The sequence below is a fragment of the Stenotrophomonas sp. PS02289 genome (genome assembly GCF_029960115.1).
In the GTDB taxonomy this organism is placed as follows: Bacteria; Pseudomonadota; Gammaproteobacteria; order Xanthomonadales; family Xanthomonadaceae; genus Stenotrophomonas.
Genome location: NZ_JASCOZ010000023.1, coordinates 1 through 41,644, shown reverse-complemented (window position 1 = coordinate 41,644; position 41,644 = coordinate 1). Strand labels below are relative to the sequence as shown.

Genomic DNA, 41,644 nt, shown 5'->3' with positions numbered 1-41,644 from the left:
CCGCAAACCCACCCCGCCCCGCCAAACCAGGAAGGCCGTGAACCGAGGGTTGTTTGCCAAGAGCCAACAGCAGCCGGGCAAGCCCGGCTCTACGTGGTCTGCAAGCTGGGCCGGTAATGGCCGATGATCGTGTGCGCGAACAGCAGGTTCTCTTCGCGGGTGCCGCGTGCGATGTTGTGCAGGATCAGTGGCGTGCCGTCGCTTGCGCGGCGGTCGGAGACGATGCCCACGTGCAGCAGGCCGCTGCCACTCAGCTTCCAGGCCACGATGTCGCCGGCGGCAAAGTCGCCCGGCTTGATCGAGGTCGGTTGCTCCCAGCCCTGGCGCTCGAACCAACGCATCAGGTTCGGCACCCGGCGGTGGTCGATGTTGCGGTCGGGGCGCGACAGGCCCCACAGCGACGGGTACGCCGCAAAATCCGCGCGCATGTCTTCATGCACGCGCTGCTGCAGGTCCAGCCCCTGCTCGCGCAATGCGCGCACGATCACGTCCGTGCAGACCCCGCGATCGTCTGGCACGTCGCCGCCCGGGTAGCCCAGCACCACATAGGCCGGGTCGTACAGCACCGTGCGTCCGATCTGCGCGCGGGCTGCAGCCACCAGCGGCGGGGACGCCGGCGCTGGTGATGCCGTGATCGAGGGCGGGGCATCGGTGGCCGAGTCCGCCGCCTGCGGGGCTGGGCCGCGTTGGCAGCCCCCCACCAGCACCAGCCAGATGCCCAATATCAGTGCAATGTCCTTTTTGCCCATCTGAGACTCCCGATAAACCAAAGGCAGCCGGGCAAGCCCGGCTCTACAGGGCGTGCGCAATCAGGCCGGCGTGCCATTGGAATCGCGCGGTGGACGCTGCCCCTGCTGCCCCCGGCGCGGACCACGTTGGCGCTGCCCGCGCGGACGGCCCTGCGGCTGCCCGTTGCCACCACCACCGCCTTCGCGGCGCGGTTGCGGCGGACGCGGCGGTGCTTCCGGCTTCGGCACATCCCGGCCCGGTACCTGCACCACACGCAGTTCGTCCGTATCCAGCTGCAGCGCGGTCAGTTTGCCGCCCCATACCGCACCCGTATCAATCGCGTGCACACCCTGGGTGATCGTCAGGCCCAGCGCCGACCAGTGGCCGCACACGATCTTCAGATCGCGCTCGACCCGGCCCGGCACCTCGAACCACGGGTATAAACCCTGTTCCTGCGTGCCCGGCGTGCCCTTGTCTTCGATACCGATGCGCCCGCGCGGCGTGCAGTAACGCATGCGCGTGAGGATGTTGATGATCGCCCGCGAACGGTCATAGCCCGCCAGCCCCGGCGACCAGATCGGCTTGTCGCCGTACATGTTGCGGAACAGCTTGCGGTAGCCATTGCCGTGCAGCTGCGCTTCCACTTCGCGCGCATGCTTCTCGGCCAGCTGCGTCGTCCACTTCGGGGCCAGGCCCGCGTGCACCATCATCCAGCCCAGCTCGCGGTCCACGTGTACCAGTTTCTGCAGGCGCAGCCAGTCCAGCAGTACGTCGCGGTCCTCGGCCTGCACGATGCGCAGCAGGTCCGGATTGACCTTGCGCTGTTCTTCCTCGGTGCGCGAACCCACCGCCAGCAGCGACAGGTCGTGGTTGCCCAGCACCACCACGCTGTTCTCGCGCAGCGAGTGGACCAGCCGCAGCGTTTCCAGCGATTGCCCGCCGCGGTTGACCAGGTCGCCGCAGAACCACAGCGTGTCCACCGCCGGGTCGAAGCGGATCTTTTCCAGTAACCGCTGCGTTACTTCATAGCAGCCCTGCAGGTCGCCGATGGCCCATACACTCATGCGTGCGCCTCCGTCAGTGCAGTGTGCGTGGAATGGCCAGTACGAACGGCTCGATCGTCGCTGCGAACTCGGTGCCATCGTCGGCCACCATGTCGTAATGACCCTGCATCGTGCCGTGCTCGGTTTCCAGCATGACACCGGAGGTGTAACGGAACTCTTCACCCGGGCGCAGCCGGGGTTGCTCGCCGACCACGCCTTCGCCGTCTACCTGCTCCACCCGGCCATTGCCGTCGGTGATGCGCCAGTGGCGACGCACCAGGCGTGCCGCGACCTGGCCCTTGTTGTGGATGCGGATGCTGTAGGCGAACGCATAGCGCCCGTCCTCCGGCGTGGACTGGTCATCGAGAAAGCGGGGAGCCACCTCCACCGCGATGGCGTGTTTTTTTGCTGCGTCAGTCATACGGGGAGTGTAGAGGGTGTTTCACGCTTCCGCGCGCGGAACATTGGCCAGCGCGATGAACTGCGCCACTTCGAGCTGCTCGGCACGGGCGTCACTGCGGACGCCGGCGGCCTCGAACTGCTCGGGCGTGACCACGCCGTTGAGCGCATTGCGCAGGGTCTTGCGGCGCTGGCCAAAGGCCGAGCGCACCACCTCGGCAAAGCGCTTGCGATCGATGATGCCTACGGTGGCGGGGTCGCGCGGCACCAGCCGCACCACCGCCGAGTCCACCTTCGGCGGCGGCCGGAACGCACCCGGCGGCACCACGAACAGCGAGCTCACCTTGCACCACGCCTGCAGCATCACGCTCAGGCGGCCGTACACCTTGCTGCCCGGTTCGGCGGCCATGCGGTCGACCACTTCCTTCTGCAGCATGAAATGCATGTCGCGGATCACCGCCGCATGCTCCATGGCGTGGAACAGGATCGGCGAGGAAATGTTGTACGGCAGGTTGCCGACCAGACGGATCTCTCCGCCTGCGGCCAATTCGGTGAAGTTCACCTGCAGCACGTCGCGGTGCACGATGGTGAGTTCGCCCAGCGGTTCGGCGGCGGCGGTCAGCGGCGCGATCAGATCGCGGTCGAACTCGATCACGGTCAGGCGCGGATGGCGGCGCAGCAGCGGAAGGGTGATCGCACCCTGGCCCGGGCCGATCTCGACCAGGCGGTCGTCGTCCTTCGGGTTGACCGCCAGCACGATCTTGTCGATGTAGCTGCGATCGGCCAGGAAGTGCTGGCCCAGCTGCTTTTTGGCCGGGGCGGTGAAGCCCGGGGCCGAGGGGGAATGCGAAGAAGTCATGCGCCCATTTTACGTTGTGCGGCGAGCCGGGCGCACAGCGCCGTGGCCGCCTGCAGGCTGGAAGGGTCGGCCACGCCGCGCCCGGCCAGGTCCAGCGCGGTGCCGTGGTCCACGGCCACGCGCGGGTAGGGCAGGCCCAGGGTGATGTTCACGGCCTGCTCGAAGCCGCTGTACTTGAGCACCGGCAGACCCTGGTCGTGGTACATCGCCAGCACGGTGTCGAAACCGGTCAGTTTCTGCGGCAGGAAGGCGGTGTCGGCCGGCAAGGGGCCGACCAGGTCCATGCCCTCGGCGCGCAGGCGCTCCAGCAGCGGAATGATCAGGTCCAGTTCTTCCCGTCCCAGATGCCCGTCCTCGCCGGCATGGGGATTCAGCCCCAGCACCGCGATGCGCGGGGCGGACAGGCCGAAATCGCGGCGCAGCGCGGTGTGCACGGTACGCAGGGTGGTCGTCAGCGTCTCGGCGGTGATCGCATCGGCCACCGCCCGCAGCGGCAGGTGGGTGGTGGCCAAGGCCACCCGCACGATGTCGTTGGCCAGCATCATCACCACCTTGACCCCGGCCTGGTCGGCCAGCAGCTCGGTGGTGCCGCTGTAGGCGATGCCGCCCTCATTGATGACCGCCTTGTGCACCGGGCCGGTGACCACGCCGTCGAGGGTGCCCTCCAGGCAGGCCTGACCCGCCTGGTGCAGGGCCCCGATGACCGCTGCGGCATTGGCCGGGTTCGTTTCGCCGAAGCGGGAAGGGGTGGCGTTGGGCACAGCGCGCAAACGCAGATCGCCCGGCTGGCGGGCGATGGCGTGTTCAGGCAGAAGTTGCAGCGGCAGGTCCAGCGCGGAGGCGGCGGCCTGCAGGGTGTCCGGGTCGGCGAAGGCCAGCAGCTGGCAGTCGCTGCGCGGCTGTTGGATCAGCCGCACGCACAATTCAGGGCCGATGCCGGCGGGCTCGCCCGGTACCAGAGCGAGCTGCGGGAGCATCGGCAGGACCTCAGGACTGCGGCGGGGTCGCCGCAGCGGCGGCGTCGCCCTGGCGCAGGTCGACGTAGGCTTCGCCACGCAGTTCCTGCAGGAAGCGGTTGTATTCCTCTTCCAGCTTGCGGCGGCCGATGGTTTCGCGGATCTGCGCGCGCTTGTTGTCCACGCCGGCGTCGGTCTGGCGGGTTTCCACGCGCTGCACGATGTGCCAGCCGGCATCGGTACGGAAGGGCTGGCTGACGCCACCATCGTCCACGCCGGTGATCTGGCGGCCGAAGTCCGCGCCGAAGGCGTCGGCCGGGAACCAGCCCAGGTCGCCGCCCTGACCCTTGGTGTTGGCGTCTTCGGACGATTCCTTGGCCACGGTCTGGAAGTCCGCGCCACCGGCAATGCGAGCACGCACGGTGTCGATCTTGGCCTTGGCGGCGGCGTTGTCCTGCTGGTCGGTGACCCGGATCAGAATGTGCCGGCCGTGGTACTCGGTGACCGTCTGCCCGCCGGCGCTGGCATTGGCGTCGCGCACTTCCACCAGCTTGAGCAGCTGGAAGCCGCTCGGGCCGCGCAGCGGACCGACCACGTCGCCGCTCTTCATGCTGGTCATCATCTGCGCGAACGCGTTCGGAATCTCATCCAGGGTGCGCCAGCCCAGGTCGCCGCCTTCCAGCGCGTTGGGGCTGTCGGAGTAGCGCACCGCGGCGGCGTTGAAGTCCAGCTCGCCCTTGTCCAGCAGGGCCTTCACGCCGTCGGCCTTCTTCTGGCCGGTGGCGATCTGGTCGGCGGTGGCCGCTTCGGGCAGGGCGATCAGGATGTGCGCCAGGTGGTACTGCGTACCGGTGGTGGCTTCCTGCTTCAGCGCGGCATCCACTTCGCCTTCGCTGACGCTGATGCGGCTCTGCGCGAAGCTCTGGCGCAGGCGCTGCACGGTGATTTCATCGCGGACCGAGGCACGGAAGTCGTTGAAATCAACGCCGTCGCTGGCCAGACGCTGGCGCAGGGCGTCCAGGCTGGTGCCGTTCTGCTGGGCAATGGCGTTGATGGCCTGGTTCAGTTCCTGGTCGCCGATCTTGATCCCGCTGCTTTCGGCACGGGCGACCTGCAGCTTGACCAGCACCAGACGTTCCAGCACCTGGCGGCGCAGCACGTCTTCCGGCGGCAGCTGGTTCTCACGACCGGCGTACTGGGCCTTGATGTTGTTCACGGCGCGGTCCAGCTCGCTCTGCAGCACCACGTCTTCGTCGACGATGGCCGCAATGCGGTCCAGCGACTGGGTCTGCTGGGCCAGCACCTGCAACGGGGCGCTGACGGTCGAAACCGCGATCAGCGAGGCGAGCACAACGGGAAGAGTCTTGGTCATGGGATCTGGTTCGGATCGTAGTCGTCGCGGGACGCACCGGTGTTGCTGGGCGGCACGAGATAGAGGTCGTCGCGGTAATAGCCGAGAATAGCACGGCGCAAGGTGCGGTCCGTGTTCTGGCCGATGGAGCTCAGGCCCTTGAGCACGAACTCGATCTGGAACGAGTTGTTCATCTCGCCCTCACGATTGCGCACATAGCGGCGGGCCAGGGCGCGCACGGCGAGGCAGCAGCTGTCCCACTGCACGCCGCCGATGATTTCCAGCGGTTCCTTGTCGGCAATGGAGTAGTAGTAGCGGCCCACCAGGCTCCAGCGCTCGTTCAGCGGGTACAGGAACGACAGATCGGCCTGTTCGAGCAGGGTGCGCTCTTCCTTGGTGGCCGTGGCCGACGCGCCTGGGGCCACGCGGTAGCGGTAGGTGAGGTTGACGATGCCATCGTTGGACATCAGGTAGCGCGCACGCACGCTGGCCAGGTCCTCACGCTTGAGCTTGGGGTCCCACTGATAGGTGGCACCGAGGTTCCAGCGGTCGTTGATGGCGTAGTTGGCGTCGGCAATCCAGGCCGACTTGCCCTGTTCCACCACGGCGGACTGCCCGGGCAGGGTGACCCGCGAGTCGTCGAAGTACAGGATCTGGCCGATGCTGCCGGAGAAGCGCTCGCGGCCGGTGTCCTGGTCGATGAAGCGGGTGCTCAGCGCCATGGTCAGCTGGTTGGCGTCGTTCTGGCGGTCCGCACCCGTATAGCGCGAGTCGCGGAACAACTGGCCCCAGCTGAAGGTGAAGTCGCGGGTGTCGAAGATCGGCAGGTCGCTCTGGTCGCGGTACGGCGTGCGCAGGTAGAACAGGCGCGGTTCCAGCGTGTGCAGGAACGACTTGCCGCCAATCTCGGTCTCACGGTCGAAGAACATGCCGGCGTCGAGGCTGACGATCGGCATGCTGCGGTGGGGCGAGGTGTTGCCGAGCAGCTGTTCGGGCGTGGCGGTGGCCGGATCGATGCCGGCGTCGACCAGCGCCTGGCGGCGTGTCTGCTGGGCAAGGCCACGATCCAGCTCATACCCGGTGTAGCGGTAAGCCAGGGTCGGCGTCACATACCAGGCCGCGCCGGCGAACGGCATGGTCACATAAGGCTTGACGTCCAGACGCGAGCCGTTGAAGTACGGGGTGACCACGCCATTGAAGGCGTAGTCGTCATCGACGCCCAGCTTGCCGTTCACATCATCATGGGTGAAGTGCACCGCTTCCGCATACACACCGGTTTCCAGCCACGGCAGCAGCGGCTTGTCCCAGGTGAAGAACGCGCGCGGCTGGCGCGAATAGGGCAGCGAGGCTTCGGTCAGGGTGTAGTCGGTCAGCTGCCAGTAGTCGGCCATCAGCCCGGCGGTCCAGGTTTCGCCGGTACCGTAGATGCCGACCTGGCTCTGCAGGCTCGAGGTGGTCACGCCGATCAGCTTGCTGGAGAAGTCCTCCATGTAGCGCTCGTCGCTCACCCACGACAGGTTGGCCCGCGCCTGCCAGTGCGTGTTGATGTTGTGGTAGCCCTCGTACTGCACCTGCCCGCGATCCTTGTCGCGCAGCTTGTCGTTGGGCAGGTAGGCGGTCTGCAGTTCGCCGCGGCCGCCGTCGTAGAGGTAGCGGAACTCGTTGTCCAGCATGAAACCGCGCTTGCTCATGTAGCGCGGGGTCAGGGTGTCGTCGTAGTTCGGGGCCAGATTGAAGTAGATCGGCTGGGCGTAATCGAAGCCGTTGCGACCGGACATGCCGATTTCCGGGTACAGCAGGCCGGTCTGGCGACGGTCGTCGATCGGGAACTTGAAGTACGGGGCCCACAGCACCGGCACCTTGCCGATCCGCAGCACCGCGTTGCGCGCGGTGCCGAAGCCTTCGTCGTTGTCCACTTCGATCTGCGGCGCGGACAGCTTCCAGATCGGCTGCGAGGGATCGCAGGTGGTGTAGGTGGAGCGGTGCATCTGGCCGACCGCGCCCTGCAGATCGACCGACTCGGCCCCACCGTGGCCGCGACGATCCACCAGCTGGTACTGGATGTCGCTGATCTTGTGGGTGTCCGACTCCTGGTTGCCTTCAGCGCGCTGGGCGACCATCCGGAACGAGGAGTCCTGGTAGCGCACGTTGCCTTCGGCGATGTAGTTGCCGCTTTCGGTGTCGAAACTCAGGTGGTCGGTGCCCAGGAACTGGTCGCCGCGCTTGAGGGTGACGTTGCCTTGGTACTGCGGCACCGTGGCGGTACCGAACAGCTGGTTGCCTTCAATATCGGTGGGCTGCTGGTCGCGGGTCGCGGCCGCTTCCTTGTCGGCCTTGGGGGCCTCTTCAAAGACTGGCAGGACATCGGTGACCGGGCACAGGCCCCAGTTCAACGGCTTGTCATCGGCCATGGCAGGCAGGCAGATGGCGATGCTCAGGGGGAGGGGCAGCAGGCGGAGGGCTCGGCGCACGCGGGCTTCGGATTCGGGGGAAAACGGAACGTAGCTTGCCCCATCCATTGCATAGGGGCAATGAAGGACGGTCGCCCAGCACGGTTCAGGTTCATCCGGACCTCGGTAGTGCCGGGCGTCCGCCGGCAGGCCTCAGAGCATCGCGCCTACGTGCGCGACCGAACATTCCGCCAGCGCCTGCAGGTCGTAACCGCCCTCCAGCATGGACACCACCCGGCCGGCCGCGTGACGTCGCGCCAGTGCGTGCAGCTCGGCGGTGATCCAGGCGAAGTCGTCGGTCTCCAGCATCAAATCGGCCTGCGGATCGCGCAGATGCGCGTCGAAGCCGGCGGAGATGAGCACCAGTTGCGGACGGAAGTCGTCAATGGCCGGCAGCATCTCGTCGGCCCAGGTGTTGCGGAAGCGGAAGCCGCCGCTGCCGGGAGGCAGCAGGATGTTGAGCAGGTTGCCGGCCCCGCGGTCGCGGCGCAGCCCGGAATTCGGGAACAGCCCGGCCTGGTGGGTGCTGTAGTAAGCCACGCGCGGGTCGGCCATGAAGATGTCCTGGGTGCCGTTGCCGTGGTGCACGTCGAAGTCGACCACGGCGATCCGCTCCAGCCCGTGCCGGTCGCGCGCGTGCGCGGCGGCAATGGCGATGTTGTTGAACAGGCAGAAGCCCATCGCCGTGGTCGCGGTGGCGTGGTGACCGGGCGGGCGTACCGCGCAGAAGGCCACCGGGTCGTCGCCCAGCATCACCGCATCCACCGCGGCCACGCCGGCACCGGCGGCGTGCACGGCGGCGGCGGCTGACCCCGGCGAGGTCATGGTGTCCATGTCGATCAGCCGCAGCGGCTCGGTCTGCGGCTGCAGCACCTGGTCGATCAGTTCGCTGTCGTGGACCCGGGCCAGGTCGCCACGCTTGGCGGCCGGGGCCTGACGCCAGTCCAGACGGTCCGGGAATGCGGAGTGCAGCGCATCCAGCACCACCTGAAGGCGCTGCGGAGATTCGGGGTGGCCCGGGCCGGGATCGTGTTGCAGACAGGCAGGATGGGTAAAAACCAGCATGCGGCTCAGGTTCCGGGGTAGGGGGTCAGCGGCGGCTGTGCTGCCAGAGGACTTCGCCCTGGCCGTCGGCGCGGGCGAGCACCCGGGCCAGCACGAACAGCAGGTCCGAGAGCCGGTTGAGGTACTGCAGCGCCTCGCTGCGCACCGGTTCCAGACGGGCCAGGGTGACGGTTTCGCGCTCGGCACGACGCACGATGGTGCGGGCCAGATGGCAGCGCGCAGCCGCTTCGCCGCCGCCCGGCAGAATGAATTCCTTCAGCGCCGGCAGGGTGGCGTTGTAATGGTCCAGCTGCTGTTCCAGCGCGCTCACATCGCGGGCCTGGATCGCGGCGTGGCCGGGAATGCACAGCTCGCCGCCGAGGTCGAACAGCTGGTGCTGGATGCGGGTCAGCAGCGCCGTGATGTCCTCGGGCAGCGGCACCGCCAGTAGCACGCCCAGCGCCGAGTTGGCTTCATCGACGGTGCCGAACGCATTGACTCGCGCCGCGTCCTTGGCCACCCGGCTGCCGTCGCCGAGCCCGGTGCTGCCGTCGTCGCCGGTACGGGTGTAGATGCGCGAAAGCCGGTTGCCCACGGTGCGCGCGGTCTCAGCGCAGCACGTCGCGGCGGGCCTGCAGCAGCTTGCCGACCTGTTCGGTGGCCAACTGCAGTGCGGCGGCCAGACCGACGTAGATCGCGGCGGTGCGCAGGTAAGGCAGGAACCAGTCGGCATAGTTCTTCGCCCAGCCGCCGAGCGTGGGCTCAGCGACGACGTCGCTGGTCCAGTAGAAACCGCCCTGTGCGAACAGCTGGCACACCGCCACCGCGACCAGCAGCAGGGCCACGCCCTTGCCCAGCGCGGCCCAGTTGGCGCTGCGGTAGCCCTGGCGCAGCAGCGCGCCGCCGGCCCACAGGCTGAAATACGCGGGGATCAGCAGCGCCGTGCCCGGTGACACGCAGTAGTGCTGCCAGTAGCCGATGCCGCTGGCGCGGATCACCAGCACGTCGATCACCAGGGCCAGCACCATCAGCAGCGGGAACGCCCAGCGGGTCCACTGGCGCAGATAGAAGCCGCCGATGAAGAACACTGCCCACGACGCATCCGGAATGGCCGCGAAGTGGTTCACGCGGGTGGCGATCATCAGCAGGGCCAATACGGCCAGGATGAAGGCGCGCGGGGCGATGGTCGGCGGAGAGGCGGGCAGGGAGGTCATGGCGTTCATTCTAGCGCCGCAAAGCCCGGGCTGGCTCTATCATGGCGGGTATGAGTGAACGTCATGATGTAGTGATCGTCGGCGGCGGTCTGGTCGGGGCCAGCCTGGCCATTGCCCTGGACCGCGCCGGGCGCACGGTCGGGCTGGTGGAGGCCACGCCGGCCGGCAGCCTGCCGCCGGTGTTCGACCAGCGCAATCTCAGCTTTGCCGCCGCCACCGTCAATGCGCTGACCGCGCTGGGGGTGATGCCGCTGCTGGGCTCGGCGGTCGGCCCGATCACCCGGATCCATGTCAGCCGCGCCGGTGACTTCGGCCGCGTGCAGATGAACGCCGCCGACTACCAGCGACCGTGGTTCGGCCAGGTCGTGGTGGCGCGGGACTTCGGCCAGGCGCTGGAAGCCCGGCTGCAGCAGCTGCAGCACCTGACCCGCTACCGTCCGGCACGCTTCGTGCGGCTGGGCGAGGTGGTGGACGGCTACCGCGCGGTGGTGGTCGCCGATGAAAACGGCGAACGCACCCTGCTGGCGCGGCTGGTGGTGGGGGCCGACGGCACCCGCAGTGTCGTTCGCGAGGCGCTGGGCATCGGTGTGGATGAGCACGATTTCGACCAGACCCTGTTCGTGGCACGCGTGCGTGCGGCGCGTGCGCCCGACGGCACCGCCTACGAGCGCTTCACCGACACCGGCCCGACCGCCCTGCTGCCGCGCGGCGACCGCCACTACGGGGTGGTCCACGGCGTGGCGCGCGACCAAGCCGATGCGGTGATGGCGCTGGACGATGCAGCTTGGCTGCAGCGTCTGCAGGATGCCATTGGCTGGCGCGCGGGGCGGCTGCTGGAAAGCGGCCCGCGCAGCGCTTACCCGCTGATCCAGGTGCTGGCGCGCGCGCTGGTGGGCGAGCGCACGGTGCTGCTGGGCAATGCCGCGCAGACCATCCATCCGCTGGGGGCGCAGGGTTTCAACCTGGGCCTGCGCGATGCGCTGACCCTGGCCGAGCTGCTGCCCGATGCGAATGACGCCGGCAGCGACGCAGTGCTGCAGGCCTATGTGGCCCGACGTGAGGAGGACCGCCGCCAGACCATCGCCTTCTCGGGCGGGCTGGCGCGCGTGACCAGCAACCCGGCCCCGCTGCTGCGCCCGCTGCGCAGCCTGGGGCTGCTGGCCGCACAGGCCAGCGACGTGCAGTCGCTGCTGGTCGGCGGGGCGATGGGGTTCCGCGGCGACGTGCCGGCGTTGTGCCGGGGAGAACACGCATGAGCCGGCGCACGCGCGATGTGATCGTGGTCGGCGGCGGCGTGGTCGGTGCCGCCTGCGCGCTTGCGCTGGCCGATGCCGGGCTGGATGTCACCCTGGTGGAGGGACGCGAGCCGCCGGCCTGGCAGCGGGATCAGCCCGACCTGCGGGTGTACGCCTTCGCCCCGGACAACGCCAACCTGCTGCAGGCACTGGGCGTGTGGCCCGGCGTGCTAGCCGCGCGCGCCTGTGCCTACCGGCGCATGCGGGTCTGGGATGCGGCCGGTGGCGAGGAACTACGCTTCGACGCCGACCGGCTCGGCCGCGCGCAGTTGGGCTGGATCGTGGAGAACGACCTGCTGGTGGACCGCCTGTGGGCGGCGCTGCCCGCCGCCGGGGTGCAGCTGTGCTGCCCGGCCCGGGTGGAGGCGCTGGAGCAGGACGAAGAAGGCGTGCGGGTTCGGCTGGACGATGGCCGCCGGCTCGAGGCGCGGCTGGCCGTGGCCGCCGACGGGGCCGAGTCGACCCTGCGGCAGCTGGCCGGACTGCAGGTAACCCGTCAGGACTATGGTCAGCGCGGTGTGGTGGCCTACATCGACCACGCGCAGGACAACGAAGCCACGGCCTGGCAGCGCTTCCTCACCACCGGGCCGTTGGCGGTGCTGCCGGCCGGTACGCACCGCAGTTCGATTGTCTGGACCCTGCCGGACGCAGACGCCGAACGCGTGCTGGCGCTGGATGAGGCTGCGTTCGGGCAGGAACTCACCCGTGCCTTCGCGGCGCGCCTGGGGCCGATGACCCTGGCCTCGCGCCGGGCCGCGTTCCCGCTGCGCCGCCAGCTGGCCAGTGCCTATGTGGCCGGTCGCGTGCTGGCACTGGGCGATGCCGCCCATGTGGTGCACCCGCTGGCCGGGCAGGGGGTCAACCTGGGGCTGCGCGACGTGGCCGCGCTGCGCGAGCGCGTGCAGCAGGCCCTGCAGCGCCGCCAGGACTGGTCCAGCCCGGAGCGGCTGCAGCGTTGGGCGCGCGAGCGGCGCAGTGACAACACCGTGTCGGCCTACGGGTTTGATGCGATCAACAAGGTGTTCTCCAACGACGAGATGCACCTGACCCTGACCCGCGGGCGCGCGCTGGGCTGCGTGGGCAAGTGGCCGCCGCTGGTGTCGGCGTTCTGGAAGCGGGCGGCCGGGCTCGGCGGATGATCGAAACCTGAAAGCGCCGTGGAATGGAGGCGTTCACCATGCTGGGTGACGCCATTTCTGTCTCGCTCGCAATGAAGATTTCTGTTCCAACTGGACTAAAAACGACATCCGCTGTCGCCGGCGACGCGCTAAAGAAGGGAGGCGATGGGGCAGCTCCGTTAAATGTCGGAAATGCACCGGGTGTATTGGGCGAGAGGCGCGAAAACCAGCAGCAGCGAATCATGACGCGGCGCATGAATGATTTCATGACCAGAGCCGCCGCCGCCGCTGATTCCCGGTTGCTGCTTAACAGTGTTACGTCGCCGCCAGGGCCGCGCACGCCGGCCGGATGACACGCCTTGCGATGTCGTAATCGGCCCGAAGTGATCGATTTCTGCAAGTGACGTCCACTTGAGCGCCGCACACTGAGGCAAACCGCTCTCGCAGGTGCAGGATGGACATATCCGGAATCTCCAATGTACTGAAGGTGCTTCGCCCGCAGGCCGACCTCAAGAAGGCGGCTGAAGCCATGGCTTCAGAGCCGAACAAGGCAGTATCCCGGGTGGTGGAGATGTTGCAGCAGATCAGCAATGGACAGCCCGACGGTGTCGGCTGTGGCGGCAGCAACGCGATGGAGGCCTTCGCAAATCTGCGTACGTTTGTGGGCGCGGCGTCGCGGGGCGAACATGCGCGACCGTCGTCCGAAGATTTCGCCAAAATGCTGGTGCACGTCACGCAGGTGGAGGCGGATCTACGCTACCAACTGAATATTGCGCAGACAGAGGAGACCCGGCAGGCTTTGCAGCAGGCGATGGCGGCGACCGAGAGCCTGAAGCGCTTCTCCAGGGAGTGACGCGCCATGCGCGTGATCACCCTTACGGCACCAGCCAACCCTGCAGCTGACTGCGATCCAACCGCCCCCGTCGCGCGGTATCCAACGACTGGAACTCATCGGCCAGCGCCGGATTGGCCTGCGCCTCTTCACGGCTGATGAAGCCATCGCCGTCCACATCCAGCGTCTCAAAGCGGAACCGGTACTGCCCGACCACGCTGTCCGGCTGCACCGAGCGCACGGTCACGGTCGATTCGCCGGCCACCGGTGGCAGGGTGACCGTATGAGTCACCGCACCACTGGACAGGGACTGGGTGCGCACACCCGCCGGCACATCGCGCAGTGGCGCGGTGGTGGCGGGCACCTGCGCCCACGCCGCACCGGCCAAGCCGACGTAGAGACACGCCATGCGTGTCACCGCCACAACGACACTCCGACGACGCCTCACCACGCCAGCACCGTGATCTCTTCGCGATCGTGATACAGCTGCTTGGCGCGCAGGTTCAGTGGTCGTCCGGCCTGCTGCTGGAAAAGCTCCAGGCACAGGCGGGTTTCATCCCAGCGCTTCTTCATCGGCAGCTTCAGGTTGAAGATCGCATGCTGGCACCAGCCCTCGCGGAACCAGGTGGCCATGCGTTCGGCGACGCGACGCGGCTGTTCAACCATGTCGCAGACCATCCAGTCCAGCGGGGCTTCCGGCTGCCAGTGGAAGCCGTCGGCGCGCAGGTGTTCGACCAGCCCGGTCTGCAGCACGTGCTCGCGCAGGGGACCGTTGTCCACGCTGATCACGTGCATGTGCTGGCGGGTCAGCACCCAGGTCCAGCCACCGGGGGCGGCGCCGAGGTCGGCGGCGCGCATGCCCGGCTTGACCAGGTGCTCGCGTTCTTCCGGGCGCATCAGGGTGAGCAGGGCTTCGTCCAGCTTCAGCGCCGAGCGCGACGGGGCTTCGGGCAGCAGCTTCAGGCGCGGAATGCCCAGCGGCCATGGCGCGCTGTCGCGGGTGTCGGCCGTGCACACGAAGGCGTGGCGGCCATCGACGAACACCACGTGCACGCGCGGTAGGGCGGTGTTCGGTTTGTCGGTCAGCAGCCCGGCCTTGCGCAGCGCCGGGCGCAGCGCATTGCCGAACGCCCGGGCCAGTCCGGCCAGCGGCTTGCCTTCATCCGAATCGGGATGTTCCACCCACATGTCGCCGAAGCGGGCCTGGCCTTCCAACGCGGCCAGGATCGGGGTGATGCGATCGGACGGGTCCAGCTCGCGCAGTTCGGCCAGCACCACCAGCTTCTGACGGGCGAAGATCAGCGAGCGCCAGGGCAGCGCCTGCGACAGCGCCGACCCTTCGTCGGTGGCAAACAGGACATAGCCGTCGTTGCGCTGGGTGCGCGCATAGCCGGCAATGCCCGCATAGGCGGCGCGCTCGCTCAGCTCGCCCGCCAGTTCCGGCTCGAAGCCCTGCCGGCACAGGCACAGCAGGCCGCTCACCGGCCGCGGCCCATGACGGTGCGATCAGTAGTGCGCGCCATTGGTTTCCCCATAGGTGCGCAACACCGCGCGCGCAGCGTCGCGGTGCAGACCCTGCACCACCTCGATGCCGCGCTTGTTGAGCTCGCCGACCCAGTCCGCCGGCAGAGGACCTTCGTCGAACGGGGTCAGTTCTTCCACGTCCTGGGCACTGGCTCCGATCAGCAGACGATCAATGCCGGCCCAGATGGTGGCACCGAAGCACTGGCAGCACGGCTGCGACGAGGTGGCCAGGGTGATCGGGGCCAGCACGTCGTTCAGGCGCGGCGTCTGCAGGCGCTGCTGGGCCAGCATGTAGGCCATGTTTTCTGCGTGCGCCAGCGAGGTGTTGTGCGGCACCACGCGGTTCACGCCGGCGGCGATCACGGTGTGGTCGGGGCCGAACACCACCGCACCGAACGGACCGCCACTGGCGTGTTCGACGTTCAGGCGCGACAGCTCGATGGCCAGGGCGACCTTGGCCTCATCACTGGGATAGGCACGGCCGAGATCGATCTGGTCGTGGATCCAGGCGGGCAGGGTCAGATGGACTTGTGCGTACAACATGACAGTTCTCTCAGGCCGACCAGGTGTCGCGCAGGGTTACGCTGCGGTTGAACACCGGGGCGGCGGCAGTGTGGTCGCGACGGTCGGCCACGAAGTAACCGGTGCGCTCGAACTGGAACGACTGTTCCGGCGCGGCATCGGCCGCGGCCGGTTCGACGTAGCCGGTGACGGTACGGCGCGATTCCGGGTTGAGGTAGTCGCGGTAGGTCTTGCCTTCCGATTCGTCGTCCGGATTGGGCACCGAGAACAGGCGGTCGTACAGGCGGATCTCCGCCGGCACGCCGTGCACGGCGCTGACCCAGTGGATGGTGCCCTTGACCTTGCGGTTGGCACCTTCCATGCCCGGGCGCGATTCCGGATCCAGCCAGCCGCGCAGCTCGGTGATGGTGCCGTCGGCGTCCTTGATTACCTCATCGCAGCGGATGATGCCGGCACCGCGCAGGCGCACTTCGCCGCCCGGCACCAGGCGCTTCCAGCCCTTGGGCGGCACTTCGGCGAAATCTTCGCGGTCGATCCACACCTCGCGGGCGAACGGCACCGAACGGCTGCCGAAGGCTTCGTCCTTGGGGTGGTTGCTGAAGGTCAGCTGTTCCTCAAAGCCTTCCGGCAGATTGGTCAGCACCAGCTTGACCGGGTCGATGACGGCCATGCGGCGTGCGGCGGCGCTGTCCAGATCTTCGCGCAGCGCGCCTTCGAGCACGCTGAAGTCGATCAGCGAGTTCTGCTTGCTGATGCCGACGCGTTCGGCGAACAGGCGCATCGCGGCCGGGGTGTAACCGCGACGGCGCAGGCCCTGCAGGGTCGGCATGCGCGGGTCGTCCCAGCCGTCCACCAGCTGTTCGGTGACCAGCGCCATCAGCTTGCGCTTGCTCATCACGGTGTAGTTGATGTTCAGACGCGAGAATTCGATCTGGCGCGGCTTGGCGGCTTCGCGCGGCAGGCCGCGGTCGACCAGCGGCTGGGTCAGGTCGGGGCTGTGGGCGAAGTCGACGTTGTCCACGCACCAGTCGTACAGCGGGCGGTGGTCTTCGAACTCCAGCGTGCACAGCGAATGGGTGATGCCTTCGATGGAGTCGCCGAGTGCGTGGGCGAAGTCGTACATCGGGTAGATCGGCCAGGCGTTGCCGGTGTTCTGATGCTCCACATGCTTGATGCGGTAGATCGCCGGGTCGCGCAGGTTGATGTTGCCGCTGGCCATGTCGATCTTCGCGCGCACGGTGCGGGCACCGTCGGCGAATTCACCGGCGCGCATGCGTGCGAACAGGTCGAGGTTCTCTTCCACGCTGCGGTCGCGCCACGGCGAAGGACGGCCCGGTTCGGTCAGGGTGCCGCGGTAGGCGCGCACTTCCTCGGCCGACAGGTCGCAGACATAGGCCTTGCCGTCGCGGATCAGCTTCTGCGCGGCCAGGTAGTAGGCGTCGAAGTAGTCCGAGGCGTGGCGCAGTTCGTTCCACTCAAAGCCCAGCCAGCGCACGTCGTCCTGGATGGCGGCGACGTATTCGGGGTCTTCCTTGGCCGGGTTGGTGTCGTCGAAGCGCAGGTTGCAGACACCGCTGAACTCGCCGGCGATGCCGAAGTTCAGGCAAATCGACTTGGCATGGCCGATATGCAGGTAGCCATTGGGTTCGGGCGGGAAGCGGGTCTTGATCGCCTGGTGCTTGCCGCTGGCCAGGTCCTCACGCACGATCTGGCGGATGAAATCGCGCTTTTCGTGGGTTTCCGGAAGGGCGTCGGTGGGGGCGGCAGTAGGCTCGGACATGGTGCGCTGGGCGGTAGACAGAAAGATCGATAGTCTACCGCAGGACCCGGTAGCGCCGGCCGTTGGCCGGCCCATGGGGTATGTCCCCGCTCCCGTTCACATCGGCGGCGTATGCTGGACTGCACCTGTCTCCGAGGCCCGCCCATGCACGTCATCTACAAGGCCGACAACCTGTTCGACGCCCATCTGGTCAAGCACGCGCTGGAAGACGCCGGCATTCCGGCCTTCGTGTTCGGCGAGCAGCTGCTGGGCGGGATGGGCGAGCTGCCGCTGTTCGGGGTGCTGCGGGTGTGCGTGCCGGACCTGGCCGCCCCGGAGGCGGCACAGATCGTTGCAGGGCTCGACTTGGCCGGTCCCGCTGACGCCCCCATATGGGATTCAGACGAAGACGCCGGCCTGTTACCGGCCTAGGAGAACGCCATGTTGGGAGTGTCCAAGCTGCTCGGAATCGGTGCCTTCAAGCAGCGCCTGCCGCGCCCGGAAGAGGCCCTGCCAGGCCGCGAGCACCCGTTGCCGCTGCACAATCAGCACTTCGTGAACAGCCATCCGCTGAAAGACAGCTTCGCCGGCAAGGAGCGGATCCGCTTCGCCATGGGCTGCTTCTGGGGCGCGGAGCGCAAGTTCTGGACGCTGCCGGGGGTGTACAGCACCTCGGTGGGCTATGCCGGCGGGGTGACCCCGAACCCGACCTATGAAGAGGTCTGCTCGGGCCTGACCGGCCATACCGAGATCGTTGAAGTGGTCTATGACCCGTCAGTGATCAGCCTGTCCGAGCTGCTGCAGGTGTTCTGGGAAAGCCATGACCCGACCCAGGGCATGCGTCAGGGCAACGACACCGGCACCCAGTACCGCTCGGCGATCCACGCCACCAGCCAGGCCCAGCTCGACGCCGCCATCGCCAGCCGCGACGCCTACCAGCAGCGGTTGAACGACGCCGGCTACGGCCCGATCACGACCGAAATCGAGTTCCCGGCCCCGGAGTACTACTACGCCGAGGACTACCACCAGCAGTACCTGGCCAAGAACCCGAACGGTTACTGCGGCATCGGCGGCACCGGTGTCAGCTGCCCGATCGGGGTGGGCGCGTGACGTAGAGCCGGGCTCTGCCCGGCTGCTATTGGTTTTTGGCGAACAGCCGGTATTCACGGCATCCCTGGTTTGGCGGCTCGGGATGGGCGTTCCGGGGGACGCTGCAAGTACGTCCATGTAAGCTCGATCGCCGCATCCATGCGGCTCACGCCCCCTCCAGCCCACCCCGACCCGCCATCGACTGTGTGTCGGTGGCCATCGAAGATCAAAAGCACGCGCGGAAGCGGCTCGGTAGCGTCGGTCGACAGACGACGGCCGTGAAACATCCAACACCCGGTAACGCATGACCCCACATCGAAATGGGCCGTTGCGATCCGCATCGCGCTGAACCATCGGGGGAGGCCAGCGAGTGGCCCCTGGAGCGACCGTCAAAAACATGGATGTTTTTGACGAGCCCCCATGGATGGGTTCACGGCGTGTCGCGGAACGGGGCTGCTCGTTGGCCTCCCCGCACGGAACACTCGAAACGCCGCTGTTCGCGCGAACTTACAGCCGCTCGCGGATGGTCTGGCGCAGCGCTTCCAGGTCCTTCGCGAACGCTTCAATACCGGTGGCCAGCTTCTCGGTGGCCATCGGGTCGGCGGCCAGATCGGCGGCAAAGCGCGCGGCGTCAATCGGCGTCACGGCAGCGGCATCGGCCGCACCCGGCGACAGCTTGCGCGGCAGGTCGCCGTGGTCGGCGTCGAGCTTTTCCAGCAGGTCCGGCGAAATGGTCAGGCGGTCGCAGCCGGCCAGCGCTTCGATCTGCGCGGTGGAGCGGAACGAAGCGCCCATCACCACCGTGGCCGAACCACGGCGCTTGAATTCAGCGTACACGCCGCGCACGAACACCACGCCCGGGTCTTCGTCGATGTTGGCCGGGGTCTGCCCATTGGCCACGTACCAGTCCAGGATACGGCCGACGAACGGCGAGATCAGGAAGGCACCGGCTTCACTGCAGGCCAGGGCCTGGGTCGGGTTGAAGATCAGGGTCAGGTTGCAGTCGATGCCCTCGGCCTGCAGCTGGCGCGCGGCTTCCACGCCTTCCCAGGTGGCGGCGATCTTGATCAGCACCTTGCTGCGCGGCACGCCGGCCGCTTCGTACATGGCGATGAACTGGCGTGCCTTGGCCACCGTGGCCTCCACATTGTGGGCCTGGTCGGCATCCACTTCGGTGGAAACGCGGCCCGGTACCAGCGTGCTCAGCAGCGTGCCCACGCCCACCGTCAGCCGGTCGGCCACGGCGTGCACGATGGTCTCGCGCTCGCCCTGCTGCTCACGGCCCCACGCCAGTTCGCGCTCGATCAGCTCCGCATACACCGGCAGGTCCAGCGCCTTTTTGACCAGGGTCGGATTGGTGGTGCAGTCGACCGGCTTCAGGCGCTTGATCGCGTCGTAGTCGCCAGTGTCGGCCACCACGACGGACAGGTCGCGCAGCTGGGTGAGTTTGGACGGCGTTGCGGTGCTCATGGTCACTCCTGGTTCAAGGGCTTCAAAGGGTGCGGTGGGGGCGGCGCGTTGCGCGGCAGACGCTCCCCGCCATGCGATCAGTTCGGGGTTTCATTGTGGACTGCGGTCACCCGCAGGCGCAGCTTGCGCCCACCCGGTGCGTCCCAGTCCATGGACTGGCCCACGGCCAGGCCCAGCAAAGCGGTGCCGACCGGCGCAAGGATCGACACCTTGCCTTCGTCGACGTTGGCTTCGCGCGGATAGACCAGCGTCAGCACGTGCTTGTCGCCGTGCAGCTCATCTTCGCATTCCACGCGCGAATGCATCATGACGATGCCCTGCGGCATCTGTTCCGGCGCCACCACGGTCGCACGGTTGAGTTCCTGGGCCAGGGCCTGGCCGGCGGGGGACTGGGCAATGGCGGGTGCTTCGAGCATGGCGTCCAGGCGGTCCATGTCGTGGCTGGAGACGGTGATCGAGGGCGGCAGGCCGCTGGAGGAAGACATATGACACTCCTTGTTAATGGAAAAGGCACAAGCAAAAGGCGGTGCCTGCTGGCACCGCCCGGGTTCTATTGTGCGATGTAACGGAGAAGGAATCGACCGGGGGCCAGCCCCGGTCGATACGTCGGGTTCAGTTCGCTGCGACGGCCGGTGCCGCAACCACAGCGGCAGGGGGCAGGCGGTCTTCGCTGGCCAGCGTGAGCAGTTCGTCCGGCAGCTGCTTGAACTGCCGGGCCAGCTGGTCCAGGAAGTCGTTCATCGCCGAACTGCGTCGCCAGACCATGCCCACGCGCCGGCTGGGGCGGCCCGGGCCCTTGAAGTCGAGCAGGTGGATGCTGTCTGAACGCGGGACCGGCGGTTTGACCGCCAGCGTCGGCAGCAGGGTGATGCCGACATCAGCGGCCACCATCTGGCGCAGCGTCTCCAGGCTGGTGGCGCGGAATTCGGATTTCTCGTTGGCCCCGAACATGCGGCATACCGCCAGCGCCTGGTCGCGCAGGCAGTGGCCGTCTTCCAGCAGCAGCAGGCGCTGGGTGGACAGCTCCTCCGCGTCCAGATGGTCGCGACCGGCGAGCGGATGCTTGCTCGATACCGCCAGCAGGAAGGGTTCCTCGAACAGGAATTCCGCATGCAGACTGTCGTCGTCGACCGGCAATGCGAGCAGCGCGGCATCCAGCCGGCCATCGCGCAGCCGGTTCAGCAGTTCGTCGCTCTTTTCCTCGACCAGCAGCAGTTCCAGGTGCGGATAGCGCTTGCGGATGCCGGGAATGACGTGAGGCAGCAGGTAGGGGCCGAGGGTCGGGAAGATGCCCAGGCGCACGGTGCCGGCCTCCGGATCGCGCGCGCGCCGCGCGGCTTCTTTCAATTCGTCGATCTCGGCCACGATTACCCGCGCGCGCGTCGCCGCTTCCAGGCCGGCGTGGGTCAGCATCACCTTGCGCGAACCGCGTTCGACCAGCGGCACGCCCAGTTCGTCTTCGAGCTTGCGCAACTGGGTGGAGAGGGTCGGCTGGCTGACATGGCAGACCGCGGCCGCCTTGCCGTAATGCTTGTGCTCGGCGAGCGCCACCAGGTACTTCAGGTCACGCAGGTTCATTTCCTTGCACCTCCAGGAACAGGTTCCCGGCGAACCGGGAACCTGCCGTTTCAGGCCGCTTCGGCGACCGCGCCGCTGCTCTTGGGAACCGACGTGCGGATGAGGTGATCAAACGCGCTCAGTGCAGCCGTTGAACCGGCCCCCATCGCGATGATGATCTGCTTATAGGGTACGGTAGTGCAATCGCCTGCGGCGAACACGCCGGGCAGGTTGGTCTGGCCACGGTCATCGATCAGGATCTCGCCGCGCGGCGACAGCGCCACGCTGTCCTTCAACCACTCGGTGTTGGGCAGCAGGCCGATCTGCACGAAGATGCCTTCCAGTTCGACCCGGTGTGCGTCGCCGCCGACGCGGTCCTGGTAGACCAGTCCGCTCACCTTCTGCCCGTCGCCCAGCACTTCCTGGGTCAGCGCGCTGGTGATGATGGTGACGTTGCCGAGGCTGCGCAGCTTCTTCTGCAGCACTTCATCGGCGCGCAGCTTGTCGTCGAATTCCAGCAGGGTCACGTGCGCGACAATGCCGGCCAGGTCGATCGCGGCCTCGACGCCGGAGTTGCCACCGCCGATCACCGCCACGCGCTTGCCCTTGAACAGCGGACCATCGCAGTGCGGGCAGTAAGCCACGCCCTTGTTGCGATACTGGTCTTCGCCGGGCACGTTCATCTGCCGCCAGCGTGCGCCGGTGGACAGGATCACCGAGCGCGACTTCAGCGACGCACCGTTTTCCAGCTTGATTTCGACCAGTCCATCGTCGCCGGCCGGCACCAGCGCGGTGGCGCGCTGCAGGTTCATGATGTCCACCTCGTACTCGCGCACGTGCTGTTCCAGCGCGGTGGCCAGCTTCGGACCTTCGGTTTCCTTGACCGAGATGAAGTTCTCGATCGCCATGGTGTCGAGCACCTGGCCGCCGAAGCGCTCGGCCGCCACGCCGGTACGGATGCCCTTGCGTGCGGCATAGATCGCCGCTGCGGCACCGGCCGGGCCGCCGCCCACCACCAGCACGTCGAACGGGGCCTTGGTCGCGATCTTCTCGGCATCGCGCTTGGACGCACCGGTGTCGAGCTTGGCGACGATCTGCTCCAGGGTCATGCGGCCCTGGTCGAACACTTCACCGTTGAGGTAGATCGTGGGCACCGACATGATCTGGCGCGCTTCCACCTCGGCCGGGAACAGGCCACCGTCGATCGCCACGTGCTGGATGCGCGGATTGAGCACTGCGGCCAGGTTCAACGCCTGGACCACGTCCGGACAGTTCTGGCAGGACAGCGAGAAATAGGTTTCAAAGCGGTAGTCGCCGTCCAGGTTGCGGACCTGTTCGATCAGCTCGGCCGTGGCCTTGGACGGGTGACCGCCGACCTGCAGCAGGGCCAGCACCAGCGAGGTGAACTCGTGGCCCATCGGCAGGCCGGCGAAGGCCAGGTGGATGTCCTGGCCCGGCGTGCCCAGAGCGAACGACGGGGTGCGCTCGGCGCTGTCGCGACGCACCTCCAGGCTGATCTGCGAGGAGAGCGTGGTCAGCGTCTCGAGCAGCTCGAGCATTTCCTGCGACTTGGCACTGTCATCCGCGTGCGCCGTGATCTGGATCGGGCGGGTGACGCGTTCCAGGTAGGTCTTCAGCTGGGACTGGAGGTTGGCATCCAACATCGAAATACTCCTTGATTCAGGCAAGCAGACAGCGTCGACGCGCCCCACGGGTGCATCAGCGCGACATGGGGGTGAACCGAAGCGGGCGCGTTGGCACCCGCTTGGGTTCACCCCCACTCCCGTCGAAACGGGAATGGGGATGAAAACGGCCTGGAAGCTGCCGGCTTAGATCTTGCCGACCAGGTCCAGCGACGGGGTCAGGGTCTTTTCGCCTTCCTTCCACTTGGCCGGGCAGACCTGGTTCGGGTTGGCGGCGGTGAACTGGGCAGCCTTCAGCTTGCGCAGGGTCTCGGAGACGTCACGGGCGATCTCGTTGGAATGGATTTCCAGGGTCTTGATCACGCCTTCCGGGTTGATGATGAAGGTGCCGCGCAGGGCCAGGCCTTCTTCTTCAATGTGGACGCCGAACGCACGGGTCAGCTTGTGGGTCGGGTCGCCGACCAGCGGGAACTGGGCCTTGCCGACGGCCGGCGAGGTTTCGTGCCACACCTTGTGCGAGAAGTGGGTGTCGGTGGTGACGATGTAGACCTCGGCACCGGCCTTCTTGAACTCGGCGTAGTGGTCAGCGGCGTCTTCGATTTCGGTCGGGCAGTTGAAGGTGAAGGCGGCCGGCATGAAGATCAGGACGGACCACTGGCCCTTCAGGCTGGCGTCGGAAACCTTGATGAATTCGCCGTTCTGGTAGGCATTGGCTTCGAACGACTGGATCTGGGTGTTGATGAGCGACATCGATGTTCCTCTTGGATGAAGGGCGGGGTGAAAGCGATGGGTAAAGACTACCGGTCTCGGGTCGATTAGTGAAATCAATTGATTTGTTGGTTTTCGATAGATAGCGTCTATCTATGCGGCGTCAGAGCGTTCCGCGCTGGTTGATCAAGATGGGGTTGGATATCTTTCAATTCAATGACTTGAGCATCAACGGGGTGTATCGCGTTGATAGATGGCGTAAATGGTCGGGGCGACGCGGCTGAACCCGACCGCAACCTGACCTACACTGCGCAACCTTCTGTTCCGGGCCCGCCATGACCGTCGCGCACCCTCTTGAGATTCGCCAGCTGCTGGCCGAAGCGGCTGCACGGCTGCCCGGCGTGGAGGGCCGGCACGAGGCTGAGCTGCTGCTGTTGCACGTGCTCGGGCAGGAACGCAGCTGGCTGTTCGCACACGCCACCGACCCCGTGGATGCACCGGCCGAGGCCGCGTTCCGGCAGCTGCTGCAGCGCCGGATCGACGGCGAGCCGGTGGCCTACCTGCTGGGCCGGCGCGGCTTCTGGACCCTGGACCTGGCGGTCACCCCGGCCACCCTGATACCGCGCCCGGAAACCGAACTGCTGGTCGAGCTGGCACTGGAGCGCCTGCCGCCGGACCGGGCCCTGCGTGTGGCCGACCTGGGCACCGGCAGCGGCGCGATCGCGCTGGCCTTGGCCAGCGAGCGGCCGCAGGCGCAGGTGCTGGCCACGGACATGAGCGAGGACGCGCTGCAGGTTGCGGCGTCGAACGCCGCGCGATGCGCGCTGGACAATGTGCGGTTCGCCCAGGGGCCTTGGTACGCACCGCTGGCGGGTGAGCGTTTCAACCTGATCGCAACCAATCCGCCGTACATCGCGGCCGATGATCCGCACCTGCTACAGGGCGACCTGCGCTTCGAACCGGCCACGGCGCTGGCGTCCGGCGCGGACGGCCTGGACGACATCCGGGTGATCGTGGCCGGTGCTGGCGCGCACCTGGTCGAGGGCGGCTGGCTGCTGATCGAACATGGCTGGGACCAGGGCCCGGCAATCCGCGCGCTGCTGGAGCAGGCGGGCTTCGTGAACGTGAGCACGGCGACGGATCTGGAACACCGGGACCGGGTGAGTCTGGGGCGCCGGCCGTAGTCGGGACACGGGGCTAGAATGGCGGCCAGTGTTTCACTCTTCTGGAGCTATCGCCCATGCGCACGCTGTACCCCGCGATCACCCCCTATGACGTTGGCAGCCTGAAGGTCGACGACCGCCACACGCTGTACTTTGAGCAGTGCGGCAACCCGAACGGCAAGCCGGTGGTGATGCTGCACGGGGGGCCGGGTGGCGGCTGCAGCGAGAAGATGCGCCAGTTCCACGACCCGGCCAAGTACCGGATCATTCTGTTCGACCAGCGCGGCGCAGGCCGTTCGACCCCGCATGCGGACCTGGTGGACAACACCACCTGGGATCTGGTGGCGGACATCGAAAAGCTGCGCGAGCACCTCAAGGTGGACCGCTGGCAGGTGTTCGGTGGCAGCTGGGGTTCGACCCTGGCGCTGGCCTACGCACAGACCCACCCGCAGCGGGTGACCGAGCTGGTGCTGCGGGGCATCTTCATGCTGCGACGCTGGGAACTGGAATGGTTCTACCAGGAAGGCGCGAACCGTCTGTTCCCGGACGCATGGGAGCACTACCTGGCTCCGATTCCGGCGGTCGAGCGCCACGATCTGATTTCGGCGTTCCATCGCCGCCTGACCAGCGAAGATGAAGCGACCCGTCTGGCAGCGGCCAAGGCGTGGAGCGTGTGGGAAGGCGCGACCAGCTTCCTGCATGTGGACGCCGACTTCGTGAACAGCCATGAAGACCCGCATTTCGCCCTGGCGTTCGCGCGCATCGAGAACCACTACTTCGTCAACGGCGGCTTCTTCGAGGTCGAAGACCAGCTGCTGCGCGACGCGCACCGTATCGCCGACATCCCGGGCGTGATCGTGCACGGCCGCTACGACGTGGTGTGCCCGCTGCAGAACGCCTGGGAACTGCACAAGGCCTGGCCGAAATCCACGCTGGAGATCTCACCGGCGTCGGGTCACTCGGCGTTCGAGGCAGAGAACATCGATGCCCTGGTACGCGCCACCGATCGATTCGCAGGCTGATTGCACTTCCTGCATGTGATTGCACGATCTCCGTAGAGCCGGGCTCTGCCCGGCTGCTGTTGGATTCGTGCGAACAGCCCTCGGTTCACCGGATCACTGGTTTGGCGGGTCGGGATGGGTTTGCGGGACACGCCGTAAACCCGTCCATGGGGGCTCGTCAAAAACATCCATGTTTTTGACGGTCCCGCAAACCCACCCCGACCCACCTTCGACAGATGATCGGTGGCCATGGGAAATGCCAGATCAACGGCGGTGTTGATCCGGGGTCATGCGTTAACGAATGTTGGGGATTTCACGGCCGTCGTCTGTCGACCGACGCTACCAGGCCCACATGCCCCGAGAAATCCAACCGGCACGATGGCTGTGCGGTTTCGATCTTCGATGGCCACTGACCATCTGTCGATGGCGGGTCGGGGTGGGCTGGAGGGGGCGTGAGCCGCATGGATGCGGCGATCGAGCTTACAGGGACGTACTTGCAGCGTCCCCCGGAACGCCCATCCCGAGCCGCCAAACCAGGGATGCCGTGAACACCGGCTGCTCGCCAAAAACCAACAGCAGCCGGGCAGAGCCCGGCTCCACGTAGCGCCCGCAATCAAGCCAACTGCAACAACCGCGGCTCCAGTGCGCGAAACACCCGCGCCAAGCGCTCTGCCCAGGCGATTTGTCCGGCGGCATCAGCGATCAGATCCTGGCGGATCTCCAGCTCTACGTGCACAAGCTCGCGGCCCTCGCCGTGCACCGGCACCGCGTAATCACTGGTGCTGCTGACCGAGTACGGTTCGTTGTCACCGACTACCAGGTCACCCTCGTCGCGCAGTACCTGCAGCAGCGCATGCGCGAAACGCGTGTCGCGGTGGTACAGGACACCGGCATGCCACGGACGCTCGAAACCGTTCATCGACGGCGTGAAGCTGTGCATCATCACCAGCAGGGTCGGGCGTGACTGCGTACGACGCGCCTCCAGCTCAGCCTCGATCTTCGCGTGGTACGGCGCGTGGATCGCATCGATGCGCTGCTGGCGCTGCGCGTCGCTCAATGCCACGTTCCCCGGAATGCGGGTGTGGTCGCTGGTTTCCGGAATCAGCGTCGGCGACTGCAGCGGCCGGTTGCAGTCGATCAGCAGCCGCGAATAGGTCTGCTCGATCGCCCACGCATCCAACCGCTCGGCCAGCGCCCGGGTGGTGCCGGCGATGCCGATGTCCCAGCCGATGTGGCGGTCCAGTTCGGACTGCGGCAGGCCCAATCCGCCCAGCGCGGCGGGGACCGCCTGCCCGGCGTGATCGGCCAGCAGCACGAACGGCGAACGACCCTGCGGGCGATGCACCGTGTAGACCGCGGGGTCATCCGCACCCAGCAACGCGGGAAGCGGAGAAGTACCGGTGTCAGCCACGCGGCGTGCCATCCAGGTGGTGTTCGATCATCCAGAGGCCCGCCCACAGCTTGGCGTCCAGCTGGTAGCCCGCGTTCATTTTCTCCACCAGCCACGCCGCCGCGCGCGCACGCGGAATCGCATGCACGGTGATGTTCTCGCTGTCATCGCCACCGCCGGCACCGACCTGGCGCAGCCCGGTGGCCCGTACGAAGGCGATCCGTTCGCTGCTGGCACCGGAGGACGTCGGGCCGATCATCAACACCTCGGCGTGGTCGGCGGTCCAGCCGGTTTCTTCTTCCAGCTCGCGCACCGCCGATGCTTCGATCGACTCGCCCGCCTCGATGTCACCGACCAGCCCGGCCGGCATTTCAATGGTCAGGGCCTGCAGCGGCACACGGAACTGCTCCACGAACAGCACCTGGTCGTCCGGGGTGACGGCGATGATGATCGCTGCCAGTCCGCCGGCATGGGTGCGCTCGCTGTACTCCCACGTGCCGCGCACCACCATGCGCTGATATTTGCCTTCGTAAACGACTTTCGGGGCTTGGGTGTTATGGCTCATGCGAACTCGTTGGCAACAGAAGTGGAATCGGAAAGGCCGCCCGCGCTGAACAGCCGGCGGCGGGTGAGCGGGCCGAAGCGCAGCGCATCACAGAGGCCCTGCAGCATCTGCGCGTCGGCACTACCGCGGCCGAAGCCGCCATCGGCTCCATCCAGCGGCGCATCCAGCGCGATGGTGGTCAGCTGCCGCCACAGCAGCGCGTGCTCGCGCTGTTCGCGCAGCCGCACCGCCATCTGTGCCGCACCGCGCAGGCGCAGGAACGGCACTTCGTCCAGGCGCTCATACAGGGTGTCCAGGCTGCCGAAGTGGGCCAGCAGCACCGCCGCCGACTTCGCGCCCACGCCGGTCACGCCCGGAATGTTGTCCACGGCGTCGCCACACAGGGCCAGGTAATCGGCAATCTGATGCGCCTGCACGCCGTGGCGCGCCTTCACTCCGGCCATGCCCCAGCGCTGGTTGCGTGCGTAGTCCCACTGCTCGTCGTGCTCGTGCAGCAGCTGCGACAGGTCCTTGTCGGCGGAAATGATCACCCCGCGCATGCCGCCGGGGCGGCTGGCGTGGAGGGCGCTGCCAATGAGGTCATCCGCTTCGTATTCGTGGTGGGCCAGCACGCTCAGGCCCAGCGCCATGCACAGCGCCTTGCAGTGCGCGAACTGACGGCGCAGCTCCTCGGGGGCCGGATCACGGTTGGCCTTGTAGGCGGTGTACAGACGGTGCCGGAAGCAGCTGTCCAGGGCCTCGTCGAAGGCCACCACGATGTGCTGCGGACGTTCGCGCTCCAGCAGGTCCAGCAGGAAGCGGGCAAACCCGTGCACGGCGTTGGTCGGCCAGCCCTGCTGGTCCTGGAACTCATTGGGCATCGAGTGCCAGGCCCGGAACACGTACAGGCTGGCATCGACCAGATAGAGCGGCGGGCGCACGGCCAGCGCTGGCGGAGCCTGGATCATCCGCCCACCCAGTCCTGCAGCAGGGCGGCCGGATCGGGGCGCTCACGCTCGGGCACCTCGGTTTTGGGCGTGCCGATATGAATGAAACCGGCAATGCCCTCATGCGCGGCCAGTCCCAGGTGGGCGTGCACGGCCGGGTCGAAGGCCATCCAGGCGGTCAGCCACTGCGCGCCAAAGCCCATCGCCTGGGCGGCCTGCAGCAGGGCAAAGCAGACGCAGCCGGCGGTCATCAACTGCTCCTGCTCCGGCACCTTCGGGCTGGGCGAGGGGCTGGTGATGACGGTCACGATCAGCGGTGCGTGCGAAAAACGCAGGCGGTCCTTCTCGACCTGGGCCTCTGACGCATTCAGGTCGCGCGCGCGGCTGCGCTCCGCCAGGAAGGCTCCCAGAGTGTGACGTGCGTCACCCTGGATGCTCAGGAAGCGGAACGGCACCTTCTTGCCGTGATCGGGCACGCGGACGGCCGAAGCCAGCATCCGCAGCAGGGTTTCATGGTCGGGACCGGGGGTGGTCAACTGCAGGGCGGGAACCGAACGACGGGCGTCCAGGGCTTGCAGCGCGGGGGATTCGGGCATGGGACTCAAAGGATTTTCACAAGAAGGAAATTATAGTCGTGGCGCTTTGTGACGCTGGTTTTGGGCAACTGTGTGCCATTTGCGACGAAGCGTGATGCACATCACTTAATGAAACCCATCCCTTCACACTCCTGTACTCGCTTCCGAGTGGCACTGGCCTTACGATACAAGGCCTGCCGGTACCCGGTTGTGAGGTTAGAAGTGAGGACTGTTTCACTGTCCCCGACCGGTGCGCCGATCTACCATCCGCGTGCGGGTGCCTGGGGGGCACCGGTATCCGGTGCATCCATGCTGCATTCCGACTCTGGGAAGGTGGGGAGCCTTTTCGCATGATCGCCACGCCCAATGTCATGGGGCAGCCCGGCCGTGATCCGGCCCTGCTCAAGCTCGCTCGCGAGGCCGCCCTGCCGGGGCTGGTCGAGTCGTTTGCGACCGTGCTTGCCCGCTTCGATGACGTCCTGTTCGACCGCGCCAGCAATGCCGGCGCGTCGCAGCTGCTGTTCCTGGACGGTATGCGCGAACTGCGCCGCCGCCGTGAGGACATCGTGGCCGGCTTCCGCGCACACCTGGCGCTGGCCTGGGATTCGCTGGAGCAGGGGCAGCCGCTGTCGGCGGAAACCACCCTGGCCGGACCGGTTGAGGGCGGCCTGAGCCTGGTCCCCGAGCATGTGCTGGAATCGCGTCTGGCGGTCCGCAACTTCGCCGTGGTGCTGTTACGCGACTGGAAGCCGGTGCTGGCGCGCCTGGACCGCCGCCTGGGCTGGATTGCCGGCGGCCTGGAACTGAACGCCGACACCAACCCGGTCAGTCCTGAACATATTGGTGTGGCCATCCATGAGGCGTTTGCCGACTGCGAACTGGCCCCGGAAGTGCGATTGGTGTTGATCAAATTGTGCGAGCGCGACCTGCACGGTCCCATCGGCAAGCGTTATGAAAAGCTGGACGAGCAGCTGGCGGCGGCGGGTGTGATGCCGCAGATCGCCGCGCCGCGCAAGCCTGCGCCGCGTCCGCCGGCACCCCGCAACGAGCTTGACGAACTGGTCGAGGCGCTGGATCCGGAAGCGCCGGCGCGGGGTGATGACGGCTCGGCCCCGGCGTGGGCGCGGCGTTTCGCCGACCGCTGGGCCGCCAGTCGCGGCCGCATGCAGTCGGCCCAGGCGGCCTACCAGGAAGCCGGCGAAGCCGAAGGCATGAACAACAACCAGGGCATGCTGCTGGAAGCGCTGCATGAACTTCTGCAGCAGACCCGGCATGTCCGCGAGGACGCGACCTCGGCGGCCAGCGTCGCCGTGGGCCAGCAGCGCCCGTTGAGCCAGCGCGAAATGATGTCGGTGCTGTCGCTGCTGCAGGCCACGCCGAGCGCGACCCTGCGTGCGGCCATTGGCGAGGACGGCGAGTCGCTGGCGCAGCGGCTGAAGAGCGAAGTGCTGTCCAGCGCGACCCAGCTGGGCGTCGATCCGGCACAGGCGCGCCTGGATCCGCAGGATGAAGATGCGATCGACCTGGTCGGCATGCTGTTTGACGTGATGCTGGACGAGCGCGATCTGGAAGGGCGCTCGCGTGAGCTGATCGGCCGACTGGTGGTGCCGTTCGTGAAGGTGGCGATGCTGGACCGCCGCATGTTCGTGCAGAAGACCCATCCGGCACGCAAGCTGCTGAACTCGCTGGCCGAGGCCTGCGAAGGCAACACCGGCGAGAGCCAGGCCGAACGCGTGTTGATGGGCAAGGTCGAGGAAATCATCGAGCGGCTGGTGGCCGAGTTCAATGAGAACCTGGCGATCTTCCTCACGTTGGAAGAAGAATTCCGCGACTTCCTGTCCCAGCACCGTCGTCGCATTGAAATCGCCGAGCGCCGGGCCGCGGAAACACAGCGCGGCCAGGAAAAGCTGGAAGTGGCGCGCACGCGCGCGGCCAGTGAGCTGGAATGGCGGGTGGAAGACCAGCACCTGCCGCAGGCGATCGACGAATTCCTGCGTCAGCCGTGGCAGCACCATCTGACCCTGGCGGTGCTGCGCGAGGGCGACGATGGTGCCTCGGTGAGCGAAGCGCTGGCACTGGCGGATGGCATGCTGGAAGAAGTAGCCGAGGCGCGCCGTCAGATCGTCGGCAAGCCGTGGTTGCAGGCCTGGCAGCCGGTACTGCGCAAGGTGTTTGCCAGCGTGGGTGTGCATGCCGATGCGGCGACGGCGGCGATCGATGCGCTGCACGACACGCTGCAGGCGATTGCAGAATCGCGTCCGGAGCTGGAGCGCGCGCTGCCCGAACTGCCGCAGGTGGTGCTGCCGGCTCCACCGGCGGCGGATGCAGGCGGCGTGGAACTGGAAGGCAAGGTCGACGTCACCGATTTCGACAATGCCGACGCGGACCGTTTCCGCGGCATGGAAATCGGCAGCTGGCTGGATTTCGTCGACAAGGACGGCAAGGTGCAGGCCGGCAAGTTGTCGTGGGTGAGCCCGATCTCCTCGCGTCTGTTGTTCGTGAACCGTCGCGGCGTCCGTTTCTGCGTGGCCTCGCCGGAAGAACTGGCGGTCATGGTCCGCCTCGGCCGCCTGCGCCCGCACGTGGACGACGGTGCCTTCGACAGCGCCATGCAGGGCGTCATCGACCGCCTCGACACCAAGGGCGCGACGGTCCACTGACCCTCGCCCTCCTTGCGATTGCGATGACACACGCTCCGTAGAGCCGGGCTCTGCCCGGCTGCTGTTGGCTGTTGGCGAACAGCCGATGGCCACAGGTTCCCTGGTTTGGCAGCTCGGGATGGGCGTTCCGGGGGACGGCGCAAGTACGTCCCTGTAGCCTCGATCGCCGCATCCATGCGGCTCACGCCCCCTCCAGCCCACCCCGACCCGCCACGACAGTAGGTCGGTGGCCATCGAAGATCAAAAGCACGCGCGGCCAGGTAGCGTCGGTCGACAGACGACGGCCCTGAAACAACCAACACCCGGTAACGCATGACCTCGAAACAACGCATGCTTCTGCCGTTGCCGTTCCATGCGGCACCCTACGCCGCTTCCCAGCAGGTTACGATCCGTCGGACGAACCACTACTCATGGGACACGCATGGCTGTCGAGGTGTTGGGGGTGAAGGAACGCGCGCCGGGCGAACGCCGGGTGGCGCTGACGCCGGAAACGGCGCGCAAGCTGGCCGCGCTCGGGGCCACCGTCTGGGTCGAACCCGGTGCCGGTCTGGGCGCGGGCTTCACCGATCAGGCCTACCTGGACGCCGGTGCGCAGCTGGCCGATGACATCCGTGCCAGCCAGGCCGACATCGTGCTGTGCGTGCAGGCTCCGGAGACCGTCTGGCTGAACCAGCTGAAGCTGGGCAGCACCCTGGTTGGCATGCTGCAGCCGCAGGCCGACAGTCTGCGCGCGGCGACGATGCAGTCGCGAGGTCTGCAGGTGTTTCCGCTGGAGCGCCTGCCGCGCACCACCCGCGCGCAGTCGATGGACGTGCTCAGCTCACAGGCGGGTATGGCCGGCTACAAGGCCACGCTCATTGCCGCGCAGCGCGCGCCGCGCTTCTTCCCCATGCTCACCACCGCCGCTGGCACCATCCGGCCTTCGCGCGTGCTGGTCGTGGGCGCTGGCGTGGCAGGCCTGCAGGCGATCGCGACCGCACGCCGGCTGGGCGCGCAGGTGGAAGGCTTCGATGTGCGCCCGGAAACCCGCGAGCAGATCGAATCACTCGGCGGCAAGTTCCTTGACCTCGGCGTCAGTGCGGCGGGTGAGGGCGGTTACGCCCGCGCCTTGACCGACGAGGAGCGCGCAGAACAGCAGCGTCGCCTCGGCGAGCATCTGCGACTGATCGATGTGGTGATCTGCACGGCAGCGGTACCCGGAAGACCCGCGCCGAAGATCATCACCCAGGCCATGGTCGAAGGCATGCGCCCCGGCAGCGTGCTGGTGGATCTGGCCGCGGAGACCGGCGGCAACTGTGAAGCAACGCGCCCGGGGGAAACGGTGGACGTGGGTGGGGTGGTCGTCGACGGTCCGTTGAATCTGGCCAGTCAGGGCGCGGTGCATGCGAGCGAGATGTACGCGCGCAACCTGTACAACTTCGTGGCGTTGTTCGTGAAGGACGGCGCGATTGCGTTCGACTGGGACGATGAGCTGCTGGCCAAAACGCGGTGGGTGGCTGGGTGAGTTGACGCGGCATGCGCGTCAACGCGGTGCCGGACCGCCCTTCACCGCATTGGCCTTCAACCATTCCTGCCGCTGCTCCGGGGTCATCTTCCCCCAGCGCGCACGCAACGCCTCGCGCTGCTCGGGCGTCATGCTGCGCATCTGCGCGAACAACACCCGCGCCTGCTCGCGCTGTTCCGGGGTCATGTTCTCAAAGCGGTGACGGCCGCGCCGGGCCAGCTCGCGCTGCTCCGGGGTCATGTTCTGCCAGCGTTGCCCGTGCTGCAGCATGCGCTCGCGCTGTGGAGCCGCGGAGTTGTTCCAGCGGTCGCGCAGCGGTGCAATCAGGGCCTCACGCTGCTGCGGCGTCAACGCGTCCCATTCGGGCAGCGCGGTGGTCTGTGCCCAGCTGCTGGCGCTCAGCGACAACAGCACCAGGGCAAGAGTGGTCTGCAGTTTCATGATTACTCCATCGCCAGGTCGGTGGTGCCCAGCCATACGTACATGTCCGGATTCTCGTCCAGCAGTTCGCCACCGTCCTCCAGCGTGCTGGCGGCGACCGCGGCCGGCGGCGCTGCCGGTGGGTGTGCGGTGAAACTGTAACCCAGGCCCAGCGCCACCACCGCTGAGCAGGCCGTGGCCAGCCACCAGCCGTGCGCGCGGTGTTGGCGGGCCGGCGCATGGCGGGCCGCACGCAGCCGGGCCAGGGTGGCCGGCGACAGCTGGTCCAGCGCCTGCGCGTGCAGCTGCTGCAGCGCGGTGTCGTCGGGAAGGGGAAGAGGCGAACGGCTCACAGTGCAATCTCCAGATGTTCCTGCAGCGCCTGGCGGGCGCGCGAAAGATGTGTTTTGACCGCGCCCTCGCTGCAGCCCATGGCGGCGGCGGTGGTGGCCCCGTCCAACTGCTGCAGCACGCGCAGGGTGAACGCCTCGCGCTGACGCGCCGGCAGTGCGCGCAGGGCCTGCACCAGCTGCGCGTACTGCTCGCGTTGCTCATGGGCCTGGGCAGGGCCGGGGCCGCTGTCGGCCCAGTCGATGTCGTGGTCGCCGGCGGCCTCGTCGCTGCTGCGCCAGAACCGCAGCCGGAAGCTGCGGCGGCGCTGCAGGTCGACCACGCGCCGGCGCAGGATGCTCCAGAACAGGGGCGACCATTCGGCGGCAGGCTTCTCGCGGTAGGCCAGCATCCGCAGCATGCTGTCCTGCACGGCATCCAGCGCGTCGTCGCGCTGGCGCAGGCCGGCTTCGGCAAAGCGGAAGGCGCGCGGGCCGATGCCGGCCAGGAACGCATCCAGCGACACCGGCAGCGCGGCGTCGGCTTCAGAGATCTGGGGCGGCAGGGACGGACTCACCAGCACAGGGTAGCGCTCGCGTGGGGGATACCGTGACAACGCACCAGCAGGGCGTTGGTTGACCGGCGCACAGTTCCGTTAAGCCCGTGGTTATGATGGGCCACGGGATATCCGCCTGGGAGAGACACGGCAATGAGCGACGGGTTCGTGGCGTTGTACATCTTCATGCTGGCTGCCATCGCCGGCCATGTGATCATTTCGCGGGTGCCGGTGATTCTGCACACCCCGCTGATGTCCGGTTCCAATTTCATCCACGGCATCGTGCTGATTGGCGCGATGGTGGTGCTGGGACATGCACAGACCCCGCTGGAAAAGATCATCGGCTTCATCGCCGTGGTACTGGGAGCGGGCAACGCGGCGGGCGGCTACGTGGTCACCGAGCGCATGCTGGACATGTTCAAGCCCAGCGCCAAGCGCGCTGACACGGAGAAGACCCCGTGAGCGTGAGTTCCGCGCAATTGCTGCACTGGGGTGTGCAGACCAGTTATCTGGTGGCCGCCACGCTGTTCCTGCTGGGCCTGCAGCGCATGGCCTCGCCGCTCACCGCGCGCAGCGGCATCCGCTGGGCCGGTGTGGGCATGCTGATCGCCACCGTGGCCACTTTCTTCCTGCCCGAACTGCACAACGTCCCGCTGATCCTGGTCGCGGTGGCCCTGGGCACGAGCGTGGCGTGGTGGTCAGCCAAGCGGGTGGCGATCACCGACATGCCGCAGATGGTGGCCCTCTACAACGGCATGGGCGGCGGTTCGGCCGCGGCCATCGGTGCGGTCGAGCTGCTGCGCTTCTCGTTCCTGGTCAATCGCGATACCACCCACTGGAGCGCCCAGGCCATCGCCGACCTGGCCGCACGCCAGCCATCGACCACGGTGCTGGCGCTGGCGGTGATCGGCTCGGCCATCGGTGCGGTTTCGCTGTCCGGCTCGATCATTGCCTGGGCCAAGCTGGACGGCCGCCTGGACCGGCGCGTGACCTTCCCCGGCCAGCAGGTGTTCAACCTGGCGGTGGCGGTGGCCATGCTGGGGCTGGGCGTGTGGGCGGCGGTGAGTCTCAGTCCGGTCGCCATCATTGCTTTCTTTGTCGTGGCGCTGGCCCTGGGCGTGCTGATGACCCTGCCGATCGGCGGGGCCGACATGCCGGTGGTGATCTCGCTGTACAACGCGTTCACCGGGTTGGCGGTGGCCTTTGAAGGCTACGTGCTGGGCAACGAGGCGTTGATCATCGCCGGCATGATGGTCGGTGCCGCCGGCATCCTGCTGACCCGGCTGATGGCCAAGGCGATGAACCGGCCGATCAGCGGCGTGTTGTTCTCCAACTTCGGGGGCGGCGGGGCCGGGCAGGAGATCACCGGCGCGCAGAAGCCGATCGAGGCCAGCGACGTGGCCGCGATGCTGGCCTTCGCCGAGCGCGTGGTGATCGTGCCCGGCTACGGACTGGCGGTCGCGCAGGCCCAGCACAAGATCTGGGAGCTGGCGCAACGGTTGATCGATCGCGGCGTGAAGGTGAAGTTCGCCATCCACCCGGTGGCCGGACGCATGCCCGGGCACATGAACGTGCTGCTGGCCGAAGCCGGCGTCCCGTATGACCTGATCGCGGACATGGACGACATCAATCCCGAATTCCCCACCACCGACGTGGCGCTGGTAATCGGGGCCAATGACGTGGTCAACCCGGTCGCCCGCACCGATCCGTCCAGCCCGATCTATGGCATGCCCATCCTGGACGTGGTCAACGCGCGCAACGTGGTGGTGATCAAGCGTGGCAAGGGCACCGGCTTTGCGGGCATCGAGAATGCGCTGTTCTACGCCGACAACACCCGCATGCTGTACGGCGACGGGGCGGGCGCTGCAAGCGCGCTCGTCAGTGAATTGAAAGCCCTGGACGGCGGCCACTAAAGGCCGGCCCACCTTCCGGTAGCGCCGGCCGTTGGCCGGCCTTCCGGATACATCACCGGGCGACAAACCACCCGACGACCAGGGCCACTCCCAGCCAGATCACCTCAGCCGCCCCGTTGGCCAGCTGCATCAGCGTCCAGGCCAGATGTGGCCCCATACGCAACGCTGATTCCCACGGCACCAGCCCCAGCGAGCCGCCCATATAGGAGGCGGCGATGGCCCAGTTGGCCACGACGGCCACCAGCAGGGTCCCCAGCACGGTCAGGCTGATCCGCAGCCAGGGCGTGCGCAGCGCGCCGAGGCGCAGCATGAAGGCGAGCTCCAGGGCGGCAAAAATGGCCATCCAGCCGGCCTGGCGGCCGCTGGCCAGGGCCACGAACCACCACAGCAGTACGGCGGCAACCAGTGCGATCAGCAGCATCAAAGGCCAGAGCCAGTTCACGGATCGGGCAGAAACGGGGGTGGGTGGCATGCAATCTTCCTGTGAATGACCACAGGATACCGGCTTGGGCGCGGGACGGCGCGCGACCGGCCACTGGGCTAAAATGGTCACCTTGAGCGGCACCGTCCGCAGCCCCATATTGAACGCATGTACTCCCGTAGCAGCGAACCTGTCCACTTCGAGCGCGATTGCGAGGCCGTGATGGTCCCGCAGGGCGAAACGGTCACCTTGCCGGCTGGCAGCTATGGCTACATCACCCAGGCGCTGGGCGGCAGCTATACCGTGTTTGTCGAAGGCAATCTGTTCCGTATTGCCGGCAAGGACGGCGACGCGATCGGCAAGGAGGCCCCGGCACCGCTGGAACTGCCCGCCGACGCCTCCGACGAGGAGGTGGAAAAGCTGGTGTGGCAGCAGCTGCGCACCTGCTTCGACCCGGAAATCCCGTTCAACATCGTCGATCTGGGCCTGGTGTATGAGGTGGACCTCAAGCATCTGGACGACGGCCAGCGCGAGGTGGACGTCAAAATGACCCTGACCGCGCCCGGCTGCGGCATGGGCGACATCCTGGTCGATGACGTCCGCAGCAAGCTGGAAATGATCCCGACCATCGCCGAGGCGGACGTCGAGCTGGTGTTCGACCCGCCGTGGGGCAAACATATGATGTCCGAGGCCGCACGCCTCGAAACCGGCATGCTGTAACCGCCGCAACTGCAACCCAGAACAGGAAACTCCCGGTGTCCCAGTCCAATCCCAGCTTCGCCGTCACCCGTTCGGACCACCCGCGCAGCGCCGAGCAGCGCGCCCAGATCCTGGAGAAGCCGGGCTTCGGCCTGCACTTCACCGATCACATGGTGGAGGTCCGCTGGGACAAGGACACCGGCTGGCACAACGCCAACGTGCGTGCCTATGGCCCGCTGCAGCTGGATCCGGCGGCGGCGGTGCTGCATTACGGGCAGGAAATTTTCGAAGGCATCAAGGCTTACCGCCATGCCAACGGCTCGATCTGGACCTTCCGCCCGGACGCCAACGGCCGTCGCCTGCAGCGTTCGGCGCAGCGCCTGGCGCTGCCGGAGCTGCCGGTGGAGATCTTTGTCGAATCGCTGAAGCAGCTGATCGCGGTGGACGCGCAGTGGGTGCCGTCGGCCGATGAGTCGAGCCTGTACTTCCGTCCGTTCATGATCGGCGACGAAGCCTTCCTGGGCGTGCGTGGCGCGCACAAGGCGGGCTACTACGTGATCGCCAGCCCGGCAGGTCCGTACTTCGCCAAGGGCGTGGCCCCGGTGTCGATCTGGCTGTCGACCGAATACGCACGTGCGGCCAAGGGCGGCACGGGCGCGGCCAAGTGCGGCGGCAACTATGCCGCGTCCCTGCTGCCGCAGCAGAAGGCGCAGGCGCAGGGCTGCTCGCAGGTCCTGTTCCTGGATCCGGTCGAGGGCAAGTACCTGGAAGAACTGGGCGGCATGAACGTCTTCCTGGTCTACAAGGACGGCACCCTGGTGACCCCGGCGCTGTCGGGCAGCATCCTGGAAGGCATCACCCGCGAGAGCATCCTGCAGCTGGCCCGCGACCGTGGCATGAAGGTCGAGGAGCGCAAGGTCACCATCGACGAGTGGAAGGACGGCGTGGCGTCGGGCGAGATCGCCGAAGTGTTCGCCTGCGGCACGGCGGCGGTGGTGACCCCGATCGGCCAGCTGAAGGGCGATGGCTTCTCGGTCGGCGACATCAACGCCCCGGCCGGCGAAGTGACGATGTCGCTGCGCAAGGAACTGACCGACATCCAATACGGCCGCCTGCCGGACCGTCACAACTGGCTGGTCCGCCTGGACGCCTGACCCGCACCCAAGCTGGTCTCCCGAAAAGCCCGCCTGCAACCAGGCGGGCTTTTTTTGTTCCGGCCCACACCTGCCCCGCTGCGGTTGCAACCACCCCGTAGAGCCGGGCTCTGCCCGGCTGCTGTTGGTTTGTGGCGAACAGCCGGTGGTCATCGATTCCCTGGTTTGGCGGCTCGGAATGGGCGTTCCGGGGGACGCTGCAAGTGCGTCCATGTAAGCTCGATCGCCGCATCCATGCGGCTCACGCCCCCTCCAGCCCACCCCGACCCGCCACGACAGCGTGTCGGTGGCCATCGAAAATCAAAACCCGTGCACGGTCCCGGCCTGGTAGCGTCGGTCGATAGACGACGGCACTGAAACCCCCAACGTCCTGTAACGCATGACCCTGAATCGACACGGGCTCTGGCAGTTGTGGTTCGAACCGCATCGCGGCCCACCATCGAGGGCCGGCCGACGGGTGACCCCTGGAGGGACCGTCGAAAACATGGATGTTTTCGCCGAGCCCCCATGGACGGGTTTACGGCGTGTCCCGGAACGGGGTTGCCCGTTGGCCGGACCTGCACGGATGAACCGAAGCGCCGCTGTTAGTGCAGATATTCCGAATACATCGATCCAAACACACATAACCCTTTGACGCGCAAGAAATGTCCTGGATCTGGCGTGCAAGACAGTGACACAGGACACGATTTGCCCTACCGCAGACTCGAATGCCGTACGGAAGTTCCTTCACATTCACAAACCTTTGACCCTGAATGTCTCAATTCTGAATTTTCACAAGACTGAAATCGCGCTGAAGCGTTGTTTGGGGTCAGGAAAACCCTCTAGCGTCCGGGGTCGGTCGGTTTTTCAGGGGAGCCGGTCCGCTTCAACGGTTCGATCCGCGCCAGTGCAGTACCGCGAACGGATCGCACCGACTTCCGCCGTATCGACGGCATTTCAGTTCAAAGGGAAATCCGATGTCTCATGATTCGCAGCAACGTGTGCGTCAGCGCGCATTGGTGGTACTGGGTGGTTCGGTCCTGTCGACCCTGCTGCTGGCCGCGCCGGCCTTTGCCGGTGACGTGCAGCTGAGCGGTCTGGCTTCTGCGCCCACCCACCAGCGTTTCATCGTCAAGTACAAGGAAGGAGCCACCGACGTGGCCAACCCGACCGCACTGGCCAGCTCGCTCAAGGCGGCCGCTGCATCCGTGCCGGCCGCCCAAGGGCGCGCGCTGGGTCTGCAGAAGCTGCGTACCCTGGCCATTGGCCCGACCGTGGTGAAGGCGGACCGTCCGCTGGATGCCGCTGAATCCGAACTGCTGATGCGCCGCCTGGCCGCTGATCCGAACGTGGAATACGTCGAAGTCGATCAGCTGATGCAGCACACCCTGACCCCGAACGACCCGCGCCTGTCCGAGCAGTGGGGCTTCGGCACCAGCGCGTCGTCCATCAACGTGCGCCCGGCCTGGGACAAGTCCACCGGCACCGGCGTGGTGGTCGCGGTCATCGACACCGGCATCACCAACCATCCGGATCTGAACGCCAACATCCTGCCCGGCTACGACTTCATCAGCGACGCGGCGATGGCCCGCGATGGCGGCGGCCGTGACAACAATCCGAACGACGAAGGCGACTGGTATGCCGCCAACGAGTGTGGCGCCGGCTACCCGGCCTCGAACTCCAGCTGGCACGGCACCCACGTGGCCGGCACCATCGCCGCGGTGACCAACAACGCCGTCGGCGTGGCCGGTACCGCGTTCAATGCCAAGATCGTGCCGGTGCGCGTGCTCGGCAAGTGCGGCGGCTACACCTCCGACATCGCCGACGCCATCGTGTGGGCATCCGGCGGTACCGTCAGCGGCGTGCCGGCCAATGCCAACCCGGCCGAAGTGATCAACATGTCGCTCGGCGGCAGCGGCAGCTGCTCGACCACCTACCAGAACGCCATCAACGGGGCCGTTTCCCGCGGTACCACGGTGGTCGTTGCCGCCGGCAACAGCAACACCAACGTGTCCTCGGCGGTGCCGGCGAACTGCCCGAACGTGATCGCGGTGGCCGCCACCACCTCGGCCGGCGCGCGCGCCAGCTTCTCCAACTACGGCACCGGCATCGACATCTCGGCCCCGGGCGCGAGCATCCTGTCGACCCTCAACAGCGGCACCACGGTCCCGGCCAGTGCCTCGTACGCGTCCTACAACGGCACCTCGATGGCGGCTCCGCATGTGGCCGGCGTGGTCGCGCTGATGCAGGCAGCCGCCACCACCGCGCTGACCCCGGCGCAGGTGGAGAGCATCATCAAGAGCACCGCGCGGCCGTTGCCGGGTGCCTGCTCGGGTGGCTGTGGTGCCGGTATTGTCGATGCCGACGCGGCCGTGGTCGCCGCGCAGGGTGGCGGTGGCAATCCCAACCCGAACCCGGGCACCTTGCAGAACAATGTCCCGGTAACCGGGCTGTCCGCGTCCAGCGGGGCTTCGCTTTCCTACACCGTGGCGGTGCCCAGCGGATCCTCGCAGCTGAAGGTGACCATCGCCGGCGGCAGTGGCGATGCGGACCTGTACGTGCGTTCGGGCAGTGCGCCGACCGACACCGTCTACAACTGCCGTCCGTACCTGAGCGGCAACAATGAAACCTGCACGATCAATGCGCCGGCGGCGGGCACCTGGCACGTCCGGGTGAAGGCCTACAGCACCTTCTCGGGTGTGACCCTGACCGCGCAGTATTAAGCCCAGCCCCTCTCCAATGGGCAGCGCCCCGGCGAAAGCCGGGGCGTTTCTGTTATAGCAATACGGCATGCAGATTCAAAACGGTTCCCGGCCACGGTCTTTG

At 67.0% G+C, this 41,644-nt stretch carries 42 protein-coding genes; 15 read left to right on the top strand and 27 right to left on the bottom strand.

Going from position 1 to position 41,644, the window contains the following annotated elements:
* Positions 1-89: 89 nt before the first annotated feature.
* The 10 genes from QMX83_RS05625 to QMX83_RS05580 all read right to left on the bottom strand — a co-directional run bounded on the left by QMX83_RS05625 (position 90) and on the right by QMX83_RS05580 (position 10,045).
* A complete protein-coding gene (locus QMX83_RS05625) occupies positions 90-749 on the bottom strand; it encodes a DUF1287 domain-containing protein (RefSeq protein WP_282295666.1) in 660 nt (219 codons plus the stop codon).
* Positions 750-809: 60 nt separating this feature from the next.
* The gene (locus tag QMX83_RS05620; RefSeq protein WP_282295665.1) at positions 810-1,793 is read right to left on the bottom strand and encodes a symmetrical bis(5'-nucleosyl)-tetraphosphatase; all 984 of its coding nucleotides are present in this window, start codon (positions 1,791-1,793) and stop codon (positions 810-812) included.
* Positions 1,794-1,806: 13 nt separating this feature from the next.
* Complete coding sequence (gene apaG, locus QMX83_RS05615; protein ID WP_282295664.1) at positions 1,807-2,193, bottom strand: Co2+/Mg2+ efflux protein ApaG; 387 nt, start codon at positions 2,191-2,193, stop codon at positions 1,807-1,809.
* Between the two features lie 21 nt (positions 2,194-2,214).
* Positions 2,215-3,030: a 16S rRNA (adenine(1518)-N(6)/adenine(1519)-N(6))-dimethyltransferase RsmA gene (gene rsmA / locus QMX83_RS05610; protein ID WP_282295663.1), complete on the bottom strand. Its 816-nt coding sequence runs from the start codon at positions 3,028-3,030 to the stop codon at positions 2,215-2,217.
* Positions 3,027-4,007 carry a 4-hydroxythreonine-4-phosphate dehydrogenase PdxA gene (gene pdxA / locus QMX83_RS05605; protein ID WP_282295662.1) on the bottom strand — a complete coding sequence of 327 codons (981 nt, stop codon included), beginning with the start codon at positions 4,005-4,007 and terminating at the stop codon, positions 3,027-3,029. The genes rsmA and pdxA overlap by 4 nt, the downstream gene beginning before the upstream one ends.
* 10 nt (positions 4,008-4,017) lie before the next feature.
* The gene (locus tag QMX83_RS05600) at positions 4,018-5,358 is read right to left on the bottom strand and encodes a peptidylprolyl isomerase (protein WP_282295661.1); all 1,341 of its coding nucleotides are present in this window, start codon (positions 5,356-5,358) and stop codon (positions 4,018-4,020) included.
* Positions 5,355-7,808 carry an LPS-assembly protein LptD gene (gene lptD, locus QMX83_RS05595; protein WP_282295660.1) on the bottom strand — a complete coding sequence of 818 codons (2,454 nt, stop codon included), beginning with the start codon at positions 7,806-7,808 and terminating at the stop codon, positions 5,355-5,357. Before lptD ends, QMX83_RS05600 begins: the two co-directional genes overlap by 4 nt.
* A 132-nt stretch (positions 7,809-7,940) precedes the next feature.
* The gene (locus tag QMX83_RS05590; protein ID WP_282295659.1) at positions 7,941-8,852 is read right to left on the bottom strand and encodes a histone deacetylase family protein; all 912 of its coding nucleotides are present in this window, start codon (positions 8,850-8,852) and stop codon (positions 7,941-7,943) included.
* A 25-nt stretch (positions 8,853-8,877) separates the two neighbouring features.
* Positions 8,878-9,426 carry a cob(I)yrinic acid a,c-diamide adenosyltransferase gene (locus QMX83_RS05585; RefSeq protein WP_282295658.1) on the bottom strand — a complete coding sequence of 183 codons (549 nt, stop codon included), beginning with the start codon at positions 9,424-9,426 and terminating at the stop codon, positions 8,878-8,880.
* Between the two features lie 13 nt (positions 9,427-9,439).
* Positions 9,440-10,045 (bottom strand): hypothetical protein, encoded by a 606-nt coding sequence (locus tag QMX83_RS05580; protein ID WP_282295657.1) that lies wholly within the window; start codon positions 10,043-10,045, stop codon positions 9,440-9,442.
* Between the two features lie 50 nt (positions 10,046-10,095).
* On the opposite strand from QMX83_RS05580, the gene ubiH reads away from it, so the two are divergent.
* The 4 genes from ubiH (at position 10,096) to QMX83_RS05560 (ending at position 13,311) form a co-directional block, all read left to right on the top strand.
* Entirely contained in the window at positions 10,096-11,301 is a 1,206-nt protein-coding gene (ubiH, locus tag QMX83_RS05575) for a 2-octaprenyl-6-methoxyphenyl hydroxylase (RefSeq protein WP_282295656.1), read from the top strand.
* Positions 11,298-12,479, top strand: a complete 1,182-nt coding sequence (locus QMX83_RS05570; protein WP_282295655.1) for a UbiH/UbiF family hydroxylase — start codon at positions 11,298-11,300, stop codon at positions 12,477-12,479. The genes ubiH and QMX83_RS05570 overlap by 4 nt, the downstream gene beginning before the upstream one ends.
* A gap of 38 nt (positions 12,480-12,517) precedes the next feature.
* Positions 12,518-12,811 carry a hypothetical protein gene (locus QMX83_RS05565; RefSeq protein ID WP_282295654.1) on the top strand — a complete coding sequence of 98 codons (294 nt, stop codon included), beginning with the start codon at positions 12,518-12,520 and terminating at the stop codon, positions 12,809-12,811.
* A gap of 101 nt (positions 12,812-12,912) precedes the next feature.
* A complete protein-coding gene (locus QMX83_RS05560; protein ID WP_282295653.1) occupies positions 12,913-13,311 on the top strand; it encodes a hypothetical protein in 399 nt (132 codons plus the stop codon).
* A 22-nt stretch (positions 13,312-13,333) separates the two neighbouring features.
* On the opposite strand, the gene QMX83_RS05555 is transcribed toward QMX83_RS05560, so the two are convergent.
* The 4 genes from QMX83_RS05555 to QMX83_RS05540 are packed head-to-tail and all read right to left on the bottom strand — an operon-like array spanning position 13,334 to position 17,116.
* Positions 13,334-13,699, bottom strand: a complete 366-nt coding sequence (locus tag QMX83_RS05555) for an EF-hand domain-containing protein (RefSeq protein WP_282295652.1) — start codon at positions 13,697-13,699, stop codon at positions 13,334-13,336.
* A 35-nt stretch (positions 13,700-13,734) separates the two neighbouring features.
* On the bottom strand, positions 13,735-14,772 hold the full coding sequence (gene rlmM, locus QMX83_RS05550) for a 23S rRNA (cytidine(2498)-2'-O)-methyltransferase RlmM (protein ID WP_282295651.1): 1,038 nt from the start codon (positions 14,770-14,772) through the stop codon (positions 13,735-13,737).
* A 24-nt stretch (positions 14,773-14,796) separates the two neighbouring features.
* Complete coding sequence (locus tag QMX83_RS05545; protein WP_282295650.1) at positions 14,797-15,357, bottom strand: nucleoside deaminase; 561 nt, start codon at positions 15,355-15,357, stop codon at positions 14,797-14,799.
* A gap of 10 nt (positions 15,358-15,367) precedes the next feature.
* Positions 15,368-17,116 (bottom strand): glutamine--tRNA ligase/YqeY domain fusion protein, encoded by a 1,749-nt coding sequence (locus QMX83_RS05540; protein WP_282295649.1) that lies wholly within the window; start codon positions 17,114-17,116, stop codon positions 15,368-15,370.
* A 144-nt stretch (positions 17,117-17,260) separates the two neighbouring features.
* Here QMX83_RS05540 and QMX83_RS05535 point away from each other — a divergent pair, with 144 nt between their 5' ends.
* Complete coding sequence (locus tag QMX83_RS05535) at positions 17,261-17,527, top strand: DUF2007 domain-containing protein (RefSeq protein ID WP_282295648.1); 267 nt, start codon at positions 17,261-17,263, stop codon at positions 17,525-17,527.
* A gap of 27 nt (positions 17,528-17,554) precedes the next feature.
* Positions 17,555-18,205, top strand: coding sequence for a peptide-methionine (S)-S-oxide reductase MsrA (msrA, locus tag QMX83_RS05530; protein ID WP_282295669.1), 651 nt, complete (start codon positions 17,555-17,557; stop codon positions 18,203-18,205).
* A gap of 486 nt (positions 18,206-18,691) precedes the next feature.
* On the opposite strand, the gene QMX83_RS05525 is transcribed toward msrA, so the two are convergent.
* The 5 genes from QMX83_RS05525 to ahpC all read right to left on the bottom strand — a co-directional run bounded on the left by QMX83_RS05525 (position 18,692) and on the right by ahpC (position 23,604).
* Positions 18,692-19,654, bottom strand: coding sequence for a transaldolase (locus tag QMX83_RS05525; protein ID WP_282295647.1), 963 nt, complete (start codon positions 19,652-19,654; stop codon positions 18,692-18,694).
* A 77-nt stretch (positions 19,655-19,731) separates the two neighbouring features.
* Positions 19,732-20,139: a nucleoside diphosphate kinase regulator gene (rnk, locus tag QMX83_RS05520; protein WP_282295646.1), complete on the bottom strand. Its 408-nt coding sequence runs from the start codon at positions 20,137-20,139 to the stop codon at positions 19,732-19,734.
* Between the two features lie 127 nt (positions 20,140-20,266).
* Complete coding sequence (oxyR, locus tag QMX83_RS05515) at positions 20,267-21,232, bottom strand: DNA-binding transcriptional regulator OxyR (protein WP_282295645.1); 966 nt, start codon at positions 21,230-21,232, stop codon at positions 20,267-20,269.
* A gap of 50 nt (positions 21,233-21,282) precedes the next feature.
* Positions 21,283-22,875 carry an alkyl hydroperoxide reductase subunit F gene (ahpF, locus tag QMX83_RS05510; protein ID WP_282295644.1) on the bottom strand — a complete coding sequence of 531 codons (1,593 nt, stop codon included), beginning with the start codon at positions 22,873-22,875 and terminating at the stop codon, positions 21,283-21,285.
* Between the two features lie 165 nt (positions 22,876-23,040).
* Complete coding sequence (gene ahpC / locus QMX83_RS05505) at positions 23,041-23,604, bottom strand: alkyl hydroperoxide reductase subunit C (protein WP_125359973.1); 564 nt, start codon at positions 23,602-23,604, stop codon at positions 23,041-23,043.
* A 293-nt stretch (positions 23,605-23,897) separates the two neighbouring features.
* Between ahpC and prmC the strand changes: the two genes are divergently transcribed.
* Both prmC and pip read left to right on the top strand, forming a co-directional pair.
* On the top strand, positions 23,898-24,746 hold the full coding sequence (gene prmC / locus QMX83_RS05500) for a peptide chain release factor N(5)-glutamine methyltransferase (RefSeq protein WP_282295643.1): 849 nt from the start codon (positions 23,898-23,900) through the stop codon (positions 24,744-24,746).
* A 56-nt stretch (positions 24,747-24,802) separates the two neighbouring features.
* Complete coding sequence (gene pip, locus QMX83_RS05495) at positions 24,803-25,747, top strand: prolyl aminopeptidase (RefSeq protein WP_282295642.1); 945 nt, start codon at positions 24,803-24,805, stop codon at positions 25,745-25,747.
* Positions 25,748-26,339: 592 nt separating this feature from the next.
* Here the strand turns inward: pip and QMX83_RS05490 are convergent.
* Genes QMX83_RS05490 through QMX83_RS05475 form a run of 4 tightly spaced genes read right to left on the bottom strand, consistent with a single transcriptional unit; the run spans position 26,340 to position 29,203 of the window.
* Complete coding sequence (locus QMX83_RS05490; protein ID WP_282295641.1) at positions 26,340-27,149, bottom strand: N-formylglutamate amidohydrolase; 810 nt, start codon at positions 27,147-27,149, stop codon at positions 26,340-26,342.
* Positions 27,130-27,681: an NUDIX hydrolase gene (locus tag QMX83_RS05485; protein WP_282295640.1), complete on the bottom strand. Its 552-nt coding sequence runs from the start codon at positions 27,679-27,681 to the stop codon at positions 27,130-27,132. Before QMX83_RS05485 ends, QMX83_RS05490 begins: the two co-directional genes overlap by 20 nt.
* A complete protein-coding gene (locus QMX83_RS05480) occupies positions 27,678-28,628 on the bottom strand; it encodes a 5'-3' exonuclease H3TH domain-containing protein (protein WP_282295639.1) in 951 nt (316 codons plus the stop codon). The genes QMX83_RS05485 and QMX83_RS05480 overlap by 4 nt, the downstream gene beginning before the upstream one ends.
* A complete protein-coding gene (locus QMX83_RS05475; RefSeq protein ID WP_282295638.1) occupies positions 28,625-29,203 on the bottom strand; it encodes a nitroreductase in 579 nt (192 codons plus the stop codon). The genes QMX83_RS05480 and QMX83_RS05475 overlap by 4 nt, the downstream gene beginning before the upstream one ends.
* Positions 29,204-29,532: 329 nt before the next feature.
* On the opposite strand from QMX83_RS05475, the gene QMX83_RS05470 reads away from it, so the two are divergent.
* Complete coding sequence (locus QMX83_RS05470; RefSeq protein WP_282295636.1) at positions 29,533-31,842, top strand: DUF1631 domain-containing protein; 2,310 nt, start codon at positions 29,533-29,535, stop codon at positions 31,840-31,842.
* Positions 31,843-32,263: 421 nt separating this feature from the next.
* Positions 32,264-33,346 (top strand): NAD(P) transhydrogenase subunit alpha, encoded by a 1,083-nt coding sequence (locus QMX83_RS05465; protein WP_282295635.1) that lies wholly within the window; start codon positions 32,264-32,266, stop codon positions 33,344-33,346.
* Positions 33,347-33,364: 18 nt separating this feature from the next.
* Here the strand turns inward: QMX83_RS05465 and QMX83_RS05460 are convergent, their stop codons facing one another.
* From QMX83_RS05460 to QMX83_RS05450, 3 genes are read right to left on the bottom strand one after another with little or no spacing between them, the layout of a single operon-like run.
* On the bottom strand, positions 33,365-33,790 hold the full coding sequence (locus QMX83_RS05460; protein WP_282295668.1) for a DUF3106 domain-containing protein: 426 nt from the start codon (positions 33,788-33,790) through the stop codon (positions 33,365-33,367).
* Positions 33,790-34,119: a hypothetical protein gene (locus QMX83_RS05455; protein WP_282295634.1), complete on the bottom strand. Its 330-nt coding sequence runs from the start codon at positions 34,117-34,119 to the stop codon at positions 33,790-33,792. The genes QMX83_RS05460 and QMX83_RS05455 overlap by 1 nt, the downstream gene beginning before the upstream one ends.
* A complete protein-coding gene (locus tag QMX83_RS05450; protein ID WP_282295667.1) occupies positions 34,116-34,679 on the bottom strand; it encodes an RNA polymerase sigma factor in 564 nt (187 codons plus the stop codon). Before QMX83_RS05450 ends, QMX83_RS05455 begins: the two co-directional genes overlap by 4 nt.
* 126 nt (positions 34,680-34,805) lie before the next feature.
* On the opposite strand from QMX83_RS05450, the gene QMX83_RS05445 reads away from it, so the two are divergent.
* Positions 34,806-35,114 (top strand): NAD(P) transhydrogenase subunit alpha, encoded by a 309-nt coding sequence (locus QMX83_RS05445; protein ID WP_282295633.1) that lies wholly within the window; start codon positions 34,806-34,808, stop codon positions 35,112-35,114.
* Complete coding sequence (locus QMX83_RS05440; protein ID WP_282295632.1) at positions 35,111-36,565, top strand: NAD(P)(+) transhydrogenase (Re/Si-specific) subunit beta; 1,455 nt, start codon at positions 35,111-35,113, stop codon at positions 36,563-36,565. Before QMX83_RS05445 ends, QMX83_RS05440 begins: the two co-directional genes overlap by 4 nt.
* A gap of 52 nt (positions 36,566-36,617) precedes the next feature.
* On the opposite strand, the gene QMX83_RS05435 is transcribed toward QMX83_RS05440, so the two are convergent.
* Positions 36,618-37,037: a hypothetical protein gene (locus QMX83_RS05435; RefSeq protein WP_282295631.1), complete on the bottom strand. Its 420-nt coding sequence runs from the start codon at positions 37,035-37,037 to the stop codon at positions 36,618-36,620.
* 117 nt (positions 37,038-37,154) lie between these two features.
* Between QMX83_RS05435 and sufT the strand changes: the two genes are divergently transcribed.
* The 3 genes from sufT (at position 37,155) to QMX83_RS05420 (ending at position 41,541) form a co-directional block, all read left to right on the top strand.
* Entirely contained in the window at positions 37,155-37,706 is a 552-nt protein-coding gene (gene sufT, locus QMX83_RS05430; protein WP_125361306.1) for a putative Fe-S cluster assembly protein SufT, read from the top strand.
* Positions 37,707-37,741: 35 nt separating this feature from the next.
* Entirely contained in the window at positions 37,742-38,839 is a 1,098-nt protein-coding gene (locus QMX83_RS05425; protein WP_282295630.1) for a branched-chain amino acid aminotransferase, read from the top strand.
* A 956-nt stretch (positions 38,840-39,795) separates the two neighbouring features.
* Entirely contained in the window at positions 39,796-41,541 is a 1,746-nt protein-coding gene (locus tag QMX83_RS05420) for a S8 family peptidase (protein WP_282295629.1), read from the top strand.
* Positions 41,542-41,644 lie beyond the last annotated feature (103 nt).

Excerpts from the sequence above, each read along its gene's own strand:
- sufT (WP_125361306.1), top strand. The coding sequence starts at position 37,155 with ATGTACTCCCGTAGCAGCGAACCTGTCCACTTCGAGCGCGATTGCGAG.
- rnk (WP_282295646.1), bottom strand. The coding sequence starts at position 20,139 with ATGTCTTCCTCCAGCGGCCTGCCGCCCTCGATCACCGTCTCCAGCCAC.
- ahpF (WP_282295644.1), bottom strand. The coding sequence starts at position 22,875 with ATGTTGGATGCCAACCTCCAGTCCCAGCTGAAGACCTACCTGGAACGC.
- QMX83_RS05560 (WP_282295653.1), top strand. The coding sequence starts at position 12,913 with ATGGACATATCCGGAATCTCCAATGTACTGAAGGTGCTTCGCCCGCAG.
- ahpC (WP_125359973.1), bottom strand. The coding sequence starts at position 23,604 with ATGTCGCTCATCAACACCCAGATCCAGTCGTTCGAAGCCAATGCCTAC.
- QMX83_RS05625 (WP_282295666.1), bottom strand. The coding sequence starts at position 749 with ATGGGCAAAAAGGACATTGCACTGATATTGGGCATCTGGCTGGTGCTG.
- QMX83_RS05590 (WP_282295659.1), bottom strand. The coding sequence starts at position 8,852 with ATGCTGGTTTTTACCCATCCTGCCTGTCTGCAACACGATCCCGGCCCG.
- rsmA (WP_282295663.1), bottom strand. The coding sequence starts at position 3,030 with ATGACTTCTTCGCATTCCCCCTCGGCCCCGGGCTTCACCGCCCCGGCC.
- QMX83_RS05490 (WP_282295641.1), bottom strand. The coding sequence starts at position 27,149 with ATGGCACGCCGCGTGGCTGACACCGGTACTTCTCCGCTTCCCGCGTTG.
- apaG (WP_282295664.1), bottom strand. The coding sequence starts at position 2,193 with ATGACTGACGCAGCAAAAAAACACGCCATCGCGGTGGAGGTGGCTCCC.
- QMX83_RS05565 (WP_282295654.1), top strand. The coding sequence starts at position 12,518 with ATGCTGGGTGACGCCATTTCTGTCTCGCTCGCAATGAAGATTTCTGTT.
- QMX83_RS05485 (WP_282295640.1), bottom strand. The coding sequence starts at position 27,681 with ATGAGCCATAACACCCAAGCCCCGAAAGTCGTTTACGAAGGCAAATAT.
- QMX83_RS05620 (WP_282295665.1), bottom strand. The coding sequence starts at position 1,793 with ATGAGTGTATGGGCCATCGGCGACCTGCAGGGCTGCTATGAAGTAACG.
- QMX83_RS05600 (WP_282295661.1), bottom strand. The coding sequence starts at position 5,358 with ATGACCAAGACTCTTCCCGTTGTGCTCGCCTCGCTGATCGCGGTTTCG.
- pdxA (WP_282295662.1), bottom strand. The coding sequence starts at position 4,007 with ATGCTCCCGCAGCTCGCTCTGGTACCGGGCGAGCCCGCCGGCATCGGC.
- QMX83_RS05470 (WP_282295636.1), top strand. The coding sequence starts at position 29,533 with ATGATCGCCACGCCCAATGTCATGGGGCAGCCCGGCCGTGATCCGGCC.
- prmC (WP_282295643.1), top strand. The coding sequence starts at position 23,898 with ATGACCGTCGCGCACCCTCTTGAGATTCGCCAGCTGCTGGCCGAAGCG.
- QMX83_RS05535 (WP_282295648.1), top strand. The coding sequence starts at position 17,261 with ATGCACGTCATCTACAAGGCCGACAACCTGTTCGACGCCCATCTGGTC.
- QMX83_RS05525 (WP_282295647.1), bottom strand. The coding sequence starts at position 19,654 with ATGAGCACCGCAACGCCGTCCAAACTCACCCAGCTGCGCGACCTGTCC.
- QMX83_RS05555 (WP_282295652.1), bottom strand. The coding sequence starts at position 13,699 with ATGGCGTGTCTCTACGTCGGCTTGGCCGGTGCGGCGTGGGCGCAGGTG.
- QMX83_RS05420 (WP_282295629.1), top strand. The coding sequence starts at position 39,796 with ATGTCTCATGATTCGCAGCAACGTGTGCGTCAGCGCGCATTGGTGGTA.
- QMX83_RS05540 (WP_282295649.1), bottom strand. The coding sequence starts at position 17,116 with ATGTCCGAGCCTACTGCCGCCCCCACCGACGCCCTTCCGGAAACCCAC.
- ubiH (WP_282295656.1), top strand. The coding sequence starts at position 10,096 with ATGAGTGAACGTCATGATGTAGTGATCGTCGGCGGCGGTCTGGTCGGG.
- oxyR (WP_282295645.1), bottom strand. The coding sequence starts at position 21,232 with ATGAACCTGCGTGACCTGAAGTACCTGGTGGCGCTCGCCGAGCACAAG.
- QMX83_RS05435 (WP_282295631.1), bottom strand. The coding sequence starts at position 37,037 with ATGCCACCCACCCCCGTTTCTGCCCGATCCGTGAACTGGCTCTGGCCT.
- QMX83_RS05545 (WP_282295650.1), bottom strand. The coding sequence starts at position 15,357 with ATGTTGTACGCACAAGTCCATCTGACCCTGCCCGCCTGGATCCACGAC.
- QMX83_RS05580 (WP_282295657.1), bottom strand. The coding sequence starts at position 10,045 with ATGACCTCCCTGCCCGCCTCTCCGCCGACCATCGCCCCGCGCGCCTTC.
- pip (WP_282295642.1), top strand. The coding sequence starts at position 24,803 with ATGCGCACGCTGTACCCCGCGATCACCCCCTATGACGTTGGCAGCCTG.
- QMX83_RS05465 (WP_282295635.1), top strand. The coding sequence starts at position 32,264 with ATGGCTGTCGAGGTGTTGGGGGTGAAGGAACGCGCGCCGGGCGAACGC.
- QMX83_RS05480 (WP_282295639.1), bottom strand. The coding sequence starts at position 28,628 with ATGATCCAGGCTCCGCCAGCGCTGGCCGTGCGCCCGCCGCTCTATCTG.
- QMX83_RS05445 (WP_282295633.1), top strand. The coding sequence starts at position 34,806 with ATGAGCGACGGGTTCGTGGCGTTGTACATCTTCATGCTGGCTGCCATC.
- QMX83_RS05570 (WP_282295655.1), top strand. The coding sequence starts at position 11,298 with ATGAGCCGGCGCACGCGCGATGTGATCGTGGTCGGCGGCGGCGTGGTC.
- QMX83_RS05475 (WP_282295638.1), bottom strand. The coding sequence starts at position 29,203 with ATGCCCGAATCCCCCGCGCTGCAAGCCCTGGACGCCCGTCGTTCGGTT.